Source organism: Pseudophaeobacter sp. TrK17 (assembly GCF_042192375.1).
Taxonomy (GTDB): domain Bacteria; phylum Pseudomonadota; class Alphaproteobacteria; order Rhodobacterales; family Rhodobacteraceae; genus Pseudophaeobacter.
The window spans coordinates 3,696,896-3,752,251 of sequence record NZ_CP071700.1 but is presented as its reverse complement, the minus strand read 5'-3'; the positions used below and the strand labels follow the sequence as shown (position 1 = coordinate 3,752,251).

The 55,356-nt window shown below is 56.9% G+C and carries 58 protein-coding genes, 1 tRNA gene and 1 pseudogene; 27 read left to right on the top strand and 33 right to left on the bottom strand.

All coding sequences use genetic code 11. The features are described from left to right. The first annotated feature begins 311 nt into the window (after nucleotides 1-311). Nucleotides 312-1,148: a helix-turn-helix domain-containing protein gene (locus JZI28_RS17865; protein WP_375698463.1), complete on the top strand. Its 837-nt coding sequence runs from the start codon at nucleotides 312-314 to the stop codon at nucleotides 1,146-1,148. A gap of 95 nt (nucleotides 1,149-1,243) precedes the next feature. Here JZI28_RS17865 and JZI28_RS17860 read toward each other — a convergent pair whose 3' ends face one another. The 4 genes from JZI28_RS17860 to ectA form a co-directional block, all read right to left on the bottom strand. Next, nucleotides 1,244-1,909, bottom strand: a complete 666-nt coding sequence (locus tag JZI28_RS17860; protein ID WP_375698462.1) for a GntR family transcriptional regulator — start codon at nucleotides 1,907-1,909, stop codon at nucleotides 1,244-1,246. A gap of 86 nt (nucleotides 1,910-1,995) precedes the next feature. Further along, complete coding sequence (locus JZI28_RS17855; RefSeq protein WP_295448397.1) at nucleotides 1,996-2,394, bottom strand: ectoine synthase; 399 nt, start codon at nucleotides 2,392-2,394, stop codon at nucleotides 1,996-1,998. A gap of 4 nt (nucleotides 2,395-2,398) precedes the next feature. After that, a complete protein-coding gene (gene ectB / locus JZI28_RS17850) occupies nucleotides 2,399-3,685 on the bottom strand; it encodes a diaminobutyrate--2-oxoglutarate transaminase (RefSeq protein ID WP_375698461.1) in 1,287 nt (428 codons plus the stop codon). A 66-nt stretch (nucleotides 3,686-3,751) separates the two neighbouring features. Next, nucleotides 3,752-4,282, bottom strand: a complete 531-nt coding sequence (gene ectA, locus JZI28_RS17845; protein ID WP_295448390.1) for a diaminobutyrate acetyltransferase — start codon at nucleotides 4,280-4,282, stop codon at nucleotides 3,752-3,754. A gap of 218 nt (nucleotides 4,283-4,500) precedes the next feature. On the opposite strand from ectA, the gene JZI28_RS17840 reads away from it, so the two are divergent. After that, the gene (locus JZI28_RS17840) at nucleotides 4,501-4,992 is read left to right on the top strand and encodes a MarR family winged helix-turn-helix transcriptional regulator (protein WP_295448387.1); all 492 of its coding nucleotides are present in this window, start codon (nucleotides 4,501-4,503) and stop codon (nucleotides 4,990-4,992) included. Between the two features lie 74 nt (nucleotides 4,993-5,066). Here the strand turns inward: JZI28_RS17840 and JZI28_RS17835 are convergent, their stop codons facing one another. The 7 genes from JZI28_RS17835 to JZI28_RS17805 all read right to left on the bottom strand — a co-directional run bounded on the left by JZI28_RS17835 (nucleotide 5,067) and on the right by JZI28_RS17805 (nucleotide 12,928). Continuing rightward, a complete protein-coding gene (locus tag JZI28_RS17835) occupies nucleotides 5,067-5,504 on the bottom strand; it encodes a hypothetical protein (protein ID WP_375698460.1) in 438 nt (145 codons plus the stop codon). 35 nt (nucleotides 5,505-5,539) lie between these two features. Next, complete coding sequence (locus JZI28_RS17830; RefSeq protein WP_375698459.1) at nucleotides 5,540-6,496, bottom strand: SLAC1 anion channel family protein; 957 nt, start codon at nucleotides 6,494-6,496, stop codon at nucleotides 5,540-5,542. A gap of 105 nt (nucleotides 6,497-6,601) precedes the next feature. Next, a complete protein-coding gene (gene cydX / locus JZI28_RS17825; RefSeq protein WP_375698458.1) occupies nucleotides 6,602-6,739 on the bottom strand; it encodes a cytochrome bd-I oxidase subunit CydX in 138 nt (45 codons plus the stop codon). Between the two features lie 11 nt (nucleotides 6,740-6,750). Further along, on the bottom strand, nucleotides 6,751-7,914 hold the full coding sequence (gene cydB / locus JZI28_RS17820) for a cytochrome d ubiquinol oxidase subunit II (RefSeq protein WP_375698457.1): 1,164 nt from the start codon (nucleotides 7,912-7,914) through the stop codon (nucleotides 6,751-6,753). Between the two features lie 5 nt (nucleotides 7,915-7,919). Beyond that, nucleotides 7,920-9,533, bottom strand: a complete 1,614-nt coding sequence (locus JZI28_RS17815) for a cytochrome ubiquinol oxidase subunit I (protein ID WP_375698456.1) — start codon at nucleotides 9,531-9,533, stop codon at nucleotides 7,920-7,922. Nucleotides 9,534-9,665: 132 nt separating this feature from the next. Further along, nucleotides 9,666-11,312, bottom strand: coding sequence for an amino acid ABC transporter ATP-binding/permease protein (locus tag JZI28_RS17810; protein WP_375698455.1), 1,647 nt, complete (start codon nucleotides 11,310-11,312; stop codon nucleotides 9,666-9,668). Next, the gene (locus JZI28_RS17805; RefSeq protein WP_375698454.1) at nucleotides 11,309-12,928 is read right to left on the bottom strand and encodes an ABC transporter ATP-binding protein/permease; all 1,620 of its coding nucleotides are present in this window, start codon (nucleotides 12,926-12,928) and stop codon (nucleotides 11,309-11,311) included. Before JZI28_RS17805 ends, JZI28_RS17810 begins: the two co-directional genes overlap by 4 nt. A 123-nt stretch (nucleotides 12,929-13,051) precedes the next feature. Here JZI28_RS17805 and JZI28_RS17800 point away from each other — a divergent pair, with 123 nt between their 5' ends. Continuing rightward, nucleotides 13,052-13,513 carry an Rrf2 family transcriptional regulator gene (locus JZI28_RS17800; protein ID WP_297338946.1) on the top strand — a complete coding sequence of 154 codons (462 nt, stop codon included), beginning with the start codon at nucleotides 13,052-13,054 and terminating at the stop codon, nucleotides 13,511-13,513. Between the two features lie 67 nt (nucleotides 13,514-13,580). On the opposite strand, the gene JZI28_RS17795 is transcribed toward JZI28_RS17800, so the two are convergent. Beyond that, nucleotides 13,581-14,480, bottom strand: coding sequence for a LysR substrate-binding domain-containing protein (locus JZI28_RS17795; protein ID WP_375698453.1), 900 nt, complete (start codon nucleotides 14,478-14,480; stop codon nucleotides 13,581-13,583). Between the two features lie 134 nt (nucleotides 14,481-14,614). On the opposite strand from JZI28_RS17795, the gene JZI28_RS17790 reads away from it, so the two are divergent. Continuing rightward, entirely contained in the window at nucleotides 14,615-15,283 is a 669-nt protein-coding gene (locus JZI28_RS17790) for an FMN-dependent NADH-azoreductase (RefSeq protein ID WP_295448355.1), read from the top strand. Between the two features lie 74 nt (nucleotides 15,284-15,357). Here the strand turns inward: JZI28_RS17790 and JZI28_RS17785 are convergent, their stop codons facing one another. From JZI28_RS17785 to JZI28_RS17755, 7 genes are read right to left on the bottom strand one after another with little or no spacing between them, the layout of a single operon-like run. Beyond that, the gene (locus JZI28_RS17785; protein ID WP_297338949.1) at nucleotides 15,358-16,050 is read right to left on the bottom strand and encodes an urea carboxylase-associated family protein; all 693 of its coding nucleotides are present in this window, start codon (nucleotides 16,048-16,050) and stop codon (nucleotides 15,358-15,360) included. Next, nucleotides 16,047-16,946, bottom strand: coding sequence for a polysaccharide deacetylase family protein (locus JZI28_RS17780; RefSeq protein ID WP_375698452.1), 900 nt, complete (start codon nucleotides 16,944-16,946; stop codon nucleotides 16,047-16,049). The genes JZI28_RS17785 and JZI28_RS17780 overlap by 4 nt, the downstream gene beginning before the upstream one ends. Nucleotide 16,947: 1 nt before the next feature. Next, entirely contained in the window at nucleotides 16,948-18,210 is a 1,263-nt protein-coding gene (locus JZI28_RS17775) for an amidase family protein (protein ID WP_375698451.1), read from the bottom strand. After that, on the bottom strand, nucleotides 18,207-19,325 hold the full coding sequence (locus tag JZI28_RS17770; protein WP_295448343.1) for an ABC transporter ATP-binding protein: 1,119 nt from the start codon (nucleotides 19,323-19,325) through the stop codon (nucleotides 18,207-18,209). Before JZI28_RS17770 ends, JZI28_RS17775 begins: the two co-directional genes overlap by 4 nt. Further along, nucleotides 19,325-20,143, bottom strand: coding sequence for an ABC transporter permease (locus JZI28_RS17765; RefSeq protein WP_295448340.1), 819 nt, complete (start codon nucleotides 20,141-20,143; stop codon nucleotides 19,325-19,327). Before JZI28_RS17765 ends, JZI28_RS17770 begins: the two co-directional genes overlap by 1 nt. A 3-nt stretch (nucleotides 20,144-20,146) precedes the next feature. Further along, on the bottom strand, nucleotides 20,147-21,028 hold the full coding sequence (locus JZI28_RS17760) for an ABC transporter permease (RefSeq protein ID WP_295448337.1): 882 nt from the start codon (nucleotides 21,026-21,028) through the stop codon (nucleotides 20,147-20,149). 57 nt (nucleotides 21,029-21,085) lie between these two features. Beyond that, nucleotides 21,086-22,201 carry a spermidine/putrescine ABC transporter substrate-binding protein gene (locus tag JZI28_RS17755; RefSeq protein ID WP_353397027.1) on the bottom strand — a complete coding sequence of 372 codons (1,116 nt, stop codon included), beginning with the start codon at nucleotides 22,199-22,201 and terminating at the stop codon, nucleotides 21,086-21,088. A gap of 230 nt (nucleotides 22,202-22,431) precedes the next feature. On the opposite strand from JZI28_RS17755, the gene JZI28_RS17750 reads away from it, so the two are divergent. The 11 genes from JZI28_RS17750 (at nucleotide 22,432) to JZI28_RS17700 (ending at nucleotide 29,023) form a co-directional block, all read left to right on the top strand. Further along, nucleotides 22,432-23,178 (top strand): LysR substrate-binding domain-containing protein, encoded by a 747-nt coding sequence (locus JZI28_RS17750; RefSeq protein WP_375698450.1) that lies wholly within the window; start codon nucleotides 22,432-22,434, stop codon nucleotides 23,176-23,178. Nucleotides 23,179-23,402: 224 nt separating this feature from the next. Beyond that, complete coding sequence (locus JZI28_RS17745) at nucleotides 23,403-23,882, top strand: UPF0262 family protein (RefSeq protein ID WP_295448327.1); 480 nt, start codon at nucleotides 23,403-23,405, stop codon at nucleotides 23,880-23,882. Nucleotides 23,883-23,885: 3 nt separating this feature from the next. Beyond that, on the top strand, nucleotides 23,886-24,344 hold the full coding sequence (locus tag JZI28_RS17740) for a low molecular weight phosphatase family protein (protein WP_295448325.1): 459 nt from the start codon (nucleotides 23,886-23,888) through the stop codon (nucleotides 24,342-24,344). Between the two features lie 523 nt (nucleotides 24,345-24,867). Next, nucleotides 24,868-25,746, top strand: a complete 879-nt coding sequence (locus JZI28_RS17735; RefSeq protein ID WP_348150696.1) for a carbon-nitrogen hydrolase family protein — start codon at nucleotides 24,868-24,870, stop codon at nucleotides 25,744-25,746. A gap of 84 nt (nucleotides 25,747-25,830) precedes the next feature. Then, complete coding sequence (gene infA, locus JZI28_RS17730) at nucleotides 25,831-26,049, top strand: translation initiation factor IF-1 (RefSeq protein ID WP_005620785.1); 219 nt, start codon at nucleotides 25,831-25,833, stop codon at nucleotides 26,047-26,049. A 177-nt stretch (nucleotides 26,050-26,226) separates the two neighbouring features. Then, entirely contained in the window at nucleotides 26,227-26,808 is a 582-nt protein-coding gene (locus tag JZI28_RS17725) for a Maf family protein (protein WP_375698449.1), read from the top strand. Beyond that, nucleotides 26,805-27,827: a ribonuclease E/G gene (locus JZI28_RS17720; RefSeq protein WP_295448285.1), complete on the top strand. Its 1,023-nt coding sequence runs from the start codon at nucleotides 26,805-26,807 to the stop codon at nucleotides 27,825-27,827. Before JZI28_RS17725 ends, JZI28_RS17720 begins: the two co-directional genes overlap by 4 nt. Further along, the gene (locus JZI28_RS17715; RefSeq protein ID WP_375698448.1) at nucleotides 27,824-28,027 is read left to right on the top strand and encodes a DNA gyrase inhibitor YacG; all 204 of its coding nucleotides are present in this window, start codon (nucleotides 27,824-27,826) and stop codon (nucleotides 28,025-28,027) included. The genes JZI28_RS17720 and JZI28_RS17715 overlap by 4 nt, the downstream gene beginning before the upstream one ends. An 82-nt stretch (nucleotides 28,028-28,109) precedes the next feature. After that, nucleotides 28,110-28,184, top strand: a tRNA-Phe gene (locus JZI28_RS17710). Nucleotides 28,185-28,493: 309 nt separating this feature from the next. Continuing rightward, nucleotides 28,494-28,811, top strand: coding sequence for a hypothetical protein (locus tag JZI28_RS17705; RefSeq protein ID WP_375698447.1), 318 nt, complete (start codon nucleotides 28,494-28,496; stop codon nucleotides 28,809-28,811). Between the two features lie 71 nt (nucleotides 28,812-28,882). Further along, complete coding sequence (locus JZI28_RS17700; RefSeq protein ID WP_158441640.1) at nucleotides 28,883-29,023, top strand: hypothetical protein; 141 nt, start codon at nucleotides 28,883-28,885, stop codon at nucleotides 29,021-29,023. 11 nt (nucleotides 29,024-29,034) lie between these two features. Here the strand turns inward: JZI28_RS17700 and JZI28_RS17695 are convergent, their stop codons facing one another. Beyond that, nucleotides 29,035-30,381: an IS1380 family transposase gene (locus JZI28_RS17695; RefSeq protein WP_040176196.1), complete on the bottom strand. Its 1,347-nt coding sequence runs from the start codon at nucleotides 30,379-30,381 to the stop codon at nucleotides 29,035-29,037. Between the two features lie 100 nt (nucleotides 30,382-30,481). Here JZI28_RS17695 and JZI28_RS17690 point away from each other — a divergent pair, with 100 nt between their 5' ends. Next, entirely contained in the window at nucleotides 30,482-31,414 is a 933-nt protein-coding gene (locus JZI28_RS17690; RefSeq protein WP_375698446.1) for a tyrosine-type recombinase/integrase, read from the top strand. A 5-nt stretch (nucleotides 31,415-31,419) separates the two neighbouring features. Here the strand turns inward: JZI28_RS17690 and JZI28_RS17685 are convergent, their stop codons facing one another. From JZI28_RS17685 to JZI28_RS17660, 6 genes are all read right to left on the bottom strand, one after another. Further along, a complete protein-coding gene (locus JZI28_RS17685) occupies nucleotides 31,420-31,584 on the bottom strand; it encodes a hypothetical protein (RefSeq protein WP_375698429.1) in 165 nt (54 codons plus the stop codon). Beyond that, nucleotides 31,584-32,150: a tyrosine-type recombinase/integrase gene (locus JZI28_RS17680; protein ID WP_375698428.1), complete on the bottom strand. Its 567-nt coding sequence runs from the start codon at nucleotides 32,148-32,150 to the stop codon at nucleotides 31,584-31,586. The genes JZI28_RS17685 and JZI28_RS17680 overlap by 1 nt, the downstream gene beginning before the upstream one ends. An 898-nt stretch (nucleotides 32,151-33,048) precedes the next feature. Then, nucleotides 33,049-33,366, bottom strand: coding sequence for a DUF3768 domain-containing protein (locus tag JZI28_RS17675; RefSeq protein WP_375698427.1), 318 nt, complete (start codon nucleotides 33,364-33,366; stop codon nucleotides 33,049-33,051). Further along, the gene (locus JZI28_RS17670; protein ID WP_375698426.1) at nucleotides 33,356-33,790 is read right to left on the bottom strand and encodes a hypothetical protein; all 435 of its coding nucleotides are present in this window, start codon (nucleotides 33,788-33,790) and stop codon (nucleotides 33,356-33,358) included. Before JZI28_RS17670 ends, JZI28_RS17675 begins: the two co-directional genes overlap by 11 nt. 153 nt (nucleotides 33,791-33,943) lie before the next feature. After that, nucleotides 33,944-34,657: an AAA family ATPase gene (locus JZI28_RS17665; RefSeq protein WP_375698445.1), complete on the bottom strand. Its 714-nt coding sequence runs from the start codon at nucleotides 34,655-34,657 to the stop codon at nucleotides 33,944-33,946. Nucleotides 34,658-34,748: 91 nt separating this feature from the next. Next, the gene (locus JZI28_RS17660) at nucleotides 34,749-35,561 is read right to left on the bottom strand and encodes a hypothetical protein (RefSeq protein WP_375698444.1); all 813 of its coding nucleotides are present in this window, start codon (nucleotides 35,559-35,561) and stop codon (nucleotides 34,749-34,751) included. Nucleotides 35,562-35,703: 142 nt separating this feature from the next. Here JZI28_RS17660 and JZI28_RS17655 point away from each other — a divergent pair, with 142 nt between their 5' ends. Then, nucleotides 35,704-36,648, top strand: coding sequence for a hypothetical protein (locus JZI28_RS17655; protein ID WP_375698443.1), 945 nt, complete (start codon nucleotides 35,704-35,706; stop codon nucleotides 36,646-36,648). A 134-nt stretch (nucleotides 36,649-36,782) separates the two neighbouring features. Further along, entirely contained in the window at nucleotides 36,783-37,109 is a 327-nt protein-coding gene (locus JZI28_RS17650; RefSeq protein WP_375698442.1) for a DUF6626 family protein, read from the top strand. A 581-nt stretch (nucleotides 37,110-37,690) separates the two neighbouring features. Here JZI28_RS17650 and JZI28_RS17645 read toward each other — a convergent pair. The 4 genes from JZI28_RS17645 to JZI28_RS17630 form a co-directional block, all read right to left on the bottom strand. Continuing rightward, nucleotides 37,691-39,043: an IS1380 family transposase gene (locus JZI28_RS17645; RefSeq protein ID WP_347510046.1), complete on the bottom strand. Its 1,353-nt coding sequence runs from the start codon at nucleotides 39,041-39,043 to the stop codon at nucleotides 37,691-37,693. A 231-nt stretch (nucleotides 39,044-39,274) separates the two neighbouring features. Next, nucleotides 39,275-42,421, bottom strand: coding sequence for a peptidoglycan-binding protein (locus tag JZI28_RS17640; RefSeq protein WP_375698441.1), 3,147 nt, complete (start codon nucleotides 42,419-42,421; stop codon nucleotides 39,275-39,277). A gap of 14 nt (nucleotides 42,422-42,435) precedes the next feature. Next, nucleotides 42,436-43,728: an OmpA family protein gene (locus JZI28_RS17635; protein ID WP_375698440.1), complete on the bottom strand. Its 1,293-nt coding sequence runs from the start codon at nucleotides 43,726-43,728 to the stop codon at nucleotides 42,436-42,438. A 20-nt stretch (nucleotides 43,729-43,748) separates the two neighbouring features. Further along, on the bottom strand, nucleotides 43,749-44,666 hold the full coding sequence (locus JZI28_RS17630; protein ID WP_375698439.1) for a hypothetical protein: 918 nt from the start codon (nucleotides 44,664-44,666) through the stop codon (nucleotides 43,749-43,751). Between the two features lie 214 nt (nucleotides 44,667-44,880). Between JZI28_RS17630 and JZI28_RS17625 the strand changes: the two genes are divergently transcribed. After that, nucleotides 44,881-45,180, top strand: coding sequence for a hypothetical protein (locus JZI28_RS17625; protein WP_375698438.1), 300 nt, complete (start codon nucleotides 44,881-44,883; stop codon nucleotides 45,178-45,180). Further along, nucleotides 45,181-45,747 carry a hypothetical protein gene (locus JZI28_RS17620; RefSeq protein ID WP_375698437.1) on the top strand — a complete coding sequence of 189 codons (567 nt, stop codon included), beginning with the start codon at nucleotides 45,181-45,183 and terminating at the stop codon, nucleotides 45,745-45,747. Between the two features lie 478 nt (nucleotides 45,748-46,225). Here the strand turns inward: JZI28_RS17620 and JZI28_RS17615 are convergent, their stop codons facing one another. The 3 genes and pseudogenes from JZI28_RS17615 to JZI28_RS17605 form a co-directional block, all read right to left on the bottom strand. Next, nucleotides 46,226-46,771, bottom strand: coding sequence for a DUF6512 family protein (locus JZI28_RS17615; protein WP_375698436.1), 546 nt, complete (start codon nucleotides 46,769-46,771; stop codon nucleotides 46,226-46,228). Between the two features lie 165 nt (nucleotides 46,772-46,936). Further along, nucleotides 46,937-47,743, bottom strand: a complete 807-nt coding sequence (locus JZI28_RS17610) for a heparin lyase I family protein (protein ID WP_375698435.1) — start codon at nucleotides 47,741-47,743, stop codon at nucleotides 46,937-46,939. Between the two features lie 31 nt (nucleotides 47,744-47,774). Next, nucleotides 47,775-48,126, bottom strand: a pseudogene (locus JZI28_RS17605) (integrase core domain-containing protein); the annotation flags it as partial. Nucleotides 48,127-48,254: 128 nt separating this feature from the next. Here JZI28_RS17605 and JZI28_RS17600 point away from each other — a divergent pair. The 7 genes from JZI28_RS17600 to JZI28_RS17570 all read left to right on the top strand — a co-directional run bounded on the left by JZI28_RS17600 (nucleotide 48,255) and on the right by JZI28_RS17570 (nucleotide 55,204). Then, entirely contained in the window at nucleotides 48,255-49,448 is a 1,194-nt protein-coding gene (locus JZI28_RS17600) for a tyrosine-type recombinase/integrase (protein WP_375698434.1), read from the top strand. An 88-nt stretch (nucleotides 49,449-49,536) separates the two neighbouring features. Next, complete coding sequence (gene istA, locus JZI28_RS17595) at nucleotides 49,537-51,036, top strand: IS21 family transposase (protein WP_375700067.1); 1,500 nt, start codon at nucleotides 49,537-49,539, stop codon at nucleotides 51,034-51,036. Continuing rightward, nucleotides 51,033-51,791, top strand: a complete 759-nt coding sequence (gene istB / locus JZI28_RS17590) for an IS21-like element helper ATPase IstB (protein ID WP_274841184.1) — start codon at nucleotides 51,033-51,035, stop codon at nucleotides 51,789-51,791. Before istA ends, istB begins: the two co-directional genes overlap by 4 nt. A gap of 218 nt (nucleotides 51,792-52,009) precedes the next feature. After that, nucleotides 52,010-52,369, top strand: coding sequence for a copper resistance protein CopC (locus JZI28_RS17585; RefSeq protein WP_375698433.1), 360 nt, complete (start codon nucleotides 52,010-52,012; stop codon nucleotides 52,367-52,369). A 6-nt stretch (nucleotides 52,370-52,375) separates the two neighbouring features. Then, the gene (locus tag JZI28_RS17580) at nucleotides 52,376-53,326 is read left to right on the top strand and encodes a copper resistance D family protein (RefSeq protein ID WP_375698432.1); all 951 of its coding nucleotides are present in this window, start codon (nucleotides 52,376-52,378) and stop codon (nucleotides 53,324-53,326) included. After that, a complete protein-coding gene (locus JZI28_RS17575; protein ID WP_375698431.1) occupies nucleotides 53,323-54,714 on the top strand; it encodes a multicopper oxidase family protein in 1,392 nt (463 codons plus the stop codon). Before JZI28_RS17580 ends, JZI28_RS17575 begins: the two co-directional genes overlap by 4 nt. Nucleotides 54,715-54,754: 40 nt before the next feature. Beyond that, nucleotides 54,755-55,204 carry a DUF411 domain-containing protein gene (locus tag JZI28_RS17570; RefSeq protein WP_375698430.1) on the top strand — a complete coding sequence of 150 codons (450 nt, stop codon included), beginning with the start codon at nucleotides 54,755-54,757 and terminating at the stop codon, nucleotides 55,202-55,204. Nucleotides 55,205-55,356 lie beyond the last annotated feature (152 nt).

The following is a 55,356-nucleotide window of genomic DNA, read 5'->3' as shown; positions in this document are numbered from 1 at the left end:
CGATCAAGGACGGCACATCGTGGTTCTGTTTTGCGATCCGGGACGCAGCGGGACTGGGCTAGCCCAAAGGAGGCCTCTGGTGCTGCACATCGCTATTCTTGCGGCGACAATGTCACTCAGTGCGGTGATGCCTTTTCCTGGCCCGCATTTCTGTGGCGGGGCGCTACGGTGCCTCCTCGGCGGCGCTCAGCGTCTTCTTTGGGCTCACAACACTCTCTGCGGGCCTTCTTCTGGCAACGCTTCTTTGGCCGGACACGTCACTGCGACAATGGCGCGCTGTTCTTGGCGCCGCGGCTCTGCCCGCGCTGTATTTGCATTTTGCCTTCGGTTCCGCCCTCGACCGTCGTCCGGGTGCGGCAGAAATTTTTCACCTAGCCCCGATGGTGGCTGTCGCTGCCGGCCTTCTGCTCAATGCATTCTGGGCAATTGACCCGATTTTGCTTGTCACTTATGGCGGTTATCTCTGGGCCTTGGTGCGTCTGCATGGTCGCGGGGCACAGCATTTTTGCCGTCTCGGCCCCGAGGTGGCAACGACGCTTCTTTGGTTGCGCATCGTGATTGGGGTGCTTTGCGCCAGCTTGGCGCTTGAGGTGGCAATCTTTTCCGAACTGCTTTGGGGTGGGGCAATCGAGACGTCGCGGCCGCTCCTGCTCTCTACGATGCTCTTCTTCGGCCTCGTTTCTTATGCCTTGCTTGGGGCAATGGGGCGTCCTTCTCTTTTTGAGCATGTTTATGGCCTGGTGGTTGACCGGGCGACGCTGCCGACGGAGACAGAAGATAGCGTGACCGCCGAGCCTGCCGACTATGCGCTTCTCCAGCGCATCAACGCCTTCCTCGAAGATCCCGCGATCCTGGCAGACGATCGCTTGACGCTCAGCCGCTTGAGTAAACGGCTGGGCGTCCCCGCGCGCGCGGTCAGCGTTGCCGTGAACAGGATTACCGGGCAGAGTTTTTCTGATTTGCTCAACGACAGAAGGATCGCTCTGGCCACACGCCTCATGGAGGAAGATCCGGACTGTTCGCTGTTGGAGGTCATGTACGCCGCAGGATTTGGATCCAAATCCAACTTCTATACGCAGTTCAAGCGGCGCACAGGTATGACGCCGGCAGCCTTTCGGATGCAACTCTGTGCGGGGCAGGGGGCGTGACATCTGCACTCTGACAGTCGCAGCCCAGCAACGCCCCCTGAAATTTCGGACACCCGGACAAGACCGGATGAGATCCAGGGCTTAGGGCGCCTGTATTAGGGGGCCAGCATTCTGGTGTAGGCGATTTGGTAATGCGCTGCGGCTTCCAAATTCTGCACCGCTAGGGCTGAGTGGATATTGGTGACATGCGCGTCTAGGTTTTCACAAGCAGTGCTGCACCACTCGGTGTCTTTTGCCAGACTGTGCAGCTGATGGCGCGTGGTTCGGCCGTAATAGCTCTTGCCGCTGTCCCGCAGGGCGGCGTTTTCGGTGATCTCTACAAAGGCATCAAATGCCTCCATATCAAGCTGTGCAAAGCCGACCACGTTTGGTTTTTCTTTCAACTCAGCACAACGCTCACTCAAGGCTTCAAAGCGCAATGAGGCTGCGTCCAGTTCGGTCGTCGGATCAATTTCAACAATCGCGCGTTCCAGTGTGGCACGCACAACAAAGTTTTGCGCAAGGGAGGCGGCGTTCAGCGTCGTTACAAAGGTTCCAACACCCTGGCGCGATGTGATGAGCTCTTCGCGCTCTAGCCAGGCCAAAACGCGACGCAGAGGCGTGCGGCTACAGGCGAATTCCTTTGCCAGATCCGTTTCCGACAGGCGCATTCCTGGTGGGTAGTGCAGGGTGCAAATGCGATGCCGAAGAGTATCGTACATGATGCTCAATCGGTCTTGAACACCCTCGGCAGCCTCAAGTGCTTTGACCAGCTTATTCATGCCCAGCCCTCTGGCGATGGTTCGCCTGTTGCCACGTGGCGGGGGCAGGGGGTGCAAAAAACACTCTCTGCCCCACTTGTAATAGGTTAGGCGGTTTCAAGCTCTAAGGCGTAGGATCCGTCTTCTTGGTGCGTTTCATTACCGGTTACGGGCGGATTGAAACAGCAGGCCATAACCAGTTCTTCGTCAGCAACAAGCGTATGGCGGTCGTGTTTGTCCAAAGCATACATAACGCCCGGGCGGATCATGTGGGTTTCACCTGTCGCAAGATCGGTGATCGATCCGGTTCCCTGCATGCAATAGACACTCTCAAAGTGGTTTTTGTACTCAAAAGTGTGCTCGGACCCGGCCTCGAGAAAGGTGATATGGAACGAGAAGCCCATTTTGTCTTCTGCCAGAAGCATGCGCACGCTGCTCCATTTGGCATCAGATACCACGCGATCCCGTTTGCTTTTGACGATCTCGTTAAAATCCCGTACAATCATGTACTTACTCCGCTGCAAATTTATGGCCGCCGATCACATCCTGTGCGGCGTTGATGAGAATAGAAAGCCCGCGCTGAAGCATGCTGTCCGTCGTTGTCAGCGGTGCAAGGATCTTGACCACCTGATCTTCGGAGCCCGAGGTCTCAATAATGAGGCCCTGCTCAAATGCTCTGGCGCAGATTTTGCCGGCCAGGTCGCCACATCCCACGTCCACGCCTTGCATCATGCCACGGCCCTTCAGGCGCGCCTCTGGAACCATCGCCGCGAGGGATTGCAAGCCCTGGGAAATGATGTTGGAGCGCCGCAAAATATCCTGCTGCAAACTGTCGTCAGACCAAAATTTTTCAATGGCAACAGTGGCAGTCACAAAGGCATGGGTATTGCCCCGAAAGGTCCCATTGTGCTCTGCCGGCCCCATGATGTCATGTTCTGGCTTCACCAGCACCAAACCCATCGGCAAACCAAAGCCGGAGATCGATTTGGCCAGGGTCACGATGTCGGGGCTAATGCCGGCTTCTTCAAAGGAAAAGAAGCTACCGGTGCGTCCACAGCCCGCCTGAATGTCATCGATGATCAACAGCGCGCCGGCCTCCTGCGCCAGCTCCGCGACCCGCTTTAACCAGCTTGTGCTGGCTGCATTCAGCCCGCCTTCACCTTGAACGGTTTCCAGCAAAATGGCGGCAGGCGCATCCATGCCTGAAGACCGATCCCTGAGCATGGCTTCGAGAAAATCTGTAGTGTCACAGGACTGACTCAAATAGCCATCATAAGGCATCCGCGTCACATTGTTGAGCGTCACACCCGCGCCACCTCTATGGTAGCTGTTGCCGGTTGCGGCCAGGGCACCCTGGGTGACGCCGTGAAAGCCGTTGGTGAAGCAGATGACATTGCTGCGACCAGTGACCTTGCGGGCAATTTTCATCGCCGCTTCGACAGCATTTGCACCTGTCGGCCCGGTAAACATCACCCTGTGGTTCATGTCGCGTGGCTGCAGGATATGCTGCTCAAAAGTTTCCAGGAACCGGGCCTTCACAGCCGTGTGCATATCCAGGCCATGGGCCACACCGTCGGTGTCGATATGTGCGATCAGGGCTTGTTTCATATCCGGATCATTGTGTCCGTAGTTCAAAGATGAACATCCGGCGAGAAAGTCGATGTACCGCTTTCCGCTCTGGTCGATCATCTCAGCCCCTTTGGCAGAGGCAAAGACCGTATCAAACCCGCGGCAATAGCTGCGGGCTTCAGATTCTCGACGCCCGAAAATGGCTTTGTTGGTAAGCTGTTTGGACATGGGGTTTCTTTCAGATTTAAGAGGAGGCAGGAAAAATTGGCTGGCAAAAAAGGGCATGCGCATTGCTCAGGCGGCAAGCGCCTGTTGCCTGGCCAAAGGAATGGTCACGAGGTTTTCAGTCTTGTGCCGTTCCTGAAAATGTAGCGCTTGTGTGTAGTAGGGCTGAATGTCCATCTGGCTGTCTTGAAAACTTGCGAACCTGCGGAACAATGACCAAGACGCGTTATTGTCAGCGGTGATTGTGGTTTGCAGGCGATTTACGTCTTCACACTGGCGGCGGCGCAGAATGGCTTGCAGCATCATCGAGCCCAAGCCGCGACCGCGCGCCTTTTCTGCCACTGCGACCTGCCAGACAAACAGTGTCTTAGGATCATTTGGCAAGACATAGGCAGATACCCAGCCGACCGTCTCGTGAGACAATTCCGCCAGGCAACAGGTGTCGGCAAAATGGTCGCTCTGCAAGAGGTTGCAGTACATGGAATTTTCATCAAGCGGCTTGCAGGCCTGGACCAGCTCCCAAACCTTGGCACCGTCTTCGGCTACGGGTTTGCGGACCGCGGGGAGGTCTATGCGCCGTGGGTCAATGGGATGTTGCATTCTGAACTTCTCCTATCGCTTTGGACGTCGAAGTATCAGGCAATGGCCAAAACTTCAACTGTCAAAGTAAATTAGCGTGTATTTTGGCAATAAATGGCAAATATATTCTCAATATGTCGCAAACAGGCCCTTATTTGCTTCATCTATAGAAGGGATTTGGGAATTGAATGCTATTGGCCTAGGCTGTAAACTTTGATGTCTGAAGTACCGGAGATTTCATGGACCGCACGGACCGCATTGACAGCAGCCTGATCGCGCTTCGGCGCATCATTCGTACAACCGAGTTGTTTGGACGCGAAATTCGTCAAGCGACCGGCGTTACCCCCGCCCAGTTTAGAGTGCTTCAGATCATTTCGGAGCATGGCTTTGCCACGGCAAAGGCAATCTCGCTTCGTATGCAGGTCTCGCAAGGCACGGTGACCTCACTCGTTGACAAGCTGGTTCGAGATGGGCTGGCCTTGCGTGAAAAATCCCGTGAAGACCGACGGCAAATTCATATCACACTGACGGATGCAGGTCGTGAAACGCTTGCAGATGCGCCCGACCCATTGCAGCAGCGGTTTGTGCGTAAGTTCTCGGCGCTGAATGATTGGGAACAGGCCATGCTGGTTGCCAGCTTGGAACGGGTCGCCGCCATGTTGGACGCTGAAGATCTGGACGCGTCTCCTGTTCTGGCGACGGGTGAGATTCGTCCCGCAGGCGCGCCGTGAACCCATCAACAGATGTAGATCTGATTGCGAAATCCCCCACGCGGTGAAGGCCGCGCGGGGGATTCGGGTGCCTCTCAGTAGGATGTGATCCGCGCATTGGCGGCAACCATGGCAGCGGCCATGGACTGCGGATTGGCGACGCCCACGCCCTCGATCAGCACCGATTGGTCCGCGCCTTTGCCCGGCAGGTAAATCGCGCAGACCTCAACGAGGTTGTTCGGGCCGGCCATGATTTTGCGCATCAAGCCTTGCGGGCTCATGTCGCGCGGTGGCTGCGGGGCGGTCGCCGTTGCCGGAGCGTCCTTCAGCGCCATATCGGCTGCGGGGCCGCAGAGCATGATGTGCTGTGCGACGCCCTGCTTTGCGGCATTGGCAGCCAGCACCATGGCCATCAGCTGGGTCTGCGCTTCGGCGGCGGTCAAGATGGTGACGAGCGTCTCAGGCTTGTCCTGTGCCATGACAGGGGTGGCAAGGGTCAGTGCAGCAATGGCCGCCAGTACAGGTTTCTTCATGGAGTCTCTCCTAAGTTTGAGTTTGGCGGCACTGGTCACTCCGGGCGGCAGATCTCGCCACGCATCATGGCGCGCAGGGTGGCAACGACCAGTGTCGCAATGATAAGGCAGAGGGCGATCAATGCGGTCTGTCCGGCCCAGAAATGCGCGACGCTATCGGTCAGCGCAGCAAAGCGCAGTGTGGCAAGGGTCAGCGCTGCGACGGGAAAGCTCAGCGCCCAGTGGGACAGGCCGAACGGCAGGCGACGCAGCTTGCCCACTTGCGTCAGCGCCAGAGCGAGGAAAACCAGTGTCGCGCCATACAGGAAGCGGGCAAACTCATCCAGTACGCCGCCATTCAACTGCAGCCAGGCCAGGAAGCCCACGGCGGGCGGCGCGATCAGGATAGCCAGTGTTGGCACCATGCGCCCCGGCAACGGGTCATGAAAAATCAGCCGGTTCATTACCAGCACCAGCAGCACGATCCAAAAGATCATCCCGGCAGAAAAGAATACCCAAGAGGTCTCGGGGAAACCGAGGCCGACCCCCGCGATCGGCGCCACCACGTTGCCCACAGCCGGAATGAACCACGCGGGCGAGATGTGGATGGTCTGAAATGCCCGGTGGCCAATCCAGTTTGACAGCACCGCCAGCGTCAAGCCGCCCTGGCCGCAGGCCCCCACCAGCCACACGGTGCTGGCCACCTCCGGCAGGGTCGGTGCCAGGGCCGTGGCAATCAGCAAGAGGGAAATGGAGAAGGCGGGAAAGAAGGCCAGTTTCACCGGATGCTGCCATTCAGCCGCGACCGCTTGTGGATGGCGTAGGGCTTTCAGGGCATAGGTCGCGACAAGCGCCAAGAAAACCGCGATCGTCAGGGCCAAAGCGGTGAGGCTCGCGGCCTCCCAATTGGCGGCATGCAGCGCCGTGGTCAGGCCGGACAGCCCCATGACGGAGGCAAAGAACGGCACGGGAAAATGTACCAGCCGGGGTTCGGAACCAGGAGTTTCAGACATGGGATGATCCGCGAAATGAGGGGGAAATAACAGGAGCGGACCCGACATATGGGGCCGGGTCCGAGAGAGCCGGGGCAGAAAGGACGCAAAGCCCCGGCCATATTGTCAATGCTTGTGCTCTCCCATTGGGCAGTCACTTTCTTCGGCAAAGCAGGCATCGGTACGCAGTTCCAGCCACATGGCGTTCAGAACGGCAAACAGGGCGGCAAGCGGCAGGCCAAGAAGCCAGGCAAAATACCACATCGCGGTTCTCCTTAGTAAACAGTGTCGGTGTTATTGGTGACATCGGCTTCGGTAACCTTGCCCCACAGTACTTTGTAGACCCAGGCGGTGTAAGCAAGGATCAGCGGCATAAAGATCACCGCGCAGACCAGCATGATGAAGAGGGTCTGGTGCGAGCTTGAGGCATCCCAGACGGTGAGCGAGCTGTCGGGGTTCACGGTCGACGGCAGGATGAAGGGAAACATCGTCAGCCCAACCGAGGCGATGATGCCGGTAATCGCCATCTTCGACCACAGCAGGGTCGAGACCTCGTGTCCGGCCCGCAGCCCCCTGACCGCCAGCGCAATCCCGAGGAAGCCCATCATCGGGGCAACAATGATCCAGGGACGCGCCACATAGGCGGCGAGCCAGGATCCTTCCCGAATGACCTCGGAATAGAGCGGATTGGATGGGCCACCCGGCCCCACTTCGTTCGCCAGCGCAAAACCGTCAATGCCGACCGCCAGCCACAGACCTGCCAGCGCATAGCCCCCGGCGGCGACCATCCCGGCAGTGCTGCCGATGCGGCGGGCGCGCTCGGCGATCACGCCTTCGGTCTTCAGCGTCAGCCAGGCCGCGCCGTGCATCAGCAGCATGGAGAAAGATACGATGCCCACCAGGATTGCGAAGGGGCGCAGCAGGCCAAGGAATTTACCGTAGAAGCTGCCGTCATACATCGGCATCAGGTCTTCGGTCAGATAGAACGGAACACCCAGCAGGACATTGCCAACCGCCACGCCAAACAACAGTGCGGGCACCGCCCCCCCGGCGAACAGTGCCCAGTCCCAGCGCGCGCGCCAAGCGGCGCCTTCGCGCTTGGAGCGGTACTTGAACGCTACCGGGCGCACGATAAAGGCCGCCAAGACCACAAACATCGCCAGGTAGAAGCCGCTGAAAGACACCGCATAGAGCGGTGGCCAAGCCGCAAAAATTGCGCCGCCGCCGAGGATGAACCAGACTTGGTTACCCTCCCAGACCGGGCCGACGGTGTTGATAACAACCCGGCGCTCCACATCGGTCTTGGCGACAAATGGCAGCAGAGCGCCCACGCCCATGTCGAACCCGTCCGTCAGGGCAAACCCGATCAGCAGCACGCCCAACAGCGCCCACCAGATGACACGCAGTGTGTCGTAGTCGATCAGTTCATAAAGGATCATGTCCGTTACTCCGCAGGGGTGGTAGACGCAGCGGGCTCATTCGGGAACCCGCGCAGCCGCGCTTCGTGGCGGGCCTGCCATTGATTGGTTTCTTCGACGTCCTGGAACGGGCCTTTGCGGATGTATTTCACCATCAGCCTGATCTCGATCACAAAGAGCACCGTGTAGAAGAGGACAAAGCCCGCCAGTGTGATCAGCAGGTCGGCGATGGACAGGTGCGAGGCCGACATTGCTGTCGGCAGCACCCCGTCCACGGTCCAGGGCTGGCGGCCAAACTCGGCAACAAACCAGCCCAGCTCGGCTGCGATCCAAGGTGTCGGAATGATCGCCACGGCGGCATAAAGCGACCAGCGTGGGAACTGCATGTTCTTGAACGAGGCGCGGTAGAAAAAATAGGCCATCACCGCGATGAAGCTGAACCCAAGCCCGACCATCAGGCGGAAGGCCCAGAACAGCGGGAAGACGCCGGGCACGGTGTCTTCGGCGGCTTGTGCGATTTGCGCTTCGGTCGCGTCACGCGGATCTTCGACGTAACGCTTCAGCAGGAAGGCAAAGCCCAGATCATCAGAGTTCTGTTCGAAGACAAAGCGCGCTTCGGACGGAACGTTGCCGCGGTTTTCGCGGATCGCCATCAGCGCGTCATAGGCAATGATACCGCGACGGATCTTGTCTTCGGCTTCGGCCACCAGATCATTGATGCCGGGGATCTCTTGCGTCAGGCTTCGGGTTCCGATCAGGCCCATGGCCCAAGGAACATGGACCGCGTAATGGGTCTCGCGCGCCTCTTGGTCAGGTAGACCGATGAGCGTGAAAGAGGCCGGCGCCGGCTCGGTTTCCCACATCGCCTCGATTGCTGCGAGCTTCATCTTTTGCGTATGGCTGGCGGAGTAGCCAGACTCATCGCCCAGCACGACGACGGACAGCGCCGCCGCCAGGCCAAAAGACGAGGCCACCGCGATGGAACGCTGCGCCAGGTCTTTGTGCCGGTCCTGGATCAGGTACAGGGCTGAAACGCCCAACACAAAAACCGCAGCCGTTACATAGCCGGCCGAAACTGTATGAACGAACTTCGCCTGCGCCACTTGGTTGAACACCACGTCGAAAAACGAGGTCATCTCCATCCGCATGGTGTCTGGGTTGAATTCCGCACCCACGGGGTTTTGCATCCAGCCGTTGGCGATCAAGATCCACAGGGCGGAAAAGTTCGACCCAATGGCCACCAGCCAGGCGACAACCATATGCTGCACCTTGGACAGCTTGTCCCAGCCAAAGAAGAACAGCCCGACGAATGTTGCCTCCAAGAAGAAGGCCATAAGCCCTTCGATCGCCAGCGGCGCGCCAAAGATGTCGCCAACATAGTGCGAATAATACGACCAGTTCATGCCAAACTGGAATTCCATGGTGATGCCGGTTGCCACCCCAAGGACAAAGTTGATGCCAAACAGCGTGCCCCAAAACTTGGTCATCTGGCGCCAGATGGGGCGATTTGTCATGACGTAGACAGTCTCCATGATCGCGACGAGAATCGACAGACCCAGCGTCAGCGGCACGAAGAGAAAGTGATACATGGCCGTCATCGCAAATTGCAGGCGTGACAGCTCGACCAGTCCGATCTCCATTAGCGTGGTTCCTTCGGTTGATAATTCACATCTGATTTGCGAATTTTAGACCTTAATATTCCCATTTTCATATATGAGTATGATCTGGATCAAATTCATATCGTAGATGCGGATTTTATTTGCATCATGGCGTTACTCTTTGGTGATCGGCACGATCCGATCCGCCTGATCCCGTTCAGCCTGGCGATGGGCCGCGATCAAAATAGCAGCCTGGGGGCAAGCTTGCCGCAGGCCACGCATCACCGCGCAGGCTGTGTCATAGTCCAGCCCCTCGGTTGGTTCGTCCAACAGCATGAGCGCAGGGCGGCGCAGGATCGCGCGGGCCAAAACCAGTCGGCGAGCTTCGCCCCCCGACAGCCCCGCAGCACGGGGGCCGATGGGCAAGCTCAACCCACCACGCGGGCGCAGAGTATCCGCAAGGCAAACGGCCTCCAGCGCAGACCACAGGTCTGCATCACTTGCTTCGGGCGCGGCCAGCCGCAGATTCGCCGCTACGGTGTCAGCAACAAGGGCAGACCGCTGCGTCACCAAAACAGCAGCATCCGTCATGGCTTGGAGTGGTAAATGTGCCGGATCACGCCCGGCAAAGCGAACGCGGCCCTGCGCGGGCTTTAGCGCGCCGATGGCCAGCAACAAAACCGTGCTTTTACCACTGCCGCTGATGCCTTCGAGCACAACAGTCTCACCTGGTGCGACCGACAGTGAAACCGGCGCAAAAAGGCTAGTATTCGCCACATCAAATGTCACATCTTGCATCAGCAGTCCCGTCCCAGTTGCAACCGGTCTCGCTGCCTCGGATGTGGGCTCTGCGGCCTCTATCGCCGGGCGCACCCGGCGGGCGGCATGGGTCATCCGTCCGATCTCGGACAGGGCACGCCGTACCGGAGCGACGGCTTCGCCCAGTGCAAGGGCTGCAAAAACGCCGATGGCAGCGGTGGCCACATCAATCGTGCCGCCCTGCACCAAAACAATCCCGGATATGAGACAGCCAGCCGTCACAAGCCCCCCCACCATGTCCAGCAGAAGCCCTATCAGCCGCTCGATCTGGTCCAATTGGCGGCGCGCCTGTGCTGCTCTGTCAAAGGCGCCACAGGTCTGGACCGCCACATGTGGCAATTGCCCATAGACGGCCAAATCATCGCGCCCGGCCACAAGGTCGATCATGCGACTGCGCCCGGCCTGAAGCCCTGCTTCGGCCAAACGTGCGGGCCGCCTTGCGACACGCTGCCCGATGATGAACACGGCTGTCGGCAACAAAAGATACCCCCCGGCAAGGATACCCGCCACGCTGGGATGAACCAGCCACGCCAGCAACAGCGACACGGCAAGGATGGTGATAGCCCCCGCTATCGCCGGGATGACCAGCCGCAAAAGCGCGCCATCCAAGGCTTCGGTATCGGCGGCGATCCGGTTGAGTTCCGAAGTGGCGCGCAACTGCTCCAAGGCTCTGTGGGGGCGCGTCAGCAGCCCGCGCAGCATTGCGATCCGTAGCTGCGAAATCGCCCGCAAAGTGGCGTCATGGGTCAATACCCGCTCGCCATACCGGGCCGCCGTGCGCCCCAGTGCGAGAAACCTCACCATGGCCGAGGGTGCGAAGACGTTGAAAACGATGCCAAGTCCCGCGATCCCGGCTGCGGCGGTGGCCATGATGAACCAGCCCGACAGGGCCAATAGGGCAACGCCCATGACTAACACGGTAACGGCAAGAGCAAAGCCACGGGCCAGGGCGACGCGTTCGGCGCGCAGGATGCCAAGGACGATGGCGATCAGATCGCTCATGGTGCCGCCCTCCCCGAGAGGGTGAGTCGTTGTGCCATCCGCGCGGCTAAAGACATGTCATGGGTGGCGACCAGCAGCGTCCCGCCGGCCTGGGCAAAGCGCACCAGGCTGTCGCCCACCAGACGCGCTGTTTCCATATCAAGATCCGCTGTGGGTTCGTCCGCGATGACCAGCCCCGGCCCCCCATGCAAAGCACGGGCCAGCGTCACGCGTCGGCCCTCACCACCGGACAGGCCCGCCCCCCGCGCGCCCAGACGGGTTAGGTCTCCACGTGGCAAGGCATTGATCACACTTCCCAATCCAGCGGCGCGCAGGGTGTCGTCCGAGATCGCATCGCCAAAACCGATGTTGGAGCGCAGGGATCCGTTCAGGAAGTGGGGCGCTTGCGGCATCCACCCGATAGAGGCCCGCCAGGCATCAGCATTGTCGTCCGACAACGGCAGGCCATCAACCAGGATGACGCCGCTGTTAGGCCGTTCCAGCCCCGCGATCAGGCGCAATAGCGTGGTCTTGCCCGCACCGCTGGCCCCTATGACGGCGAGGCTGTCACCCGGTTTCAGCCGGAAATTCGGATAGGTAATGCCGTGATGTTGCAGATCACAGGTCGCGAGCCACGGCATCTTGGCCAGGGGAGCTGCCAGCCCTCCGTGCCCCAGCCGCTGCGATCGCGGCTCATCTCGCCAGGCGGCGATTTCATCTATCACCGCATCGGCCCCGGACCGGTCATGCCAAGCGGCAGCCAAGTCGCGCAGAGGTTGTAAAAACTCTGGCGCGAGCAGCAGCAGGTACAGACCTGCCGTCGGGGTCAGCGGCGTGCCCCAGCCGCCCCAACTCAGCTCGCCCAGCAGCGAGAACCCCACCCAGATCGCGACCATGGCCACGCCGAGAGCCGAGAACAGCTCCAGTACTGTCGACGATAGGAAGGCAATGCGCAGCACCGCCATGGTCCGCTCGCGCAGGTCTTCGCTCGCACGGGTGAAGTTTTCAACCGTTGCTGGTCCGGCGCCGATCAGCCTCAAATCGGACAGAGCCGCAAGCCGATCGACCAGCAAGTCGTTCATTTGCCCGACGTCCTTCATTTGACGTGCGCTGGCCTCCTTGGCTGCCCAGCCCACCAATGCCATGAAAAGCGGAATCAACGGCCCGGCCAGCAGCAGCGCCAGCGCCACCGCCCAACTGTGCCAAAGCGCGATGCACAGGATCACCGGCGGCAGCACCATCACCCGCATCCTGGCAGGACGATACCGCAGCAGGGCGAGGCGCATGGCTTCCGGCTTCTCGGCGGTCAGCGCAGCCAGGGCACCTGCTCCGCCAAGCGCAGATGGTGTGGCGGCTCTTGCCTCTGCCGCCACGATCTCCTCCCTGAGCGCGCCAATCTTTGCCTCCGCCGCCAGGCCCAGCAGCGCCTGTGCTGCCATGTCGATCAGGGCGCGCAGCCCCCACAGCAGCAGGATCGCGACGCCGGTGCGCAGAGGGGAGACGGGCTGCCCCGCCATGAGCCTGCCGAAGACCCCGGCGATAACGGCGGCAACAGCCAACCAAACGAGGCTGGAGACCACCGACAGCAGGCTGCCAAGGGTTTCTCTGTCCAGGGGGCGGGGGATGAGAATCGTCATGGTGCGCCATTTATTTGGTATCCTGGATGCATATTATGGGCATTGCCGTCCGGGCGATTTGATCTGGCGCAAGGTCTATTCCACATTTTTGCTGCAGGTTGAGCAAACATCCAGGGGATCACCATGCGACTAACCATCAGGACGAACCTTGCCGCGCGGATCCTGATGGTCTGCGCCGAAAACCCTGAGCTCCTGCTCAAGACCGCGGAGGTCGCGGCGCTGTGCAATTGCTCCACCAATCACGCAGCCCATGTGGTTCAGCGCCTGCAGGCCGAAGGCTATGTGTCCACGCTGCGAGGCCGCTCTGGTGGTTTTTCGCTCTCGCGCCGGGCCGAGGACGTCTCAATGGGAGACATTTTTCGCCTGTTCGAGGCTGACATTCCCTTTGCGGAATGTTTTGACGAAGCCAGCAACACCTGCCCGCTGCGCGGCAGCTGTCGTCTGCAACGCTATATCGAACGCGCGCTGGACGCCTTTTATCACGAACTTGACCTGGTGACGCTGCGGGACCTGGTGCAGGGCAATTGCGGTCTGAGCGCACTGTTGACGCTGAGGCCCGAGTTGCCGGCTTCTTGCGCACCATGAGCCCGTCGCCGTGCTGCACCGAGGTCTGACCTCCGACGGCCCTACAACGTACTGATCTGCGCGGTGTTCAATGGTGAAGCTTGGTGTGACAGGCACGCGCCCATGACGCAAAGCGCTCCATTTCGGCAAGACGCGGATGGTCGCTGCGGCTCACCGCCCAGAACGTTCTGCCGGGCAATTCTGTCTCTGACAGGCGGACCAGCTGCCCGGCGGCAATAGCGGCACCGGCCAAAACGCTGGAGGCGAGGACCACGCCCTGACCTGCAAGCGCCGAGTCCATGGCGTTTATTTCCTCGGAAAAATGCTGTGTGACCTTTGGCACCGCCTTTCCCAGCCCGGCGGCGTGCGACCAGCGCTGCCAGCTCGGCGAGGCCTCCGCGCCGCCGCTCCAGCGGTATTCGATCAGCGGCAGGCGCAGAATAGCGGCGTCGTCGCGGACCGGGTTCCGACCCAGCAGGTCCGGCGCGCAGAGCGGGATCAGACGGTCTTGGAACAGCGGCAACCATTCACCTTCCGGCTCTGGCTGGACGGCATAGCGCACCGCAAAGTCGACAGCGCTGCCGGACAGATCCACCGGTTGGTTGTCGGCCTCGACCTTCAGATTGAGCCCGGCCTCGCTGCGCAATGCGGGCAGCCGCCGCATAAGCCAGAGGCTGGCGAAGGCCACGGTGACGGAAACCGTCAGGGGGCGGTCCGTCTGCAACTCTGAAATCCCCGAGATGGCATCGGCCATGCGGTCAAAACTCTCCCGCAGGACCGGGTACAAGGCCTCCCCTTCTGCCGACAGGCGGATCGGACGCGGGTAGCGGTGAAAGAGTTTCACCTCCAGGATCTCTTCGAGCTGGCGAATCTGATGGCTGATCGCAGTGGGCGTCAGGTGTAATTCGGCTGCGGCGCGGGCAAAATGCAGATGCCGGGCGGCGGCTTCAAAGGCGCGAAGCGCGTGGAGCGGGGGCAGGCGCCGCATGGGTTCTATCCTTTTTGTTCGGGGGGGAACCCTGGATGAATTTCATTCACCCAGGCCATGAGAAATTCGCTTTCGCCAGAGGCTTGGCCGCTTGGTAGGCAGGGGGTGTAGTGCATAGACACAGGAGATTTCCCATGCCCACTCTGTTGCGAATTGATGCAAGCGCCCAGCTTGAAGAACGCTCTCTCACGCGTCACCTGACCGGGCTGTTCACCCGGAACTTTCTGGAGCAGGCGCCAGATACGAAAGTGATCACCCGGGATGTCGGTTTGAACCCGATCCCCGCGATCGATCATAAATTCATTCACGCGGCGTTCACCCCGCCTGAGGAGCACGAGCCGTGGATGGCCGAGCGTCTGGCACTGTCCGACGCGCTGGTCGATGAGGTGATCGCGGCGGATATCGTCGTTCTTGGGGCGCCGATGTATAACTATGGCATGCCGACCGCCCTGAAAGGCTGGATCGACCACATCGCGCGAATTGGCCGGACCTTTTCTTTTGATCTGGCCCGTGGCGACACCCCGATCGAGCCGATCCTGTCGGGCAAACGGCTGGTTGTGCTGTCCTCGCGCGGCGAGTTCGGTTTTGCTCCGGGCGGTGTGCGGGCACACCTCAACGCGCTTGACCCGGCGCTGGCGGCTTGCGCCCATTACTTTGGCGTCGCGCAGGCAGACATCGAGACGATCGCGATCGAATATCAGGAGTTCAAGGACGCGCGTCACGAGGCGTCGGTTGACACGGCAGAGACCCGTACCCGTGCGCTGGCCGCAAAATTGGCGGGTGCGGCGGCGCAGGCCGCCTGAGATACCCGTCTGAGACGGTAACATCCGGGGGCGCGGGTTTTGCTCCGCGCCCCCAATTTGTTGTGTGGCCAGGCTCACGCGGAGGGGCGGTGCAGCTTGACTTCCAGCGCGCTTGGCTCCGCCTCTTCGCCATTGATCGGCAGAAGATCCATCGGACAGCAGGAAATCACCACCACAGCGTCCATTTCAGCGCGCAGCAGCACGTGGTCGCCTTTGCTCGAGACAGGGGGGCGCCACTCCATCGCGCCGTCGTCGACCACTGGGGTATTCATCCAGAGGTTCAGCGGGCAAGGCACCGATGTTGGACGCAGGCCGATGGCCGCCAGCGCCATGCGCAGGTTGTCGGTGCAATTGTCGTGATAGCCCTCATGGCCCAATTGGGCATAGCGGTGAATATCGCAGGAGGCGACCAGCGTGTCGTGAACGCCGGGCGAAGTGTCCTCAACCAGGGTCAGGATCGGGCGCCGCCGGTTGGTCACCAGCGCATCACCAGGGCGTGGAGAGACCCGCCGCAGCGTCGGGCGCAGGTGCTCCATCGACAGGTATTCGTTGCAGTCGCCCTCGGCAAAGGCCCAGAAATCGCCGATCTGGTTGCCGTCGCGGTTCATAACCGACAGCAGCTCGCCCTGTTTCAGCCGCATAGCCCGGCCTTGGCGGGCAGGAATGGTATATGTGGTATCGGGGCTCAGGCGACCATTCTCTGCAAGTGTGTGATGCGCGCTCGGGTTTTCACCGTCGGATCGTGCAGGCTCAAAGGGGGGGGTCATTGTTTTTTCTCCATCAGGACGGGATGAGTATAGGGGGCTGCGGGTTCGCGGTGCGGCTGCCAGGTGCCTTCGGCTTCCTGGCTTGCGGCGTAGGCGGCGATCTCTTCCAGCGGTGCGAACCAGACGTCACCTCGTGACAGAACCTCTTCGAGCCAGTGCTCTACCACCCGCCAGCGGGCCAGCCGCCCGGTCAGGAACGGATGCCAGATACCGATCCAGAGCCCACCGGCCTCGTATTGTGCCTCGAACTCCTCAAAGGAGGCTTCCAGCCCGCGGCGCGGCGACATCACCGGCATCTTGTAGCCGATCTCATCAAAATGCGCGAAAGGCGGCCAGTCATCACTGCCCCAATGCACCGGCAGCTCGTAGAGAGACCCGGATGCGGTGTCGATGCGATAGGGCAGATCGTCCGCCATCATCGAGCTGTCATAGGTGAACCCGTGCTGCACCGCGAGCGACAGCACCTCGGGGGTGACATTATAGACCGGAGCGCGATAGCCGCGCGGGGTGCTGCCGGTCAGGCGGCGGTGAACTTCAAGTGCGCGCTCGAACCAATAGGTTTGTTCCTCGGCGCTTTGTTCGGCAGGGTCTTCGTGCAGATGCCCATGGTGGCCGATCTCATGCCCGCCCGCGAGGATCGCCTCGACGGTTTCGGGGTATTGTTCCATTACCCAGCCGGGCATGAAAAAGGACTGTTTGAGCCCCAGCCGCCGGTAGGTCTCAAGAATGCGCGGCACACCGGAATTCGGCCCATAGCGGCCCATGCTGATCGGGTAGAGGCGGCGGTGCCCGTCGTCGGGACGGGCGATGTGGATCAGGCTGTCGGCATCAACGTCAAAGGTGATCGCACAGGCACAGCGGGCGCCGTTTGGCCATTTTATCGGGTTTCGGATCATGTCAGGTTTCCTTTTTCATCAGCAGCGTTTCGACCATTGCTGCCGTGGCGAGCAGGGTGCGGTCGCTGTCCGGTGGGCCGACCAGCTGCAGGCCCACCCAGCAACCCGTGTCGGTTTGTCCGACGGGCAGGGAAATAGCGGGAAGATCCAGCAGGCTGGCGGGCATGGTCAGGCGCAAAGCCGCAGCATTAGTTGCGGCAAAGGTTTTGGGGTTTGCCAGCAGCGGCGCGAGCAAGGGCGCCTCGATTGCGGCGGTGGGCAGAAGGTAAATGGTATCGGCCCTACGGATGGTTTCGCGCTGGGCTTTGGCTCCATGCACGACCTGGGCGATCTTGCCTGGATCCAGTTTGGCTGAGGCACGCAACCGAGCCGCGACAAACGGGTCGAGACGACAGAATTCTGCCGTCTCAATAAGGTTTTGATGGGTCTGCGCCGCCTCGAAGGCTCCCGGCCAGCCACCCGCGTTGATTAGTGTCAGCGCCTTATCCAGCACCGACTGTCTGCTATACTCCGTTCGCACACCGGCCTGTTCCAGGGCCGTTACCGCCTGTTTGCAGCGCAGCGAGACCGGCGTGGCCACCCCGTCACCGTCGAGCAGGTCGATGGCAATCGCCAGGCGGTTGGCCGCGTCCGGGCTGGTTGTGTCGCCGGATAAAATGGCATCCAGCGCGATGATATCGGCAACCGTGCGGGCAAAGCTGCCAACCGTGTCAAAACTGGGGGCCAGTGGCATCACACCGCCCATGGGATACCGCCCGCGCGTGGGCCGAAAACCCACCACGCCCTGAAACGCCGCAGGCACCCGGCAGGAGCCTGCTGTATCAGTGCCGACAGCCAGCCGGGTGATCCCCCGTGCGACAGACACCGCAGCCCCCGAGGATGAGCCGCCCGGAACACGCCCCTCTGACATCGGCGTCCCGAAATGCGGATTATATCCGATCCCGGAAAACGCCAGTTCCGATAGATTGGTCATGCCGATGCTGACCAGCCCGGCCTGGCTGGCACGCTGGACCACCTCCGCATCTGCCTTGGCGGGCGCGGCCTCGCGTCTCAGCAAGGATCCGGCGGTCGCTGTGACGCCCTTTACCGCGATCATGTCTTTCCAGGACACTGTTGCCCCATCAAGCGGGCCCAGTTTGTTGCTGCGGCCGTCGCTCTGGCGGGCTTGGGCTTGGGCACGGTCGGGCAGCAGAGAGAGAAAAACCTCGCCTTCCTGCCCGGCCCGTCGCAGGGCGTCCATGGTGGTGTCGAGAGCTGAACTCATGCAGCCCTCACCTTGGGGGCTCCCCGTGTTTGTCGCGCCTCTTCCAAAACAAAACCGTCGTCTGGATGCCAGGAGGCATAGACCCGCGCCCCGGTGCGTGCGTCCAGCTGATCAAGCTCGCGTTGCTGAACCTGTGCCACCAGGCTATGGCCAGATGTGGTTTCCAGATGCAGATTGACAACCGCACCGGCAAACTCCTCTGATATCAGTGTGCAGGCGATTTCGTTTTCGCCCCAACCCGGGGTGACGGTCACGGATATTCTGTCAGCCCGTATAGCCAGATCCACAGTCTCGCCTTGGGAGAGCCCGGTGCAGTTGGCCAGCCGGACTTTGCCGTCGCGTGTTTCCAGAAAGCGATTGCCGTCCTCTTTGCCCCGGACCTTTCCTTCCAGCAGGCTGATGCCGCCAACAAACTGAGCGACAAATTTGCTGCGGGGACGCAAAAAGATGTCCTGCGGGCTGCCAATTTGTTCCACCCGGCCGCCGTTCATGATGACAACCCGGTCAGCCAGCGAAAAGGCTTCGGAATGGCTGTGGGTGACATAGACAAAGGTGATGCCGAGCTCGCGCTGGAGCGTCTTCAACTCGCCCTGCATTTTGATCGCCATATGGGCGTCCAGCGCCGAAAGCGGCTCGTCCAAAAGTAGAACTTTGGGTTTCAGCACGAGGCTGCGGGCCAGGGCGACGCGCTGGCGCTGACCGCCTGACAGACGCGCGACATTGCGCTCTGCGTAGGTGGAAATGCCCAAACGCTCCAGCCAGTCATCGACGCGGCGCTTGCGCTCGGGCCCGGAAATGCCGCGCATCTTCAGTCCGAACTCGACGTTTTCCCGCACGGTCATGAAGGGAAACAAGGCCAGGCTTTGCCAGACCATGGGGGTTTCCCGCTCCCAGACCGGCAGTTGGTCGATCCGGTTGCCTGCAAGCGTGATCTGGCCACGGTCGGCAGTTTCAAGACCGGCAAGCATGCGCAGGGTCGTGGTCTTGCCGCAGCCAGACGGCCCCATGATCGCAATGAACTCCCCCTGGGCAATATCAAGCGAAAACTCTTCGACGGCGATGAAGCTGCCATAGGACTTGGCAAGCCCGTCCATTTTCAAATGCGCGTTGGTCATTATGTCTCCTCCTTGGACATGGCGCCGCCGCTCTGGCTCAGAACCACGGCAAGCGCGATCAGAACCAGTGTGAGCGTGACGGAAAAACTCATTGTGCCGATGACATGGATCGTCGGGTCGACCTGTCCCTGAAGCGTGGTCAGAACCGCAACGGGAATGGTTTCGTTCAACCCGCCGGTGAACCAGGCGATTACGTATTCGTCGAACGACACCGCAAAGGTGATGAGGAAGGCTGCGAGAATGGCCGGCAGCGTGTGCGGCAGCACGATCCGGGCGAGCGCGGAATGCGGCTGGGCGCCGAGGTTCTGCGCAGCTGTTTCCAGTGTCTCGTCCAGCTGGGCCAGCCGCAACCGGCATATCGCCATCGCAAAGGGCGCGGCAATCACCACATGGGCGGCAACCACAGCCATCAGCGTACCGGCGATACCAATGCGGGAGAAAAAGGCCAGCATGGCGAGGCCAAGGATGACCAGTGGCACCGTCGGCGGCAGCAAGGCCAGCGCCAGCACGGCCTTCTGGCCAAAGAACCGAAATCGATAGTCTGCATAGGCGGCGGCAAATCCCAGCGCGGTGGCGATCAGCGCGGTGATCGCAGCAACCGTCAGGCTGTTGCCAAGGGCCTCCAGCATCGCGCGGTCGGTCAGGACCTGGGCATACCATTGGGTGCTGAACCCGGACATATCAAGGCTCGGGAATCGGTCAGCGCTAAAGGAAAACAGCACTGCCGACAGAATCGGCGCATAGAGCAGCAGGAAAACCAATGCCAGCCCGGCGATCCAGAAGGCTTTGGGCAAGGAGTGTTTCAGATGCGGAGGCATGTCTTATCCTTTCTCACGATAAGCCCAGAGGACGGTTAGGAAGGCGGTGACCAGCAGGCTTGCGATCATCAGCAGCGCCACCACGGCGGCGCGCGGCCATTGCTGACCCGCCCGAACAAGATCCGTCACCAGGATCGGCAGGGTCTGGAAGGCGCCACCACCAAGATATGCGGCGCTGACGAACTCGGCGTAGGACAGCAGAAAGGCAAACAGCAGCCCCAGTGCAAGACCGGGCCGGGCCGCGGGCAGGATCACACGGAACAGGATTGCTGCGGGCCGCGCCCCAAGGTTGGCGGCTGCCGAAATCCCCGTTCTGTCCACATTGGCAAGGGCGATGGTCTGCAGGATCAGCACGACCGGCAACGCCAGGGTTGCATGACCGAGAAACAGCGCGAAATAGGTGTTGAGAAGGCTTTCGCCTTTGCCACCCAATGCTTGAACAACCGAAGAGATCACGCCGCCCTCTGTCAGGAAGACCTGCCAGGAATAGATGCGGACAAGATAGCTTGTGAAAAACGGCGCGATCGCGAGCCCCAGAAGGATCAGCCGCTGACGTGGCGCAGCGACAAAGGCCATCGCGTAGGACGCCGGAAAGGCCAGGAGCGAAATCGCGACAGCGCTGGCCATCGACAGGCTGTAGCTGCGCCAGAAACTGGCCCAGAGAAAATCAAGGCCCAGAACATAGCGCCAGGCCGACAATGTAGCGTCCGGTGTCAGCCGGTAGTTCACCACCGACCAGAAGGAAATCGCCACCAGCAAGCCAAGCGGCACGGCAAAGAACAGCAGCAGCCAGACGGGCAGCGGCAGGACCCAGAGCGCCTGCCAGGCGCGGTTAAAAAGGAACCGGCGCAACGAGGTGCGGGCCGGTATAGCAGGGGCAGTCATGTCGGTATCTCCCATCGGGTTGCGGTCCCGGCTGCAGTGCCGGGACCGGACCGGGCATCAGGCGTTCTTGTAGCGGGTCCAGGCGTCGTTCCAGGTTTCCAATGGTTGCTGCACTGGAAGCTCCCGCAGGCGGATACGCCCGGCGCGGATCTCATCGAGCGCATTTGGACCGTTCAGCACCATGTTTTGACGCTGTGCCTCACCTGGCAGTTCATCATTCAGCCGGGCCCAGCCCGACCGCGTCGGGATCATCGCTGGATAGGCCTTGAGCGTGGCGGTTTTGACCTGGCCTTCGGGTGACAGCATGTATTGGATAAATGTCCGGGCCAGATCCTGATTTTTGGACCCGGCACCAATTGACAGGGACTCGGTCCATTGCAGGCCACCTTCCTCGGGGATGGTGGTGGTGACATCAGCACCATCGCGGGCCAGTACGCCGGTGATCCAGTCGCCGATGCCGGGGATCGCAGCGACCTCGCCGGAGCGCAGCGCCGACAACATCCCGCCGTAGTCATAAAAACCGCGCACCTGAGGCCGGAGCGACATCATCGTTTCGGTCAGTTTTGACCAGCGGCTCTCATCAAGGTCGAAAGGCGTCTCATTTCCGTTCACCAGGCTCAACGTTCCAAGGTTGGGCAGATGCCAGTCAAAATGGCCAATCCGCCCCTCATGCTTAGCGTCCCACATGCTGCGATAGCTGCGGGCTTCGGCCTCGCTCATCGCGGCGCGATTATGGGACAGCCCGAGGAACCCGAACCGCAGAAAGACCGCATAGGGATCACCGTCAAACCAGTGGCCACGGAAATTCTGAAACTCCGGAAAAAAGTCGTCAAACGGATAGTCTTCTGGTGCCAGGGGGGCGATGAAGCCGGCCTGCTGCAATTGCACCACGTATTCCGCGTCCGACAGGATCACATCGTAAGTTCCGGCCGGAGACTGGGCGATTTGCGCCAGCATCTGGTCGCCACCGACGTACTCCTTGGCGCGGATCCGCACGTTGTGTGTTTCCTCGAATGCACCGATCGCGTCGGGGTCGGCATGGCCTGCCCAGGTGAGCATTGACAGGTCGCGGCGGCCCTGCGCTCGCAGAACGGCCGGGGAGGCGAGGACGGCGGTAGCCGCGAGCCCCCCCTTGATCAATTGGCGCCGAGTGGTAATAATGTTGCGTGTCATTTTGTCCTCCCTTTTCATTCCACAAGCTTCAGAAAGAGGAGGCTTAAAAACAAATGACCATTCTTCAGGCCATGCTGAGTTTTCTTTTCACCAGGGATGGACGCCATGCGTAAGCTCCCGCCGTTAAACGCAATTCGTGCCTTCGAAGCGGTCGCCCGAAGGCTCAGTTTTGCTGATGCGGGGGGGAGCTCGGCGTCACCGCGACGGCTATCAGTCACCAGATCAGGCATTTGGAAGCCTATCTCGGGTTCCAGCTGGTCGAACGCCGCCCCCGCCAGATCGCCCTCACGCCGGCCGGGCAGGAGCTGTTTCCCAAACTGCAGACGGCCTTTGATACCTTGGGCGAGGCCTTCGCAATGCTCGACAAGGATGTCGAACAATCGCTGGTCCGGGTCACAACCACCTATGCTTTTGCAGAACGCTGGCTGGTGCCGCGCCTCGGGGACTTTTTCGACCAGCACGGGGACATCAGGGTCGAGGTCGAGACCGATGACGATGTGCTGGACCTGCGAGCTGACCGGCTGGACCTGGCGATCCGGTATGGCCCTCACACCGCTGTGAGTGAGCAAGCCGAGGTTTTGCTTTCAGACCGCTATATCCCCGTCAGCCTGGCCGAGTGCCCGGACACCGGTTTGCAAGACACTCGCTTGCTGGGGTTTCGCTGGCGTAATCCGGAGATGGGCGGCCCGACCTGGGAGGAATGGTTCAAGGAAGCCGGGGAGGCATTCCCAACGGACCAGATCACCCGTTTCAGTGATGAAAGTGCCGCTTTCAATGCGCTGGATCAGGGGTTGGGGTCGCTTCTGTCCAGCAGTGCGCTTGTCGCGGACGGTCTGAGCTCAGGCCGCTACCGGCAGATACCCGGTCCCGAGCTGAGCGGCTTTGCCTATAGCCTCGTGCTCAACCCACTGTCGCGCAACAAGAGAGGCGTTAAGATATTCGCCGATTGGATCATGCACGCCGCCCAACAGGCGTGAATACCAAGCCTCTGGCAGCATCTTGCGCCTGTGTTTGTTCCAGCTTCATTTGGCCCAAAATACCCTCGCCCAAGGTACAAAGACTTTTTTGCTGCTGCTTTTTGTAGTCATTATAGGTCGATTTTGTTGTCCAGGCACCTATTGGGGCAACTGTGCATTTGCTCCGGGCTGCACCATGGATTAGAGAGAATGTTGAACCGCTTTCCCGACAGAGACCAAAGCCCATGAGCCGCATCAGTCAAATCGAGTTGGATGACCGCAATCTGCCACCGCCGACAGCGGAGATCGAGCAGGAACGAAAAGTTGCGATTTTTGATCTGATCGAGGAAAACTCTTTCACACTCCCTTCGCGTGGGGACCGACCAGTTGTGGATGGCCCCTACCATCTGGGTCTTGCCATTCGTGAAAAACGTCTCGTGTTTGACCTGCAAACTGAAACTGGGGAAAAGGCTGCAGAATTTCACCTGTCGCTGTCTCCTTTCCGGCAGGTGGTGAAAGATTATTATCAGATCTGCGAGAGCTACTTTTCCGCTGTAAAAACGCTTCCTCCCAGCCAAATCGAGACCATTGATATGGCGCGGCGCGGCATTCACAACGAGGGCAGCCGGGTGCTGCAAGAACGCCTGGAAGGTAAGGCAGAGGTCGATACTGATACTGCCCGCCGCCTCTTTACGCTTATTTGTGTGCTGCATTTTGGGGGGTGATGGGTGAGCGCGTTACCGCAGTCCGTATTGTTCTGCTGTGATCATAATGCGGTCCGCTCGCCTATGGCTGAGGGGATCATGAAGAAGTTCTATGGCACTGGCACCTATGTGCAGTCTGTCGGCGTCAAAAATGATCTTGAGATCGACGGGTTTTGCGTCGCGGTCTGCCAAGAGATTGATGTGGAACTGTCGCGCCATCGGTCGCGCTCTTTTGACGAGATGGAGCAATGGGGCGATGATCTGTCATCCTTTGATCTGGTCATCGCGCTGTCGCCTGCCAGCCAGCGCCGCGCCTTGGAATTGACGCGGGTCTTTCACCTGGATGTTGAGTACTGGCCAATCATGGATCCCACCGGCCTGGGCGAGACACGTGAAGCCAAGCTGGACAGCTATCGGCAAACGCGTGACCAGATTATCCAGCAGCTGACGGCGCGCTGGGGCGAAGCAAGCGAAATCATATAACCCGGCCCTGTGCCCGCCGTAATTGCGGTACTGTAGGTGAAATCATCAACCTGCCGGGTGGGGCTGTGCGAAACTCTGTCTCAATACCATGCTACACATCCTGCAGTGGCTTTGATCCGGGCCAGGTTGTCGCCCGCGCCGAATCGGTTTTGTCGCATCGCGACCGGAGGAGGCCCCTGCGGGTGGCTTTTTTTGATCCTCGTGCCTTCCATGCTGGCGCGCTGCCATTCAGTTTTGGCCTTCTGCAGCCTTTAGCCCCTCAGCACACTGCCTGAGGCCAAGCCACTACACAGCCCGCTGGAACGCGTATTGGGCCTGCAAGGCCATGCGCCGATTGCCAGGGCTATGACGCGGTTTGCGTGCAGGGATTTCGCAAATCTTGTGTCCCAGATAAGACGCTATAATTCTGGGCGCGCGCTCTGACGGCAAGGCCTTGAGGTTCAGATAGGCCAAAGGAAGAGTTGCCATTTCTCTATTGGTCTGGCCTGTTGTGGGAAGCCAAAATAAGTAAGGATCTGAGCTTATGAAAATCGCAACCGCTGCCTACCCGCTTGATTGGCTCGACAGCTGGGCACAGTATGAAGACAAGCTTGCAGCCTGGGTGGCAGATGCCGCAGGCCAGGGCGCTGATCTTTTGGTTTTCCCCGAATACGGCGCGATGGAGCTGTCCACCCTGGATGGCCCAGGTGTGGCTGCGGATTTGCAAGGGTCTATCACTGCCGTATCCGACCGCATGGACGATGTGGCGGCACTGCATCAAAAGCTCGCTGCCGAATATAATGTATATATTTTAGGGGCTTCTGCCCCGGTAAAGGCTGGTTTTGATCTGCCGGTGAACCGGGCTGAGTTTTACAGCCCCTGTGGCGCCCGGGACCATCAGGATAAGCAGATCATGACCATGTTTGAGCGTGATCCCTGGCAGATCGGTGCGGGCGGGCCATTGAAACTGTTTGATACCGCCCTCGGCAAGATTGGTGTTTTGATCTGCTATGACAGCGAGTTTCCCCTTTTGGGGCGCGCTTTGACGGAGGCGGATATCATCCTGGTGCCTTCCTGTACCGAGGCCCTGGCTGGGTATTGGCGGGTCCGCATTGGCGCCATGTCTCGGGCACTTGAAGGACAATGTGTTACGGCGCATGCCTCGGTTGTTGGCACCGCGCCCTGGTCGACATCGGTGGAGGTCAATCTCGGCATGGGGGGGGTCTTTGGGCCACCTGATACCGGCTTTCCTGCAACCGGTGTTATCGCCGAAGGGACCCTTGGGCAGCCAGGCTGGACTCTGGCGGAGGTTGACCTGAAAACCATTGCAGATGTGCGTGCCGCAGGGGTGGTGCGCAATCGCAGCCATTGGCCAGAACAGGAGCAGAGGATAAAAACCTCTAGAATCCTTCTCAAGCCGTGATTGCGCCCTTGAAATATTGGGAGAATAGGCTCATTTAGTCCCAGTTCCCGCAGCTAGGCGGGGTAATATGAATATGGAGACAACATGGCCAAGGAAGATACGCTCGAATTTCCCGGTGTCGTGAAGGAACTCCTGCCTAATGCGACGTTTCGGGTCGAGCTGGAAAACGGCCATGAGATCATCGCACATACGGCGGGCAAGATGCGCAAGAACCGCATCCGTGTTCTGGCTGGCGACAGGGTACAGGTGGAAATGACCCCCTATGACCTGACCAAGGGCCGGATCAACTACCGCTTTAAGTAAGCTGTTGATCCGCCAATTGAACCAAAGCCCGGCCATTGTGCCGGGCTTTTGTATGTGCGGCCCTGCAGGTCGCAGCCTCTGGCAGGAATATTTGCGGAAAGATGAAGCCAGGGGCTGCTCTTTCTTGTTTGAGTATTCCGCTTTATGACGGGGTGAAATGGAAAAGGGGCCAAAGCAATGGCATTTATTCTGGGATCAGGCAGTCCGCGGCGGCTAGAGCTTTTGGCGCAGCTGGGTGTTGTACCCGATGCTGTGCGGCCACCGGATATCGATGAAACACCTCTGGCACGAGAGCTCCCCCGTGCCTATTGCGCCCGGGTCACCCGCGAAAAAGTCAGCGCTGTCCCGGCAGAGGCCGATGACGTTGTGCTATGTGCGGATACCACGGTTGCCTTGGGACGTCGCATATTGGGAAAGCCCGCTGATGCCGGACAGGCCGCTGAGTTTTTGCTGGCCCTTGCGGGACGCCGCCACCAGGTGATCACTGCAGTCGCCCTGCGTCGCGGCGACCAGCTTTGGCAGCGTTCGGTGGTGAGCCAGGTCAAAATGAAGCGCCTGTCCGACGCCGAATTGAACGCCTACCTCGCGAGTAATGACTGGCAGGGCAAGGCCGGAGGGTATGGTATTCAAGGCCCGGCTGGGGCCTTTATTCCCTGGATCAGCGGGTCTTTTACCGGAATCGTTGGCCTGCCCTTGGCAGAGACCGCAAATATGCTGCAAGCCGCTGGCTGCAAGCTTTACAAGGAGGCCGCCGCATGAAGGGTCGCTCAATCATTCTGGACCATATCCAAGGCCGCGAAGCCGCCGCTCTTATGGTGGACGGAAAACTTGATGACTTTCTGATCGATGGCGATGCACCGCTGCCGGGCACCATCTACCGGGCCAGGGCCGATCGCCCGGTCAAAGGCCAGGGCGGCATGTTCCTCTCCACCCCGGACGGCCCTGCATTTTTGCGACAGGTCAAAGGGTTGGCGCCTGGTCAGATGCTGTTGGTGCAGGTGTCCGGCTATGCGGAGCCTGGCAAAGCCATCCCCGTGACCCAAAAGCTACTGTTCAAAAGCCGCTATGCCATTGCCACTCCCGGCGCGCCGGGGATCAATATTTCCCGCGCCATTCGGGACGAAGAGGAACGCGACAGGCTGTTGGAAATTGCCCATGGTGCCCTGGAGGGGGCGGACTATGGCATGATCCTGCGGTCAGCCTGTGCGGGGGCAGATGCGGATGAGGTGGCTGAAGACATCGCCGCCATGGCGGATCTGGCCTCCCAGGTGCTTGCGGATGCAGAGGGCGAGATGGAGGTTCTGACCGAAGGAGACGGCCCCCACCTACGCGCCTGGCGAGAATGGTCGCAACCAGCCGAAGTGTTTCGAGAAGCTGGCGATTTTGAACACCACGGTGTTCTTGATGCGCTGGATGTTACGCTCACCATTCGCGAATCGCTGCCCGGCGGTGGCCATCTGTTTATCGAACCAACACGCGCCCTGGTGGCCGTAGATGTGAATACCGGCAGCGACACCTCTCTGGCGGCCGGAACCAAAACAAATATCGCCTGCGCCAAACTTCTGCCCCGCGCCCTGCGCCTGCGTGGCCTTGCGGGTCAGATTGTGATTGATGTTGCCCCCATGCCCAAAAAGGACCGCAGCACCTTCGAGAGCGCATTGCGCGCGGCTCTGCGCGCAGATAGCGAAGAAACGACCATGGTGGGATGGACCAATCTGGGCAACTATGAGCTGCAACGCAAACGCGCCCGCGTTGTCCTGTCGGAGCTGTTGTCATGAGCTGCCCGATTTGCGGACTTGCAACCAAGCAGGCCCATCGCCCCTTTTGCTCAAAGCGCTGCGCTAATCTGGATTTGGCCAACTGGATGAATGGCAGCTATGCCGTTCCGAGTAATGACCCTGAAGACATTGAAAACGCAATGAAAGAAGCAGAGGATCCGGAACTCAATACGGCAAATACTCCGCCAACGCAGCATTAGTATTTTTCTTTCAAAAACCCTCTGGACACCACCGCGTGGACATCATAGAAGGCCCACACCCAAGGTTTGAAGCCTTTCCCGTGCCCGGGTAGCTCAGGGGTAGAGCAGTGGATTGAAAATCCTCGTGTCGGTGGTTCGATTCCGCCCCTGGGCACCATTTAAACAAGACAAAACAATAGCATAGCCATCGCACAGTTTTTACTTCCTGTGTTGCACAGTCATCGCACAGTTTTGGTTGTGCGTTGGTATCTGACTTGGCTGGGTGATTTGCTGTGTTGACCACAGTCTTTGAACAGAGTGTTTGAACACAGTGTTTGCCCATATTTTTCAAACACATTCTTCCAAAACCATGCTGTAACAGCCGCCTCAGCGTTTTTTTCAGGGTTCACCCGCTTCTGAGTGCTTTCCTGAATGACATCACAAACACGCAAACTTACTGTGTGATGAAGCTGGAAGGACACGTGCCATGGCCACATTGAACTCAGATACCCACCTGCTGCTTGACGGTGCCGTTAAAGTTTACAAGCGCAACAATACAAAACGCTGGCAGGCCACGTTTCAGATTGAAGGCCACTGGGTGCGCATCAGCACGGGCAAGCGTGATTTGGCTGAGGCCAAGGACGTGGCCCGCGAACAATACATGGACTACAAATTCCGCGCCAAACACGATCTGCCTATTGTGACCAAGCGATTTGAAGACGTGGCACGACTTGCCATCACGGATATGCAGCGACAGTTAGATGGCGATGCAGGGCGCAAAGTGTTCAAGGATTACATCAACTGACATTCCCCAAGTGGAACGTCCTCCCGCCCACCTTGCCGCTGTTCTGCGCTCCTATCAAGCCTCTTGGACCCATGGTGCCGTTGTTCGGGCATCTGACGCGCGAACTGAGCACGATTTCCGGTCTCGGGGGCGAGGTTGATCCGGATATTGGTCTGACCGACCCCCGTATGGATAGACCGGTTGAGCCGCTTTTGTTCAGGTTTTATGATTAACGATGTTGTCATTAGGGAACCGGCGGTGCGCGCAGCCGATGTATGGCCGCAAGGATGCGGTTGAACAGATCGCCGCTGACAGCCACCTCGGCCAGTTGGAAGGTGATTGCACGGGCGTGACGCACAACCCTCGCACCAATCTTGATCAATCGCGTCTGCAGGCTTGTCAGTGACCAGTCGGCTATCTCATCAGGTAGATCAGTGCCCTGTAGGAAGGCACCGATATTGTAAGCCAGTGCATGGAGTTGCAGCCGCACCTCGTTCTGCGCCATGCCTTTGCAGGACAAACGGGTCCAGTTGATCGCCTGCTTGCCTTCCTTGATGTATTGCTCGGCGGTGCCGCGTTGGTTGTAGAAGCGGATGATCCAGTCGGGTTCCATCGGCATGTTGGTGACCACGAAGCCCACGCGCGGGAACAACTCGCTGGGATGCCATTCCACCTTGGCGATGACACGACGAGGTTTGTCCCAAGATGCCGCCTGATATTGGAAGTCGCCGTAGATGCGCTTCACGCCTTTTGGCGGACGACCCACAGGGCGCTTGAGCAGATGCGCAATCTTGCCCTGAAGAACGCGATTGGCCCGAAGGCGGATGGCGTAGAAATAGTTTTCCAGTTCCAGAGTTTTGTATAGCTCCGGGATGGCGAACGCAGCATCCCCCCGGAAGAACCGCATCAGGTGACGATCCGCATATCGCGCGATGACGGGCTTCAGAACCTCTTCCCACCCATCTGCGCTGTGAACATTGCCGGGGCGCAGGGCGCAGCGTTCCAAATGGCCAAACTGGTTGAAGACGAACAGCGGGTGATAGCACATGCAGCCGAAATGCCCGTTCCAAGCGGTGCCTTCTTGCGCGCCGTGGGTGGGACTGACTGAACTGTCCATGTCGAGCGTGATCCACTTGGGCGGTTTGCGATTGTGAACCCGGTCGATCCAGTGTCCTGATAAATCCGCCAGCACAGTGCGATTGTCGGTTGCCGCCAACACCTCGGTCTCGAACCGTCCCATCTGGCTCGCAGACGCGGCCTTGGCCTCAACGGCACGCCCTCCAACGACCTGCCGCATCACCGGATCAAGCGATAAACGGTCCGCGTCATTAACATCATCATATCCGGCCAGCCGCCCAAAGACCGACTGGCGCAACAAGCCGACCAGTGAGTGCAGGCGATTGTGGCCAGTTCGCGTGTCTCTCAGAAATCCGCCCGCAATGTCGTGCAGGCCGAGCACTTCATCCAATTCCCTGAACAACAGTAATCCACCGTCCGAGCTGATCTTGGAACCATGAAACTCCAGCCGGACCCGGCGGTCAAAACTGAGCCGCCCATCACCCGTTTCGCGTGCACCCTCTGGGTGATCCATAATCCACCACCTTCAGCCAAATTAACATACTGAAATATAACACATTAGTGGCCGTTGGAGGCGCGAAAACGTCAAGTTACTTGGGAAATGCGGGATCAAAGTGATCGACAGCTATTTCATCCCTTTCTTTGGCAAGACCTACATCACCAACATCGACTTCGACAAAATTCGTGAGTTCAACGATTGGCGTGTGGCAAAGATTGGCCGTGAGCCCAAGGCCAGCACATTGAACACACACAATTCCGCGTTCAACAAAGTCTATGCGGAAGCCGTTTCTCGCGGGTTCATCTCGCAAGCCAAGGTGCCAGTTCTTGCGAACAAGGGTGAAGAAGGCACGCGACGGCCAGCGTTCGGCATGGAAGACTACCGCACCATGATCCGTAAGCTGCCCAGCTGGATCGCCAGTGGTAAAAAAGGCAAATCAGAGAACATGCGGGCGCTGCTCAGGGACTATGTGTTGATCTTGGCCAATACGGGCATGCGGCACGGCACTGAGGCTCAAAACCTGCGCTGGCGGCATGTGAACGTGTTCACGGAGGACGACCTTGAGTATGTTGAGTTCTACCTGCACGGTAAAACCAAGCCCCATGATTCGATTGGTCGTGCAGGAACGGTCACGTACCTCAAGCGCATTCATGCCCGCACCAATGCCATCAAACACATCCCCTTTGATGTTATGATCAAGCAGAAGCTGGACTTGCCAGTGTTCTGTTTGCCCGATGGTACGGTCACTGAGCACCTGCGCCAGACCTTTAAGGCGTTCCTGAAGGCAAATGGCCTGCTCAAATGCCCCAAGACCGGACAAGACCGCACTTTGTACAGCCTGCGCCACACCTATGCCACCTTTGCCCTAATCAATGACGGTATGGATGTTCATGTGCTGGCAAAGCAGATGGGTACAAGCATTGGGATGATTGAGCGGCATTACAGCCACCTGACGGCTCGCATGAAGAAGACGATGCTCACGGGCAAACGATACGACTTGTCGCCAGAAGCCTATGCCGCGCAGCTGGCCAGCAATTCCGGTGCGTGAACGGGTTAACCGAACAGCCAGACGGCCAAGATTGCCAACACCAGCACCTGAACGCCATAATACAGTGTCATGGTCCAAAGCTGTGTCTTGAAGCCGATGATCTGATTGCAGGTGCCACATCTGGGCGCGAAGAAGGGCTTTTGCGCATGGCAGTCAGGACATAGCGCCATTACAGCAACTCCACAGCTTGGCTGAGCTGGTCAGAATTGACGTCGATGTAGCGTTGAGTGGTTGAGATGTGACGGTGCCCCGCGAGAGCTGCCAACAATCGCACGCCCACGCCCCTGTTGGCCAATCGGGTGATGTAGGTGCGTCTTCCCGAATGACTTGAAGCATCCTTGAGGCCACATGCCTTGTAGATTTCCAAGAACAGCTGGCACATGGTGTTGGGACTAAAGTGCCCGCCCTTCTGACTGGGCAACAAAGGCGCATTGGGTTGGGTTACATCCACCAGTAGCGCATATTCAGCAAGGGCACGGCGCAAGCGCTGGTTCAAATAAACGGTTCTGCGATGACCACCCTTGCTCTGAGCCGCTGACAAGATGAACTCGCCACGCACCGCCCCCGATGGCTCAAACACATCACCGATTTTGAGACCTGCGATCTCCTTGGCACGCAATCCTGCATAAAAGCTGACCATGACGATTGTGCGGTCACGAAGGGCGTGACGTCTGGTGGCTGTGTAGTGTAGAACACGGCGCAGTTGCGCTTCATTGAGTGTGATGGCTTGGCGCATTGTTTTCCCCTAAAACATAACCTTATCAGTTGCTTGACTGTATAATATTAGGTCTGGGGACGTCGATCAGAAGCAGGCCAGCAATTCCATCAAGGCCATCAATGGGTTCGGCAAAGACCTAAGGTAATGCTGGTTACATTAGGTTTTGGCCCGCTGCATATCCTGCTGGTCAGGCCACATTTGACGCCGTTATTTGCGCAAGTTGATAAATAACGATGAAGGCAGAAAAGGCTCCACTTAGGCACCACAAACGAGACCAAGGCTGGCACGCCGAATGATATAGTGCTGCGAACCCGTTCTGATGTGTGACGGTAAGCAAACGGGCTGCTCGTTGCCCGCTTCAAGTGACTACCCCATCCTCGTTGGTGGGATGCCTAAAGTTGCAAGGGAATAAATGTTTATCCAGCCAGCAGCTTCACTTGTCGGAATGGTGTTTGGTGACGAAGGTATATAGGCCGCAGAGCGGAGAAATATATGCTTACGGAAGTGAGGCGGATGACAGAGTTGGAAACAATGCCCGCCGTTTTGTAGGGGTGCCTGACCGTATGGGTCCTACAGATGCGTATGATACGCCAGTAATTGAGATGATAGCAAAACCTGCTCACCCCTGCGAAGGGTTTGGTGGTACGGGATGATAAGCGATATGCAAAGTGCATGAGCGATTTTAGATCAGAGCCTTGAAGGGCTCTGGTCTGATCGCTCCTTGCAAGGCCCTAATTGTACAAGAAAAGTTCAGTCTTTTATTCGAGTTAGCGGAAGTTCTGAAGGATTGAAGGACGAAGCGAATGCGAGCTCCGGCAATCCAAGGGACACATAGATGCGCAGCAGATATGTCGGATGATCAAAAATATCAGTGTTACCATCAAGGGTATGTCTGCCTGAATGAATATCGGATTGGTCAATATTCCTCGCCAAGCATGATGGTGAGCACGCGGCAGGTGACATCTGGATCGCTGGGATCTGGCGAATGCATCTGCAAGTCCAGGTCGTAATAGTCGATCTTCCAGAAGATGGTGGCTCCTGCGTGCACCAATGACCCAAAGTCGTGCTCGCCATAGGGATCATTGTCAGGGGTAAAGGCATCAAACCAGCGCACCCGATCCAGCAGGTCATGTAAACCGTCCAGTGCTTGGATGCTGGGGGTGAGCACAACGCGGCAGCCTGTAAAGGTCTGCCGCGCTTGATCGTTCAAATCTCGAATGCGATTATCCGTCATGGCGCTTGCCCGACTTGATGGTCAGTGCCAATGCCTGATCCAGATCACCAGCAAGGGTGGCGTCGCGCAAAGCGTCCAATATCTCAGCCACTTGGGTCAGGTTCTTGGCAAAGACAGCGTTGTGTTTGCCGTCAATCAGCAGCACCCGCAGTCCATAACGGCATTGCACATACCAGCCATCGTCTTGCACAAAAAACCAAGGACGGATGGTGCGCGGACGAATTACCTGCACCGTTTCACCAGCGTCATTGGTGACACTGCGCTTTTGATCAATGGTGTAGGTTTCGCCTTTGATGGCAGCGGCCAGCACCAGCTTTTGCTGATCAATGGCCGCCACGATCTTTGTACGACGTGCCGCCACAGGATCGGGCTGCTGGATATGTCGTGTCACGGATTTGAAGGTAAACTTGCTGATATGTGTCATGCGCTTGCTCCTTGTGCTGCATTCACAAGTCAGCCTAGCGCCAGAAAAAATGATGGCCGACCAGAAGGTTAGCCATCAATGCCTTTTGTTTGGCGGTTCGTGGTTTCAAGCACGAGAGTGTGGAAAGCCCAGTCAGGGCTTTCCAGTCTTCATTCAGATCGACGTGCCGTTGATTGACGTATTTGGCGAGCTGGGCCGAATGATCCGACCCGAACTGGCCACAATGCCCACATTGGGGGCGGCGGCATGACGCACATACCCCTCGACCCAATCGATCATCTGACGCAAACTGCCTTTAAAGTTGGTCAACAGCGTCTGCACATCAGCAGGCGAGCAAGGCAGCCCCTCAGCCCGCAAAATGTCCTGAACACGCCGCTCAACATCGCTGATACTTGGCAGGTCAACACGGACGACAGCACAGCGATCACAAAACCAATCATCCAGGTCATGCAAATTATTGGTGGTCATAATCACAGTGCCCTTGCGATCCGTTTCGATCAGGGTGTCCAGTTGTCCACGCAGTTTCTTGCTGCATTCGTCAACTTCATCGATGATCGTGTAGGCGCGACCTGCACTATTCACCATGCGCTGAAAATCCCAATCGCGCTCAATGTCTGCCCAGTCTTTGCGATCTTTGTCGATGCGACCATTGACAGTGATGTTTGACAATTCATCAAAGGGCTGTCCGCACCGCTCAGCGACAATCATTTTGGCGGCACTGGATTTGCCAGACCCAACAGGGCCATGCAAAATCAGGTGCTTGGTGGCTTTGCCCGCACCATAGTCGCGGATCGTTTGTTCCACATGCGGGTCTTTGAAGACCAGATCGTTGATGGACTTGGGCTGGTGGGTGTTACGAAAAGTCATGGTGTTCTCCTTTTAATTGACTTTTGGGTGGTGAGTGGGCAGCGCATCAAACGCTGCCCGTGTTCGCTTGGCGGGTTAAGCAAAAGCAGGCTCAGTGGTTTCCTGTGCGTGTTTCGACAGCAGGTGCCTGCGCGGCTTCGACAGCAGGTGCAGGGGCTTGCGCCATCATCTTGCTCAAGGCCGCGAGGTTCGCCCGCTTTTGGTCCTCCGCACTCTGGTGCAGATCACTAACAGCCGCCTCGGCAGCAGTGCTCTGGAACGCCTTGCCTGCTTCCGTCAAAACGCTGTTCACAATGCTGGCTTTGTTGGTGCCAAAGATAATCGACCCCGTGCCGTCTGCATTCTTGCGCACCAAGGCCAGCGCATAGCGTTCACCTTTTGCAGGCATCAGCTCAGGTTTGAGCTCGAAAGCATCGTAGAGGGTGGGGCGATCTGCCTTTGCAAACTCAGCCTTTGCGATGCTCTGAATGGCTTCAGGGGCATTCGCGGGGGTGGTGCTGCTGGCACGGCGGATTTCGTCAATGCCGCCTTTGTGCTCAATAAACGCGGCCAGTGTCTGGGGCGTTTGGTCTTCTGCATCAGCAACCGCAATCACACGAGCATACCCGTAAAGGCGCTGCTTGATCTTCGTGTAAGTTGCTGGCGTGGCAAAAACGATGCGCACAACTTTGGTTGCAAGCGAAGTCCCGCTGTTGCCCTTGATGCCAAGCCCCTTGAGCACATCCTTGATCGCATCTGCGACATGGGGCTCTTTGGCGGCCTGCTGGTAAAGTTCCAAGCACCGCGCAAGGATTGCGTACAGCTCAGTGTTGCTGGAAGCATAGGTGCCCAGCTCCCACTTTTTGCGCTGTGCTACGAGCTCAGCGATTTCTGCTTTAAAGTTTGCTTTGAAAACGTTCGTCATTTGTATTTCCTTTTGCTGTTGTAGCCGCGTCATTGCGACCATGGACAAGGACTACATGAGACAAACCGCATGGATTAATAACTTGAAGAATACTCTTCTTACCGGTTAGTACTTCGCGGATTGCAGAGGAACTACCGCAGGCATGGATACCCCCAAGAGCTTTTTGGACGTTCTGCCGTCTGACCGTCGCAAAGAGGGCAAATGGGTTGCGAAGCAGGCCTACTATCTGCTGTGGTTTGACTACCTTGCGATTAGTCCAAGTTATGAATTGGCCCGCAGGCATCGGTCAGGCACTTTGCGGGACAAAGACCGCGAACGCATTCCGGCAGACTTTGATGCCGTATTGAGGGTTTATGATGACCTGCGAAATGTTCAACGGGTATTGTTTCCCAAGTGGTGGAGAGATGTTGGCTTCGACATGTTTGGTGCCGAAGGCGAAGCCCCTCGTGTTACACGCATCGGGCGGCTGAACGCAGAGACTGAGATCCACACGCTCAAATCCCAAGCATTTGCGAAAGGCGCTTGGGTGCAGCAGGGGAAACAACCTACGATGCTGGTTGCTATCCCGTTGGGAATGCCCAAGGGGCGCATAACCCGTCAATTGAACGCGATGATCAATCGGTTTCCGGAGGATGAACGCTACATCAAGCCACCGAACACAAAATACCCCCTGTTGGGCAAGCGGCATCACAGTGCGACTTTGTTCCGTTATCTGTTCACTGTTTGGGTTCGCGGCCTGATGCCGGACAAAGAGCTGTGGCGGGTTGGCGTGCGTGCGCGTGTCAGCGAAACATACAGTTCAGTTTTGCGGCATGACGCACAAGTTGTGCCCGGGCAGGATCGTTATGACCGAGAGATGCTGACAATCATCACAAGCCGAGCACTGCTTCGGGGCCGCATGATTGCAGAAAATGCTGCACGAGGTCGGTTTCCCAGCTACGCAACGTGCCCTCATGCCGTCGAGTTTGACTATCCCGAAGTGAACACAATGGTCCATCATCGCAGAAAATGGCAAAAAGCTGAGACCAGCCGCATCCTTGAGAACGAACTTAACGAGCGACAGAACGTTGCATCTGAAACTGACTAATGTGCAAACAAAGTCTTTGAACATCGTTTTCCAAACACAGTCTTCAGACACACTGTCAGACCACAACCTTTTCCCCTGACGTGGATAAATACATGGGCAGCGCTTTGGCCCGCTGCCAGACGGGGAGAACAACAATGTCGATAAAAGTGCTGGAACAGATCAGGCAAGAATTACTGGACTGCCGTGCCGTGTCCTCAAACCGGGCGTTTTGCGAAGGCTGGCTGGCCAAGGACGAAAGCTACCTGCGTGTGTTGCGCTTTCATGGCCTGCCGCCCAGTGCGGACGCTCTGGGCACCTGTGCCAGCAAACTAGGCTATTATGCCTACCACCTGCGCCACAGCGACAAACCTGAACATCTGGACTGGGTGGAGCGCTTCTTGCGTCTTCGCGCTATTTGCTTTGACACCATCGAACGTCAGGGCAAAAGCAAGTGGATGACACCCACGAGGATGGGGCTGTAATGCGAAAAGGGTTTTGCGAGGGAACGATCGCTGACGCCCAGTTTTCTGGGGACCAGTACTTACAGTTTCAGGGGGGTGTTTTCGCCCGCCCCCCGCTGGGAGAGCTGTCATGTTGATTTGCGAAGTCGTTGCAAAATGCGACTGTGCTCGCTGTCAGAAAAGACCCCGCCCGCTGCCCATACCTGCACCAACCAAAAGCAAGTCGCGCCCCGTCCGCAAGTCCAAGCCCGTGCCGTTCAATCAAACCAAGCCAGACAATCTTAGCTGATCCCGCTCAGACAGAGCTGCTGATGGGGAAGTTGCGTCGTTGCGTGTCAACACCCGTGTGGATCAGGCTGTATGTTTCTGCACTCTTTCTGGCCGACATTCCCCAAGTGGCCTGCCGTCTGACGTCAAGATCGCCTGATTTTGCCCGCTGGACAAGCGTTTTTCGCGCCGAGCGGCGTCTGCGGTCGCGCAAACGCCTGGAGCTGGGCGGATCGGGCCGCGAACCCGCAGCGTCTTTTCCCGGCAGCGACGTTTTTCAGCGCTGTGGGCAGACCTGTCGAGCCTCTTTCGTTGAGTTTTGGCCAATTTCGCGATTACGCGCATAGCGGCGGCGCTCGCAATCGGTGGATGGCGGCAAGGATAGCCCTGACCATGGGGCCAGTCACCGCGACCTCGGCGAGTTGGAAGGTGATGGCGCGGGCGTGACGCACCACACGGGCGCCGATCTTGATCAGCTTCAATTGCAGGCTGGTCAACGACCAGTCGGCCATCGCCTCGGGCAGTTCGATGCAGCGCAGGAATGTGGCCAGGTTGTAGGCCAGCGCATGGAGTTGCAGCCGCACCTCGTTGTCGCGGAACTTCCGGCATGACAGGCGCGTCCAGCGAAAGGCGTATTTACCCTCCTTGATGTGCTGCTCGGCGGTGCCGCGCTGGTTGTAGAACTGAACCACCCAGTCCGGGTCCATCGGCATGTTGGTGACGATGAAGCCGACACGCGGGAACAGCTCGCCCGGATGCCATTCGATCTTTGCGACCACACGGCGCGGTTTGTCCCAAGACGCCGCCTGATACTCGAAGTCCTCGTAGAAGCGCTTGACTTTGGTCTGCGAGGGTCGTCCGACAGGTCGGGTCAGCCGATCCGCGATCTTCTCACGCAGAACGGTGTTGGCAGGCAGCCGGATGGCGTAGAAGTACCGGGCTTCTTCCAGCCGCTCATAGATCGCCGGGATCGCATAGGCGGCATCCGCCCGGAAGAACCGCATTATGTCACGCTCTGCATACCGGGCGATGACGGGGTCGAGAACGTCCCGCCAGCCATCGGCGCTGTGGACATTGCCATGGCGCAGGGCGCAGCGCTCCAACATGCCGAACTGATTGAACAGAAAGTTGGGGTGATAGCAGGTGCAGGCGAAATGCCCGTTCCAGGCCGCGCCCTCCTGATCGCCATGGGTAGGGCTGACCGAGCTGTCCATGTCCAGCACGATGTACTTCAGCCCATGGCGATTATGAAACCGGTCGATCCATTGGCCGTTCAGGTCGGCCAGGGCTTCCCGGTTTTCGGCCAGAGCCAGCGTCTCAGTCTCGAACCGTCCCATCTGTGAGGCCGAGGCCGCCTGCGCATCGACAGCCCTTCCACCCACGACCTGGCGCATGACCGGATCGAGGGCCAGCCGGTCGGCGTCGTTGACATCCTCGTATCCGGCCAGTCGCCCGAACACCGACTGCCGGAACAACCCGTCAAGACGATGGATCGTGTTTTTCCCGCGCCGGGTGTCGCGCAGCGCTGTTGCCGCCAGATCGGACAGCCCAAGCGCGTCATCCAGCTCGCGCATCACCAGCAGCCCGCCGTCCGAACTGAGCTGCGTGCCGCGAAACTCCAGCCGCACACGGCGGTCGAAATCGACCCGATCTGCCTGCTGCAAGCCTACACCCTCTGGGTGACCCATGAAACACGCCCCTATCAGCCGCCAACACTATGATTTATATGTGAAATACAACGGTCAAGACAGCGAAATCAGCGATCTACTTGGGGAATGTGGGTCTGGACGCATCAGGTTCAAACTCACTGGACAACACCACCATTTGACCGGACCATGTTCATGCATAGCACAAATGCTTGAGAAGATCTGAATTCCGTTCACAGATTTGATAAGTCCATTTGAATGACCGAATACAGCTCAATTGCATAACCTCGTCGTACTAAGCAGCTTGCCAGCATCGCAGCTGTACATATCGTTCCAAAAAGACACAAATTCACTATCAGTTATCACACCGTCCGAAAGGCCATACTTAGTCAAGTAAAGACGTTCAGGGTGAGCTTCATCTATGAGAGCAAACAATTTTTCAAAGCCCAATCTAGTTCCATTCCCCCAGGCGCCATCAATAGCACTGTTGTAGAAGCCACTTTCTCTCAGCCTTTCTTGAAGAAATTTCCGTTCTGCAACTGGGAGCTTTTTGAAAGTACTTTCAAGGCTATTGACAACACTCGCTGTGGGGGACCTCAATTCAACCAATTTTTTTAAAGCGTCATAGGAATTTTTATCATGAAAAAACTCATAACGCGCTTCAGAAAACTCTCCCGCACCAATATCTGGATTGTTTATGCATTCTAAATTTTCACAATATCCAAGCGATGGCTCTGAAGCTCGGCTGGTAATAGCTTGCTCGCCATAGAAGTAGTTTTCGCAAAGGTGACCCTCGCCAATAAAATTCCCATAAGGACCCTTGGGAAGACATACTGCATCCACAAACCCAGGGGGGTAATCACTTTCATTATATTTGCTAGTTACTTTTCGCTTTCCAACATACTTTTCAAAGCCAAGGCTATCTGTATAGAACACTCCAACAATCTTATTTGGGAAAAATCCCGAAAAGCCTTGAACAACACCTGGTATGTACAGCCAGTCATTCGGATACGATGTTGCTTCAGCTGCAATTGGGTTTTTCCACATCAGGGTCTCTTGCTTCGCATGAAATGGTATTCCATTAGGATCGATCCTGCTACCATCTAGTGTGACATCCACCGCTCCGAGGGGCAATTCCCACATGGCATTACCGTAATAGCTTGAATACTCATAAATAACTATGATTGGCTTGGATCTGTCAACATTATCTGTGATAAAAAGACCCGAGACACCGCTAAGCGTAACAATGTTATTTTGCAGGGCTGTATACAGCCCAATTGTCCGAGGATCAGAGTTAAGCATATGTTTGCCGCCAAAATAGCCATAAGATTTTCTAACAGATTGAAAGTCTAGGCCATCAATACGCTCAGCATTTGGATGTAGCTTAAGTAAGGGAGTGGGTGAATTGCCCTTGCTCTCATCGACTTGAGGATATTGGAGAGGATCAACTTCAGTCCCATATCGGACATTTTGACCATTAGAAGCCAAGAGGTTTTTCTGCCAAGTGCTCCAGCACAAGTCAGCATAAATTAAATAGTCAAATTCTGGAACAACGCCTGGAGTATTCCTTAATTTTCCATGTTCTTCCATTGTGATTTTTGGCTCAGAAAAAGCGTTCATTTGTTTTAGCGCAATACTCCTCTCAGACATTCCCTTAAAAATATTATTGATATCTTGAAAATTTTTCCCCTGCACATCTCCGTTGGCGTCAAACCAAGTAAAGCTAATGTCAGCGTCTTCCTGTGAAGTTGCTATTAAATCTGCGAGACTTTCAACGCCAAAAACAGGCTTACCGTTTATCGACCATAGGTATGTTCCTTGATTTAGTCCCGATCCGGTTAGACTTTCATCGATTGAGCTCACTACCATAAAGTTTGTTGTTGCGTTGACCCCATTGACTTCTGCAGCGGTAGGTTTCCTTAGTTTAATGAGGTCATCCAGATTATTTTGTTTTTCTATCTGGTAGCCGCAAGGCCCCATGTGAGATTCATGCGTAAACCAGGAAACTTCAGTAACGCCTTCGCTCCTATTAGCGATAGTAGTGAGCATTTCTTTCGAAAGCGTCGGGTAAATGTGTCGGTATGGAAGACTTGCATAGTCCGGGTTAATTTCAGTAACCGTATATTCAAAATCCTCATCGAACGGTTTGCTAGGTTGCACATCATAAAATGGATTAAATCCTGGCGTGCCCGCCATGCTCCCAGGGCAACTTCCTCGTTCATCGCATACTGGCGTTATTGCTTTAGTACCAGTTCCGATTTGATAATCAGTTTCGAAATAGGAATATCCGACAAACGAGAACTCTTCGATTAATGACCGTAAGTCAGATACGCTAAGTGTTTGCTTCGCCCTAAACTTATCAATAAAATAGCTTTGAAAGCTGCCATCTCGCAACGAAGACAGGTAATTCCTGGACGTTTCAAGTAAAACATACAACACGCCATAATCAATTTTCTTCTTATTGAGGTTCTTGCGATGTTCCTCCTCAAGATTTTTCAGATTTTGCTCTAGCCAAATAAATTGTATAGGCAAGAAAACACCTTCTGGAGAGGTTAGTTCGGCTGGTGTGATATTAAAAGACTTGGGGTTTATTAGTAGATTGAGAAACATTTTAAGTTCTTGGTCCAACAGCGGCATTACCCGACCGACCAAATATCTTTCACCATTTTCTCCATATTTTGTATATGCTAAATCATAAAGATCTTGGACCGGATCGATGAACGGATATTGGCTTTTGCTCAGGGCTTCCTCCAAATTTGCCATCGCAAGGTCGATTTCCCCGCGCTGCTGAAGTATGCGAGCGTTGTGATAGTATTCAGCATAGGTGCTAGGTGACGTGATAAGTCCACCTGTCTGCCCAACTTTTTCGATTTCAGCAAGCACTTGCGCCATTTGATCGTTGAGCGAGTTAACATCTACGCCCAGGCTGTTCTCCATATCCATTGCAAGCACCACGCTGCCAGAAGAAGCAATCACTTGGCCTGCGTCATCACCCAAGAGCCGATACGCTGTGATGCTGATCTCTACTCCTGCGCCAGTTGCTCTTGGAGTTAGCATCAGCATGATATCCGCTTGAGACGCAGCGTATAGGTTTTCAAAGTCCGCATCGCCAAATTCTGTCGCTTCTGACCAAAGGTCTTCCGTTGATAGGCGATTGGCTAGGTTTATGTTAAACTCACTCGCTACCAGCAAAGCAGCTTCAAGATCACTGGTCAATTTGCGCAGGAAGTCCTCAGGCAGTCCACTCTGTTCAGGGGAGAGCGCTTTCAGAACGATCTTCTGATCCATAGGCAAGCGTTCGACCAAGCCCGCGGAAATCTCAGCAACTTGTGCCTTCATTTCGGCTTCATCGGCGACAGCAGCAAGCGGCGCAAATGTTAGGTAGGTGCTGGCAAGAAGTACGGAGAGTATTTTGCGCATGGGGTGCCGTTTCATTATTTGATTTTTTCGACAGTGATCGAAGTGGTTGTCGTGGAGATACGTAGTTGATCAAGATCGATGTCTTGATCCATCAAGGCCATCATCAGCTGCTCTTCAAATTCAATAAGCGCTAGGCCTGTTCTAGCGGAATACACCCGCTGCGTGGTGGAAGATTTTAGCAGCTCGACTGCATCCAGCGACGAAGCTTCAAGCTGCCTGACCACCTGCAAGATCGCATCACGTGGTAGAAGCGAGAACGTCAGAGTGTAATCATGTGCACCAGCGATTGGAGGCAGGAGAGGGGGGGGGCTTACGATGGCTGCAATCTCAACACGTCTATTTATGGCCGCGTTGGGCTCTTCTGGGCTGCGTAGGTGATCTTCACCCAATCCGACAGCAATTAGGCGGTCTGGAGCAATCGTATACGCTTGAAGCAAATATTCACGTACAGCTTTGGCACGCTGATTTGATAGCTTTCGGTTGTAGTCGGCTGAGCCCTTAGCATCAGTATGTCCTACAACCAAATATCGTGAACCGCTTAGAAGATCACTGGCGAGGGCCTGCCCCAGAGGCATGAGCTGTGATTTTGCCTTGGCCCCAAGTTCAGCACTGCCAAAGTCAAAGAAGACTTCGACATCAAGGGCGCGACCTTTGTCGATTTGGTACTGGCCTGCTTGTGTCTCAATCGTTTCAATCCGTAGAGGCTGGTTTTTGCTCCCGTTTAATCGCTGAGCGATGGCTGCACTGTCAGCTGTGTTTACTTGACCCTGATCTTCGCGCAAAAAGTGAAGCTTTTGTGTCAGCACAAAGCTGAGTTCACGAGCAAGATCGTTGGATACTTTTGCTATTTCATTCGCGACGCAGGCTTTGTTGCAGGCCGCGTCATCGTTGGGAAGGGGAACAGTCTCTGGAGCGTTAACCTCGAATGATGCAACCAGCCGTCCAGATCGCGGGTCGTATATTTGACCCGAAGCGCTGACTGTGAGCGTGCGTGCTACTCGATTTTGAGATATTAGGGGCGATATCGAGTAGATGATACCGTAGTCCTGCCCTGCGAACCTTTCATTCAGAAAGTACGAGCCGGAAACAGGTTTTGCCGCCTCGACATTCAGCACCACGACGTTCTGCAATAGCAACGTACGCTCAAGCTCTGCAGCAACAATCTGATACGACGGCGCGAGCCCTAGCTGCGATGATAGAGCTGTTTTGTCTTGCACAAATGCCACTGATAAACTGTCCGCAGTAGCATTGGCTGGCAAGAATGAAATGGTTGCTACTGCAAGTGTGCAACGCAAGAATTTGGTCATGTGGCCACGCGAAGCCACTACTATAGCGCTTCGATCGTTAGCTCAGTTCCAAATGAGCTAAAACGCAAACGGTCAATGTTAACGCCAAGATCCAGCAAGATCATCATAATCCGCTCTTCAAGATCACCCAGATCCTTGTTGGTTGAAACAGAGTAGATACGCTGAGTGTTTGTTGATTTGATCAGTTCAATTTCACGAACCACATTCGCTTCCAGTGCGCGAACCGCGCGAAGCACATCTGAGTTTTGCATAAGATTGAATTCAACCGTGTAAACACTCTCAAGAACACCATCCCCCGCAGCACTCCCGCCTGAGGCCGAGCCAGTCATGTCCCCCGCATAGGCGCTATCCTCAATTACGATGTGCAACTTTTGCGACAGCACAGCCCCAAGCTCACGGGCAAGTTCCCTAGACACTTCTCCGGCCTTCTCTTCAACACACAAGCGGTTGCACATGCTGTCTTGTTTGGGCAGCGTGACCGTTTCGGGGGCGGACACTTCAAAAGAAGAAAGCGCACGGAGCGTTTTCAGATCGTAGATTTGCCCCCTAACACGAACCGTCAACTTACGTGTCATGGACATTTCTTGAATGTTTGGAAAAATCGCAAACACCACACCCAAGCGACTGCGTACGGTTGCATCGGTGGTTTCATTGGCGATGCTCAGCGTCTGGATCAATTCCTGCTTTGTGCGATCCTCATTGTACGAGAAACCAAGCTTGACCGCGATCATGTCTTCATCGATCACAGTGATATTTTCACGAATGAGGGATTGTTGGAGTTCGGCGACAACCCGTTTGTAGATTTCGCTGTTGCGGCTCACTGCACTGCGGTCGCTGTCTTCTCCCAGAACCACCACACGAATGGGGGCTTCATGTGCCAGGACGGCGAAAGGCGACAAAAGAGCTGTCGCAACACACACGGCTTTAAATAATTTCATTGCAACTCTCCTAAGTCCGCAAAGTAGACTAACTATCATCCACCCAGTGTCAACCCTCTGGATAATCTCTTTCGATATCAAGATCGCCCGAAAGGATATGATCAGCAAAGCTTTGCGGCACGTAGTCGCGGGGCTTTGCAACGGCTGCCCTCTTTGCAATCAATTGCATGATGGGCTACAAGAAGTCCTGTGTGGAAACTTAGGGTATGGAGAAATGGCGGATATTGGTACAGTTGCTCAACTGAAGAGGCTGCTCTTAGGGCTTGAGCGCGACTTGGGGATAGACGACCTGAGCGCCGTGCAGCAGAATATTCTGTACGCTGCGACTTTGCTGTCCAGTGGTCAAGGGCCTATTGAGACCGATAGCATTCGCAACCATGAACTCTTGAAGGCTGTGGCCAGAAGTACCTTTTTCAAGGCGATTAAAGAGTTGGTTGACGCAGGCTATCTTCGGCACGGCGACGGCGCTCAAAGATCTCGATACCTATTGACTGAGCGGGCCAAGGGTCTCTGAATGAACGGGGCGCGGCTTTGCTCCGATTTGCTGGCACCCTTTGGGCTTGTCTCAATCACCTACATGCTTGCATTCATTGTGACGATTTATTGGCTACTGCCAATGCAGGCGGTCTACACGCCTGATCTCGCGGCTTACGCCAGTCTTCTTTTCTTGCCGCACGGCGTTAGAGTGCTGGCTGCATGGCTGCTTGGCTGGAGGTCCGTGCTACTCATTGCACCCGTTAGTCTTGGTACCCATTGGCTCAACTTTGGTGCCGCTGGCTTTTCGCTGGCAGGCGTGGCTGGGGCGATGTCTGGGGTGGTTTGCGCAGCGCTGGCCTTCTGGCTCCTCGCAAAAATGGGCTTGGACTTCCGGCATTCGTCGGGCCGCGAAGTGAACTGGCGTGATGTCATCATAGCGGGCAGCATTGCGTCAGCGGTCAACACCGTTGGCATGGGGGTCGTGTTTGGACATAACTTTGCCACTATGTCGGGATACTTAATCGGGGATGTGTCGGGTTTGTTTGCGTGCCTGCTGATCTTGATGCTGGCCTTTAAGCTGTTGAGGAGCTTGGGTCGCCCGTGAAGACCAGCGTGGGCAGGGCAATGGATCCAAAACAGTGTGTTCTGAGGCTGTGTTTGGTTTACTGTGTTGACCACAGTGATTGCATCTGTGAAGGTGAATGTGGCTGTCACACAGTTTTTCGCACATAAGAAAATAATGTGCATTTATCATTTAAGATCAATGGGTTGTTTCAAACGCAAGTCTTGAAAATCCTCGTGTCGGTGGTTCGATTCCGCCCCCGGGCACCATTTAAACCAACAAAAACAATAACTTAGCCATCGCACATTTTTACGAAATGTGTTGCACACTCATCGCACAGTTTTGTTGCGTGTTTGAGCGGGTGGCGCTGGGTGATTTGCTGTGTTGAACACAGTGTTTGCGGTTACTGTGTTGAACAGAGTGTTTGAACACAGTTTTCGCAACACAGTGTTTGCCTAACCAGTCTTTACCACACTGTTTCGGGGCATGGCAGGAACTCGGCAACCAACATGACCGGCGGTTATTTAACAGGTATACCACTGAGGCCTGTGCGGGCTTCGATGAATAGCCAATGGTCAGGTGGGAAGAAAGTAAAGAGACTGTAGGCGGCCAGCTGAACCAGTAGAGCAGCTAATCCAACTACAAACAACGGCCTGAGCAGGCTGGTTCGGTTTACGAGCAACAAAAACAAAACCAACTGGCCGACGCAAATGGCGAGGACAAATGTACCGATGTCGAGCGCAAGCAGATTGCGTCCTAAGATTGCTGTATAAGAGGTGAAGATCGCAACAATCAGTGTTGCTGTTATTGCAAGGCTAAAGCCTTTTGCGCTCACCACTTCCCACCTACCAAGATGTGATGGAAGCGGCATGATGCAGGCCCATAACAATCCCGGCCAAAAGGCGAGCTTCAGGTGTTCCCAAATCGACTCGTTAACTGCTGCCAGTAACGCCAGAGGTTTCCATTCGCCGCACCATGAGCAGGCAAAATGCATCGCTGACCCAAGTAGGATCATGCAGATGGCCCCGATAAATTCGAGCCAGAAGATGCGTTTTGCTTCGAGCAAATTGCTCAACCTCCAACGAGCGAGCTCGTCATACGCAACACATTGTTTGCCCAAAGTTACTGCAACACAGTTAAACCGACCGACAAAGCCCAGGCCGTGACCGCTTCGGAAGCCTAGAGGTGAGTATATTTTACCAAACAAGAAGTTTTCGAGAATTTCGCCTCTTTATTTCAGAACCTTAACCGTGAAATCATCGAATAAGACGGTAGAAGTTTTCGATCCTTTTCCGCCAGGCCGATACACACCGAATTTGAAATGCGGCTTAGCGCATCCAGCGTAACCGATTGGAGCGTCTTCGACTAAGGGACTACCGTTGACCAAAACAGACAATCGTCCCGGTCTGCTCCTTGTATCGAAGTCAATTGAAAATTGGAGAGTCTTTCCCAAGACAGAACTGACATGTATTGGTTTCCGGTCAACATTCCGATGAGAACCTCTGGACGACCCCGCAATGCCATTGCCTGACACATTCTGTAAAGCACGAACTTCCAGCCAGCCGCGATTAAACATCAGCATGAGTGGGGGGTATGCGTGACAATTACCATTCCAGCCATGAATTTGAAAAAAGGTTTCGCGCTCTCCCGTGAATCCTTCCAAGAAAATAGTCTCAAACTGAATTCTGTGGTTTCTACCTGTCGAGAGATAATCCGATTGCTTTAGCTCAGCCCGCTCCCAATACGGAGCTCTGTGTCTTGCTTTAGCATCAGTGAAGCACAATCCCACATCGCGCTCCCTGAGGGTCATCCGTATCTTTTTATCACTGCCAACGCGCACCCAGGCGGCCGAGCGATTTTCACCGCGTACGACGGGCAACCCGCAGTTATCATACGCAGTCTTGTTCCAGTCACTGTCTTGATAAGTCCTGCCCTTTGCCAACACGTTTTGCGGTATAATCATCAAAGACCAAAAGGCAAAAAGCACAACAAGAAGTCGATAGTACAGCTTTCTTGGTGCGCGAAAACACGTTTTCATTTTTCAATCCTCATCTAACTGTAAGCATTGATTAGCCGCCGCATCCCAGAAGGTAGTGTGGCCGTTTCTTGAACAACTCGGGTTTGAGTTTGTACCAGTCCTTCATCGCTTGCAAGGGCGACCTGCTGCGCAAGGCTGATTGCAGGAGTTGCTGGTTATAGAGCCAGACATAGCGGTGCAGCGTGGCCTCCAACTCCTCGCCGGATCGGAAGTGGTGGCTTTGAAGCACTTCCTCAATCCGACCGTTGAACCGTTCGACCATGCCGTTGGTTTGAGGCGATTTCGGTTAGGGTCAGGCGGTTCTCGATGTCCAGGTCGGCACAGAGCTTGTCGAACTCGTGCTAGCTCGTCGCAGCACGCTTGCTCAGGCCGAAGAGGCGATCCCCCGAGGTTAAGTCAAATTTTCGCCTTCCCCAAGTGTTCAAACGAGCCTCTGTCATAGACCGCCGTTTTCCGGCTGACATTTCTAACACGTGAACTTACTGTGCGACGAGTAACAAGAAAGCATGGTATGGTCGCACTCAACCCAAATACGCACGTGCTGTTGGACGGCGAGGTCAAGGTCTACAAGCGCGGCAACAGCAAGCGCTGGCAGGCCACGTTCAAGATCGACCAGCACTGGGTGAGGATCAGCACCGGCAAGACGGATTTGGAAGAAGCCAAGACCGTCGCCCGCGACCACTATCTCAACTACAAATTCCGCGCCAAGCACGACTTGCCTGTTGTGACCAAGCGCTTTGAGGACGTGGCCAAGCTGGCGATTGCTGACATGCAGCGACAGTTGGATGCAGGTGCAGGGCGCAAGGTGTTCAAAGACTACATCAAGGCGCTGAACAAGTACTTCATCCCGTTCTTCGGAAAGACCTTCATCACCAACATCGACCACGACAAAATCCTGGCTTTCAATGCTTGGCGGGTGGAGCAGATTGGGCGTGAGCCAAAGGCATCGACACTGAACACGCACAACTCAGCTATGAACAAGGTTTACGCTGAAGCAGTTGCTCGTGGCTTCATCACGCAAGGCAAGGTGCCCATCCTCGCCAACAAGGGCGAAGGGGCCAAACGTCGTCCCGCCTTCAGCCTTGAGGATTATCGCACCATGGTGCGCAAGCTTCCGCATTGGATTGAGCAGGGCAAAGGCGGCAAATCAAGGGACATGCGACGCCTTCTTCGTGATTATGTGCTCATCGTCGCCAATACCGGCATGCGCCCTGGTACCGAAGCGGAAAACCTCAAATGGAAGCACGTTACCGTCTTCAAAGAAAAAGGGCTGGAATATGTTGAGTTCTATCTCCACGGCAAAACCAGCCCACGCGAAGCCATCGGGCGCGATGGCACTATCAAGTATCTCAAACGCATCCATTCCAGAACAGACGCGATAAAAAATATCCCATTCTACGACGTGCTCAAACGCAAACTGGATTTGCCCGTATTCTGTTTGCCGGACGGCACCACAACCAACAATCTTCGCCAGACATTCAAGGCTTTCCTTAAAGATTCCAATCTACTTGTCTGCCCCAAGACAGGTGATAATCGCGTCCTTTACAGTTTGCGCCATACTTATGCCACCTTCGCGCTCACGAATGATGGAATGGACGCCCACTCACTTGCAAAGCAAATGGGCACATCTGTCCCAATGATCGAGCGGTTTTACAGCCATCTCACGCCAAGAATGAAGAAGGTGTATAGGGCGGTTGCAAATTAGGCCACGGTAGCGCCGGTATTTTGCCGGGGCGGGCGGCGCAAAAGTCGTCCACTTTTGCTCTCACTGTCTTTGCAGGGAGGGCCGGAGGATTTTCACCGTGGAAGTATATTTAGCCGTGCGCCGCGCGCATTTCGATGAGGGGCGCAGCAAACGTTCGATCGCCCGTGATTTTGGCCTTGCCCGTGGAACGGTCGACAAGATGTGCGCGTATTCGTCTCCCCCTGGTTACCGCCGGAGCCAGAAAGTTCGGCGCCCGAAGTTGGAAGCCTTCACCGATACAATTGACCAATGGCTTCTGGAGGATCAGAACCGTCCGAAGAAGCAACGCCATACGGCGAAGCGGATCTTTGAACGGCTCCGTGAGGAAGAAGGCTTTACCGGCGGTTATACGACCGTGAAGGACTATGTTCGGGGGCATCGTCAAAAAGCGCGGGAGATGTTCATTCCACTCGCCCATCCTCCGGGTCACGGGCAGGCCGATTTCGGTGAGGCCGTTGTCATCCTGGGGGGCGTGGAACAGAAGATCCACTTTTTTGCCTTTGACCTGCCCTACAGCGATGCATGCTATGTGCGGGCCTATCATGCGGCGACAACAGAAGCCTGGATGGACGGGCATGTTCACGCCTTTGAGTTCTTCGGGCGCGTGCCGCTCTCGGTGGTCTATGACAATGACAGCTGCCTTGTTGCGAAGATCGAAGCCGGAGGGCGGCGTCGGCGGACGCAGATGTTCACGGAGATGTTGTCACACTACCTTTTTGATGATCGCTACGGCCGCCCGGGCAAGGGGAACGATAAAGGCAATGTCGAAGGTCTGGTGGGCTGGTCCCGGCGCAACCTGATGGTGCCGCTGCCGGAATTCCCTGATCTGGACAGCTTCAATGTCTGGCTCGAAGAACAATGTCTGACACGGCAGTCGGCTGTCTTGCATGGGCACCGGGAGACGATCGGGGAACGGCTGAAGCGGGATCTGGCTGCCATGTCGCCACTCCCTGCAATGCCTTACCAAGCCTGCCACAAGGCAACGGGCCGGGTCAGCTCCCAATCTCTGGTGCGCTACAAATCCAATGATTACTCGGTTCCCAGCACCTATGGCTTACGGGAGGTGACGATCCGTGCGTTTGTGGATGTGGTCGAAATCGGCTGTGGTGGTGGGGTCATCGCCCGTCACGCCCGCTGCTACGAGCGCGAACAAATGATCTTCGACCCTGTGCATTACTTTGCCCTTCTGGAGACGAAGCCCGGGGCCTTGGACCAAGCCGCCCCTTTGGTCGATTGGGAGATGCCCGACGAGCTGCAAACCCTGCGTCGCCTAATGGAAGCGAGACATGCCCGCCAAGGGCGCCGAGAGTTCATTCAGGTGCTTCGGCTCCTGGAAAGCTTTGATCTGCCGACTTTGTGCGCGGCGGTGCGGGTGGCGTTGCAAAAGCGGGCGATCGCCTTTGATGCGATCAAGCATCTGGTCCTGTGCCAAGTGGAGCGCCGCCCCGCTCGGCTCGATCTGTCCCTCTACCCCTATCTTCCCCGGACTGCGGTTCAGACGACAAAAGCCGCGAGTTACATGGCGCTCCTGTCGGAGGGAGCCGCATGACGGAAGTCCCGGACCTTCTGCTGGCCCATCACCTCAAGAAGCTCAAACTGCCCACCGTATTGCGCGAATACGAGAAGCAGGCGCGACAGTGCGCCGCCGAGGGGAAGGATCACATCCAGTTCCTCCACAGATTGATCGAATTGGAACTCATCGATCGGGAGCGGCGTATGGTGGAGCGACGGGTCAAGGCGGCGAAGTTCCCGGCGCCCAAAAGTCTGGACAGTTTCGACTTCCAGGCAATCCCCGCCCTGAACAAAGCCAGGGTGTTGGACCTCGCCCGTTGCGGATGGATCGAGCGGCGCGAGAACGTGATCGCTCTGGGGCCAAGTGGCACGGGCAAAACGCATGTCGCTCTTGGCCTTGGACTGGCCGCTTGTCAGAAAGGGATACCGGTTCGCTTCACCACCGCGGCGGCTCTTGTCCATGAGCTGATTGAGGCCAGTGACGAGAAACGGCTCCTGCGCCTGCAAAAGCAGATGCTGGCACCCAAGCTGCTGATCATTGATGAATTAGGCTTCGTGCCATTGAGCAAAACCGGCGCAGAACTCCTCTTCGAACTGATCTCGCAGAGATACGAACGCGCCTCGACATTGATCACCAGCAACCTCCCCTTCGAGGAATGGACTGAAACGCTCGGATCAGAACGTCTCACCGGCGCACTTCTTGATCGGCTCACCCATCATGTCTCCATTCTCGAGATGAACGGTGAAAGCTACCGCCTCGCACAGAGCCGAAAAACAACCCAGAACAACTGATCAGGAATTGCCCCTCACGGGGCAATGCGCCCGGGAACCCGCTTGCTATGTGAGGAGCCGCAGGTCCCCGGGCGCCTCTAAAATCAAACAAACGGCTCAATCCAAACTGGCCTACTTTTACGCCGCCCTAATGGACCAATTTTGCGCCGCCCTTGACAAGCTGGCGGGAAAAACCGTTTCCTGCCAGCACTGTTTTGAGCACTCTCAAGGAGCAAATGATGAAACCGACCATAATGACTGCGGCTATCCTTGCTACTGCGCTGATACTCGGCGCACAAAGCGCTGATGCGCACTCCAAGAAAGAAGAAACCCAGCCAGCGGATGGTGCCGTTCTGGACATGTCTCCTTCGGCGGTCGCCATGCGGTTTGATATGCCGATGCGCGTCACGCTGATCTCTCTCACGGATCAGGATGGAACAGCACATGATTTGACACGCACTGACAACATGCAGCCCGTCAGTGAATTCAGCGCCACACCGCCCGTGCTGCCGACAGGGCAGTACACCGTCGAATGGCGGGGGCTGGCGGCCGATGGTCACCCGATGCAAGGGGCATTCAGCTTTGAAATTTCCAACTGAGCCCCGATGCTGAATGCTCTCGCTTCTGCCGATGTGGTGACCTGGCTGTCGATTATCGTGAAGGCGCTTGTCTACGCGACTGCATTTCTTGCGATGGGCAGCGTCTTGAACCTTCTGACCCTCAGCAGCCTTCCTGCGTTCGAGGTCCGAAAGCTCAGGCAAATGTCAGTCGTCTGGGCCATCGGCGCAGCCGTTTTTTCGGTCTTCCGACTCCCGCTGAGGGCAAGTTTCCTAATGGGTGGAACATGGCAAGGCGCAACCGAACCGATGATGCTGACGATGGTCTGGGACAGCCCGCTGGGCTCCAGCATCGTCTTGCGACTTATCGGGCTGGCCCTCATCTGCATGATCCTGCTGCCCGCGCGCTTCGGGCGCCCGGTTGCGGCCCTCGGGGTCATCGTCGTGGCCGCTTCCTTCGTGTTGCGCGGGCATGCACTGGAGGAACCCCGTCTATTGCTTGCAACTCTGATCACGCTTCATGTCCTTGGTCTCGCGTTCTGGATCGGGGCCTTTGCGCCGCTCTATCGCCTTTCCGGAGCGAACTCGGCGCGTGTCGCCGGGCAGGTCAGCCATGATTTTGGTCGATTGGCCATTTGGATCGTCGGCGGGTTGAGCTTGGCAGGCGGACTGATCTTGTGGCTGCTGACGGGCAATGTGCTGAACGCGCTCTTCACGCCCTACGGGCAGTTATTTGCGATCAAGCTTGGGTTTTTCCTTGCGATTATGGCTTTTGCCGCATGGAACAAGCTGCGCTTGACGCCCGCATTGCTTCGTCAGGAGCCGGGTGCCGGTTCGCGTCTGCGCAGAAGCATTCGAATGGAAGCCGCACTTGTTGCTCTGATCCTTTTGACGACCGCAACTCTGACCACTGTCAGTGCACCCGAGTCTGCAAATCAAACCACCCGTGCCGCTGGCAAGGGTCAAATCACGAAAATGATCAAGGGAGGTTTCCTATGAAATCTATCACACGCCGGAGCTTTGGACGTGGACTGTTTGCAGCCCTTGCGGCGAGCGCCTTACGCCCTGCAGCTCTGCATGCGCAAACGCACCCAGCCCTGATCGCGCGTGAAGGCACACTTCAACTCGCGCCCGCAAACTATCCTCAAACTCAAGTCTGGGGCTATAACGGAGCGGTTCCAGGCCCTACGATCAGGCTGCCACAGGGCAGCCGCATGACGCGCCGGTTTGAAAATGAACTCCCGCAGCCGAGCACAATTCACTGGCATGGGATCCGCATCGACAACGCGATGGATGGCGTCCCCGGTCTGACACAGGACGTCGTCCAACCCGGAGAGTCATTCCTTTATGACTTCGTGGTGCCCGATGCCGGAACCTATTGGTATCACCCGCACAATCGGTCCTATGAACAGATGGCGCGGGGGCTTTCGGGCGCACTTGTCGTCGAAGAGGCAGACGGCGGCCCAGAAGTCGACAGCGATGAGGTGCTTTTGATCGACGACTGGCGTTTGGCAGAAGATGCCCAGATCGCCGGCGGTTTTGGCAACATGCACGACTGGGCACATGCCGGTCGGGTTGGGAACTGGATCACCGTCAATGGGAACGGAGACTGGCGCACGTCGGTGCAACGGCATAGCCGTCACCGCCTGCGCCTCGTGAACACCGCCAATGCGCGGATTTTCTCGCTTGAGGCGCAAGGTCTGGCCGGTTGGATCGTTGCCCTCGACGGCATGCCGCTCGATGCGCCCCAACCGTTGGGTCGCCTGACACTGGCACCTGCGCAACGGGCGGACATCATCGTCGACGTGACAGCAGGCGTAGGCGAAGAAGCTCTCCTTGTCAGCTTCGAGCGTGACGGCGGCTATGCCATCGCATCCTTTGATGTTTCGGGCGTGGCGCGATCCGAACGTCTTGGCGCGCCCTTACCACTCGCGCCCAATCCAGTGCCACAACTTGGCCGGTTGGAGACTGCCAGAACGGCAGAGCTATTGATGGAAGGCGGGGCCATGGGGCGGATGAGCGGTGCGATGATGGGCGGACAGAGGATGGGCATGCGCGAGATGTCTGGTGCCGGCAAGGTCTGGGCCTTCAACGGCATGGCCGACATGCCTGATGCGCCTTTGGTTGCGGCGGATCGGGGCGAAACCGTTCAGATCGACATAATCAACGATACCGTTTGGCCCCACGCGATGCATCTGCATGGCCACCACTTCCGCCAGATTGCCTCGGATGGGACGGCAGGTCCTTTGCGTGACACGCTTCTTATGGACCGAGGCGAGACCGCGCAGATTGCATTTGTTGCCGACAATCCCGGAGATTGGCTTTTGCATTGTCACATGCTGGAGCATTCTGCAGGCGGAATGATGACATGGCTGCGCGTAGTTTGAACGGCGTAGCGAAAAGATCAAACACAATAGGAGAAACCCGATGAACCGTAGAAACTTCCTTCTGACGAGCGCAGGTGCTGTGTTCGCCGCCGGTCCGGTCTTTGCCGCAACACCACGCATACAGGTGCTCAAATCGCCAACTTGCGGATGCTGTTCAGCGTGGATCGCCCATGTTGAGGCCGCAGGTCTGAGCGTGGATGCACAGGACGTCACGCAAGACGCGCTGTGGGCAGCAAAAGACAAGGCAGGGATAACGCCCGAGCTTAGCTCATGTCACACTGGTTTCATTGACGGATATGTCATCGAGGGCCATGTCCCGGCGGCTGACCTCCAACGCCTGTTGGCTGAGCGCCCTAACGCCCTTGGTCTGACCGTCCCCGGAATGCCGATTGGCTCGCCCGGCATGGAGATGGGGGACCAACGCGATGCTTTTGATACGTTACTTGTATTGCGTGATGGGGAAATACTTGTGTTTGAGCGCCATGTGTAGTGTCAATCCTAGCCGCCTTCCGCGCGCAAAGGTAGACGGTATCCTCAAAAAGGCAGTTTCTTTGTGAGACTGTCTGTATCATGGAGGATTGGGTCGAAATCTTAGCGACTGGATCAAGGTCGTAGCCACTTTAGGTGTGCAATCCAAGGTGA

Excerpts from the sequence above, each read along its gene's own strand:
- JZI28_RS17860 (WP_375698462.1), bottom strand. The coding sequence starts at position 1,909 with ATGAATAAGCTGGTCAAAGCACTTGAGGCTGCCGAGGGTGTTCAAGAC.
- JZI28_RS17855 (WP_295448397.1), bottom strand. The coding sequence starts at position 2,394 with ATGATTGTACGGGATTTTAACGAGATCGTCAAAAGCAAACGGGATCGC.
- ectB (WP_375698461.1), bottom strand. The coding sequence starts at position 3,685 with ATGTCCAAACAGCTTACCAACAAAGCCATTTTCGGGCGTCGAGAATCT.
- ectA (WP_295448390.1), bottom strand. The coding sequence starts at position 4,282 with ATGCAACATCCCATTGACCCACGGCGCATAGACCTCCCCGCGGTCCGC.
- JZI28_RS17840 (WP_295448387.1), top strand. The coding sequence starts at position 4,501 with ATGGACCGCACGGACCGCATTGACAGCAGCCTGATCGCGCTTCGGCGC.
- JZI28_RS17835 (WP_375698460.1), bottom strand. The coding sequence starts at position 5,504 with ATGAAGAAACCTGTACTGGCGGCCATTGCTGCACTGACCCTTGCCACC.
- JZI28_RS17830 (WP_375698459.1), bottom strand. The coding sequence starts at position 6,496 with ATGTCTGAAACTCCTGGTTCCGAACCCCGGCTGGTACATTTTCCCGTG.
- cydX (WP_375698458.1), bottom strand. The coding sequence starts at position 6,739 with ATGTGGTATTTTGCCTGGCTTCTTGGCCTGCCGCTTGCCGCCCTGTTT.
- cydB (WP_375698457.1), bottom strand. The coding sequence starts at position 7,914 with ATGATCCTTTATGAACTGATCGACTACGACACACTGCGTGTCATCTGG.
- JZI28_RS17815 (WP_375698456.1), bottom strand. The coding sequence starts at position 9,533 with ATGGAGATCGGACTGGTCGAGCTGTCACGCCTGCAATTTGCGATGACG.
- JZI28_RS17810 (WP_375698455.1), bottom strand. The coding sequence starts at position 11,312 with ATGAGCGATCTGATCGCCATCGTCCTTGGCATCCTGCGCGCCGAACGC.
- JZI28_RS17805 (WP_375698454.1), bottom strand. The coding sequence starts at position 12,928 with ATGACGATTCTCATCCCCCGCCCCCTGGACAGAGAAACCCTTGGCAGC.
- JZI28_RS17800 (WP_297338946.1), top strand. The coding sequence starts at position 13,052 with ATGCGACTAACCATCAGGACGAACCTTGCCGCGCGGATCCTGATGGTC.
- JZI28_RS17795 (WP_375698453.1), bottom strand. The coding sequence starts at position 14,480 with ATGCGGCGCCTGCCCCCGCTCCACGCGCTTCGCGCCTTTGAAGCCGCC.
- JZI28_RS17790 (WP_295448355.1), top strand. The coding sequence starts at position 14,615 with ATGCCCACTCTGTTGCGAATTGATGCAAGCGCCCAGCTTGAAGAACGC.
- JZI28_RS17785 (WP_297338949.1), bottom strand. The coding sequence starts at position 16,050 with ATGACCCCCCCCTTTGAGCCTGCACGATCCGACGGTGAAAACCCGAGC.
- JZI28_RS17780 (WP_375698452.1), bottom strand. The coding sequence starts at position 16,946 with ATGATCCGAAACCCGATAAAATGGCCAAACGGCGCCCGCTGTGCCTGT.
- JZI28_RS17775 (WP_375698451.1), bottom strand. The coding sequence starts at position 18,210 with ATGAGTTCAGCTCTCGACACCACCATGGACGCCCTGCGACGGGCCGGG.
- JZI28_RS17770 (WP_295448343.1), bottom strand. The coding sequence starts at position 19,325 with ATGACCAACGCGCATTTGAAAATGGACGGGCTTGCCAAGTCCTATGGC.
- JZI28_RS17765 (WP_295448340.1), bottom strand. The coding sequence starts at position 20,143 with ATGCCTCCGCATCTGAAACACTCCTTGCCCAAAGCCTTCTGGATCGCC.
- JZI28_RS17760 (WP_295448337.1), bottom strand. The coding sequence starts at position 21,028 with ATGACTGCCCCTGCTATACCGGCCCGCACCTCGTTGCGCCGGTTCCTT.
- JZI28_RS17755 (WP_353397027.1), bottom strand. The coding sequence starts at position 22,201 with ATGACACGCAACATTATTACCACTCGGCGCCAATTGATCAAGGGGGGG.
- JZI28_RS17745 (WP_295448327.1), top strand. The coding sequence starts at position 23,403 with ATGAGCCGCATCAGTCAAATCGAGTTGGATGACCGCAATCTGCCACCG.
- JZI28_RS17735 (WP_348150696.1), top strand. The coding sequence starts at position 24,868 with ATGAAAATCGCAACCGCTGCCTACCCGCTTGATTGGCTCGACAGCTGG.
- infA (WP_005620785.1), top strand. The coding sequence starts at position 25,831 with ATGGCCAAGGAAGATACGCTCGAATTTCCCGGTGTCGTGAAGGAACTC.
- JZI28_RS17725 (WP_375698449.1), top strand. The coding sequence starts at position 26,227 with ATGGCATTTATTCTGGGATCAGGCAGTCCGCGGCGGCTAGAGCTTTTG.
- JZI28_RS17720 (WP_295448285.1), top strand. The coding sequence starts at position 26,805 with ATGAAGGGTCGCTCAATCATTCTGGACCATATCCAAGGCCGCGAAGCC.
- JZI28_RS17715 (WP_375698448.1), top strand. The coding sequence starts at position 27,824 with ATGAGCTGCCCGATTTGCGGACTTGCAACCAAGCAGGCCCATCGCCCC.
- JZI28_RS17705 (WP_375698447.1), top strand. The coding sequence starts at position 28,494 with ATGGCCACATTGAACTCAGATACCCACCTGCTGCTTGACGGTGCCGTT.
- JZI28_RS17700 (WP_158441640.1), top strand. The coding sequence starts at position 28,883 with ATGGTGCCGTTGTTCGGGCATCTGACGCGCGAACTGAGCACGATTTCC.
- JZI28_RS17695 (WP_040176196.1), bottom strand. The coding sequence starts at position 30,381 with ATGGATCACCCAGAGGGTGCACGCGAAACGGGTGATGGGCGGCTCAGT.
- JZI28_RS17685 (WP_375698429.1), bottom strand. The coding sequence starts at position 31,584 with ATGGCGCTATGTCCTGACTGCCATGCGCAAAAGCCCTTCTTCGCGCCC.
- JZI28_RS17680 (WP_375698428.1), bottom strand. The coding sequence starts at position 32,150 with ATGCGCCAAGCCATCACACTCAATGAAGCGCAACTGCGCCGTGTTCTA.
- JZI28_RS17675 (WP_375698427.1), bottom strand. The coding sequence starts at position 33,366 with ATGACGGATAATCGCATTCGAGATTTGAACGATCAAGCGCGGCAGACC.
- JZI28_RS17670 (WP_375698426.1), bottom strand. The coding sequence starts at position 33,790 with ATGACACATATCAGCAAGTTTACCTTCAAATCCGTGACACGACATATC.
- JZI28_RS17665 (WP_375698445.1), bottom strand. The coding sequence starts at position 34,657 with ATGACTTTTCGTAACACCCACCAGCCCAAGTCCATCAACGATCTGGTC.
- JZI28_RS17660 (WP_375698444.1), bottom strand. The coding sequence starts at position 35,561 with ATGACGAACGTTTTCAAAGCAAACTTTAAAGCAGAAATCGCTGAGCTC.
- JZI28_RS17655 (WP_375698443.1), top strand. The coding sequence starts at position 35,704 with ATGGATACCCCCAAGAGCTTTTTGGACGTTCTGCCGTCTGACCGTCGC.
- JZI28_RS17650 (WP_375698442.1), top strand. The coding sequence starts at position 36,783 with ATGTCGATAAAAGTGCTGGAACAGATCAGGCAAGAATTACTGGACTGC.
- JZI28_RS17645 (WP_347510046.1), bottom strand. The coding sequence starts at position 39,043 with ATGGGTCACCCAGAGGGTGTAGGCTTGCAGCAGGCAGATCGGGTCGAT.
- JZI28_RS17640 (WP_375698441.1), bottom strand. The coding sequence starts at position 42,421 with ATGCGCAAAATACTCTCCGTACTTCTTGCCAGCACCTACCTAACATTT.
- JZI28_RS17635 (WP_375698440.1), bottom strand. The coding sequence starts at position 43,728 with ATGACCAAATTCTTGCGTTGCACACTTGCAGTAGCAACCATTTCATTC.
- JZI28_RS17630 (WP_375698439.1), bottom strand. The coding sequence starts at position 44,666 with ATGAAATTATTTAAAGCCGTGTGTGTTGCGACAGCTCTTTTGTCGCCT.
- JZI28_RS17625 (WP_375698438.1), top strand. The coding sequence starts at position 44,881 with ATGGCGGATATTGGTACAGTTGCTCAACTGAAGAGGCTGCTCTTAGGG.
- JZI28_RS17620 (WP_375698437.1), top strand. The coding sequence starts at position 45,181 with ATGAACGGGGCGCGGCTTTGCTCCGATTTGCTGGCACCCTTTGGGCTT.
- JZI28_RS17610 (WP_375698435.1), bottom strand. The coding sequence starts at position 47,743 with ATGAAAACGTGTTTTCGCGCACCAAGAAAGCTGTACTATCGACTTCTT.
- JZI28_RS17600 (WP_375698434.1), top strand. The coding sequence starts at position 48,255 with ATGGTCGCACTCAACCCAAATACGCACGTGCTGTTGGACGGCGAGGTC.
- istB (WP_274841184.1), top strand. The coding sequence starts at position 51,033 with ATGACGGAAGTCCCGGACCTTCTGCTGGCCCATCACCTCAAGAAGCTC.
- JZI28_RS17585 (WP_375698433.1), top strand. The coding sequence starts at position 52,010 with ATGAAACCGACCATAATGACTGCGGCTATCCTTGCTACTGCGCTGATA.
- JZI28_RS17580 (WP_375698432.1), top strand. The coding sequence starts at position 52,376 with ATGCTGAATGCTCTCGCTTCTGCCGATGTGGTGACCTGGCTGTCGATT.
- JZI28_RS17575 (WP_375698431.1), top strand. The coding sequence starts at position 53,323 with ATGAAATCTATCACACGCCGGAGCTTTGGACGTGGACTGTTTGCAGCC.
- JZI28_RS17570 (WP_375698430.1), top strand. The coding sequence starts at position 54,755 with ATGAACCGTAGAAACTTCCTTCTGACGAGCGCAGGTGCTGTGTTCGCC.